We start from the raw sequence: 57,671 nt of genomic DNA on the forward strand, positions 1-57,671 counted from the left end.
ATTAGGTCCTTCGACGATCGCTTTCGCTTGCAGTTGTTCGACGATCAGTGACTGAAAAAAAGCTTCAGCCGAAAGACTCAAAAACTCCGCGGTCGTTTCGACAACCAGCAGGAAATCGATGTCAACTTGGCCCATCAATTCGCCGCGACGTTCAACCCAAGTCAAACGTTCGGGAGCCAATTCGGGGCGTAGGATGGCAGTTGGGTGCGGATCGAAAATAACGGCGATCGTCGGGGCGCCGATGTGTTTGGCTTGCTGCGTCACTTCGCCTAGCAACGCGCGGTGGCCCCTGTGAACTCCGTCAAAGTTTCCGATGCTGACCACGCCACCTGTCAAATCAGAATCCAGTGACTCGCCAGCCAGATCGTCCGCGGAGGATTTGGATAGCTGGGAGAAATGAACGATCTTGGTCACGGATCAATAACTGGGCAGAGCAGGGCAGGGCAGTCAGCGGGAGCCCGCGATTATGAACCAGATTACCGCCGGGTCGTAGGTGGCAGCGAAATGCTATTCCAGAGCGGTTGGACTTGAGGGCTCTGCGCCACCATCGGCAATCGCTTTTGCGGTCGCGGCGCCCACCGATTCGAGCAGCTCCACGCAGGTCAATCCGGGCTGCGAATGTTTGCGCGCGGCCAAGTCACCCGCCAAACCATGAATCCAGACGCCTAAGCGGGCCGCATTCCAAGTCGACAATCCTTGACCCAGCAGGGAGGTGATGATTCCAGTCAGCACGTCTCCGCTCCCCGCGGTCGCCATGCCCGGATTTCCGGTCGTGTTGACCCATTTGTCCTGGGGGGAAACCACAACGCTAGGGCCTCCTTTGACGACAATGATCGCGCCTGTTTGCTGTGCAAGCTTTTGCGAGGCAGCGATTTGACTTGCTCGTGACTTTCGACTGACACCGGTGATTCGCTCAAGTTCGCCCGGGTGAGGTGTCAGCACAATGTCGCCAGTGAGGCGTTTGGTCAAATTTGAACGCGACAAAATATTCAGGGCATCAGCGTCGAACACTCGCGGAACGTGCGACATCGAAACCAAGTGTTCGACGATTGCGACGGAACCCTTTTGCGTCGTGATTCCCGGGCCACAGCCCAAGGCCGATACGTCCTGAACGGCGTCGATGACTTCGGCGGAGGCCGCGACTGCAAAATGTCCGTCTTCGTCGCTGGCAGGGATCGTCATTACACCCGGATGAAAACTCGCGACGGTCTCCAAGCAGACGCTAGGAACCATGGCCGTTACCAATCCGGATCCTGTCTTCAGTGCTGCGATTGATGATAAAGCAATGGAGCCACTCATTCCTCGCGAACCGCCGATTAACAAAACACGTCCGAAGTTGCCTTTGTGCGCATCGGTTTGTCGGTGAGTCAGTCGCAGCGGCGGTGTGTTCATTGACATGCGTGCTGATTGGCTAAGTGGTTTTTGAACTTTGAACCCGGCGAATTTGATCGATCACCAACCCAGCTAAGTATCCGGCTTTGAATCCAGCGTCGATATTGACCACCGCGACACCTGCCGCACAGCTGCTGAGCATCCCTAGCAGTGGTGTCAGTCCGCCCAAAGTCGCACCGTAACCGACGCTGGTGGGCACTGCAAAAATGGGTACCGACAAATGCCCCGACACGACCGACGGCAGGGCGCCTTCCATTCCCGCGACCACGATCACCGCAGCAGCTTTTTGTAATTTGGGAACCGCGGACAATAGCCTCTGGGGACCAGCGACTCCAATGTCGTCGTAGCTAGCGAAATCGATTCCCATCCATGCCAGCGTCTCGGTGGCTTCGGCAGCCACCGGTGCATCGGTGCTGCCTGCGGTGACAACGGCAACGTGCGGGGCTGACGATGACAGCGGATCGATCGTCGCATCGTGGGTTACCGAACGAGCAGAAAGCCGTAGTGTTTTGGCGACCGAATTGTGATGGGAGTGTTCAAATTCTGTCTGCAGCTGGATCGCCGCCTTTTCATCGATGCGCGTGACCAAGACATTCTGTCCTGCTGCGATCTGAACGCTGGCAATTCGGTGGATCAATTCGGCAGGTTTGCCTTCGCCATAGATGACTTCGCCAAATCCGCAACGGCTCTGGCGGCCCAGGTCGACTGTGGCCCCTTCGATGGCGGCTTGATCGTCCGGGGAAGCGGTAATCGCGGCCAGCACTTCGGCGACCGACGATTCGCCGGCGGCGAGGCGAGTGAGCCACTGGGCCAGCTGGCTGTGCTGCCCGGTCGACTGGCTAGGCTGCCCGGGAGCAGAATCCGCTTTGTCCGGGGCGCTATTTAATGGGGTAGGGGAGGGCGTTGACATCAAAGTAGCGGGTAGCAACGTTGGGAAACGGACGATTTGGTGTGATGGGCGGTTGCAGTCAGCGAGAATCAAATTCAAATACTTGATTGACGGCCGCGAATAAAGATTGCGGGCCGGGTTGCCGAAAAGGTCTGCCCAGTCATCTTAGCAGTTTCGCGGCGCATCCAGACAGATTCTCGGGCTTTGGCCTGACCCCACCAACCTAGCGGACTCCTTCGACATGAAAAGTTGCGTATTGGCCTATTCAGGCGGACTCGATACCTCAGTGATTCTCGGCTGGCTTCAAGATCAGGGCTACGAAGTCCACTGTGTTTATGTCGATCTGGGACAGCCCTGCGAAGACCGCGCGGCGATCGAAAAGAAAGCTCACGATTGCGGCGCCGCATCGTATCGCTTGGTCGATGTTCGCGAAGAACTCTGTCGCGATTTCGCTTTCCCCGTTTTGGCGTGGCAGGCAAAGTACGAACAGATCTATTTGCTGGGCACATCGATCGCCCGTCCGCTGATCAGCAAAGTCTGTTTGGAAGTTGCTCGCGAAGTCGGAGCAACCGCCTACGCTCATGGTGCCACCGGGAAAGGCAACGATCAATGCCGCTTTCAATTGGCTGCCGAAGCGTTGGACCCTAAGGTCGAAATGATCGCTCCTTGGCGCATCAAGGAATTTCGCGAAGCATTCCCCGGGCGAACTGAATTGATCGCTTATTGCGAGAACAAAAACATTTCGGTCAAAGCGTCCACGGCCAAACCGTACAGCAGCGACGAAAACGTTCTGCACATCAGCTACGAAGCGGGCCAGTTGGAAGAACTAGACGTCAACGGAGTCGAACTGGTTGATTTCGGGATGGGCGTTAGTCCTCAGGAAGCACCGGACAAATCCGAAAGCGTCACGATCGGGTTCGAAGCAGGAGTCCCGGTCACATTGAATGGGCAAAAAGTCGGTGCGCTCGAAATGGTCGAATCGCTCAACGACATTGCCGGACGCAACGGTGTTGGCCGTATTGATATGGTCGAGAATCGTTTTGTCGGAATGAAAAGTCGTGGCGTTTACGAATCGCCAGGAATGACGGTGCTTTACAACGCCTTGATGAATGTCGAGCAGTTGACGATGGATCGCGACTTGATGCACTTGCGAGATCGCATGGCTCCCGAAGTCGCCGAGATGGTGTACTACGGTTTTTGGTATGCGCCAAAGCTGGATGCGATGATGGCCTTCATTCGCGAAGCCCAGAAGCACACGACCGGCGAAGTCACGTTGAAATTGTACAAAGGCAACATCAGCGTCGATTCGCGGAGCAGCAAGAACAGTCTGTACGACGAAGACATCGCAACCATGGAAGGCGGCGGTTCGTATAACCAGGACGACGCCGAAGGGTTCTTGCGAATCCAAGGGTTGCCGTGCCGTGTCCAAGGCACTGTTACACCGCGAAAGTTTTAGTAAACCGCGGAAAGTGCCAAAAGAATGTCAGTCGTGCGATGTCACCATCGCGCTGACGTTCCTTTTGTTGTCCACTCTCAATCCAGCGTGTCATCGGGCAGCGGTTCGCCGCCCGCTGGTGTGACGAGTGCGTTGAAAACGGTCACCGCCGTGTCATCGGAAAGAAAGTGACCGCGGCCATCGACGGTGGCCATCGCAGCTCCGTCTTCTAGTAACTGTCCGGGATCGTCTTTTCGCGATCCGTTGATTTGTCCCGACATCTTGGCAAAGTCCAGGTCGATTGGTTCCGTCCACATTCCTGTTGGAACCGACGGATTGCCTTCGATTACCAGCAGCGTCTGCGTCGGCGAATCGACGATTTTGTCAGGGCTCATCGGTCCCTTGGGAGGGAACAGCGTGTTTGCGCCGACGACTAGATAGTAGTCCGATTCGGGCGTCGTGAATCCGCCTTGTGAATCCGGATGACGAAACACAGCAGGCATCTCATACACGATTTGCATGTTCGGCTCCGACGTCCAATCTTTGGTCAAATCGAATTTGTCGTACAGTTCGTCTTCATCCAGATACGGCAGGATCAGCACTCGCCACGACAGCAGTGGTTTGCCGTTGGCATCCAACAGGGCTGGCGGTGGGTAGGTTTTGTGTTCCGCGGCGTAAGCGTTCAAGGCAGCGGCGATCTTTTCCAGATTGCGAATCGATGCGTTGCGAGTTCGGTTGGACGAGAGTCGCTGAACGGTTTGCCCACCGAATCGAAAGACTGCAAAAACCAAACAGCCCAGCAGAACCAAAGCCACACTGGCAGCGACGATCCAGCCAAAAGGTTTCGTCGCGCCGGAGAGGCCTGTCTTGCCACTGCCAAGTCGTTTCGGAGCAAAGCGGGGAATGTCGATTGGCTTTCCACATGTCACGCATTCGCCACTGCGCCCGCTGTATTGATCCTCGACTTGGGTTTGCGTTCGGCAATGGGGACAAGTGAAAAGAAAAGGCATGGAAATGTAGTCGCTGGCAAGTAATCAACTGGCTATCGGCTTGCCAGGTTTGGATCCGGCAAACAAGAATGAGTCATCATTTTACGCGATCCGTAACTCCGATGGGAATTGACTGTGCGAGCCGTTTTACAACGTGTAACCAGCGCCAAGGTGACGGTCGACGATGAGATTGTTGGCCAAATCGCTAGCGGTCTGCTGATCTTGTTGGGGGTTGGCCATGGCGACACGGAAACCGAAGCGAAATGGCTGGCTGACAAAGCGGCCAATCTGCGAATCTTTGAAGACGACGCGGGGAAAATGAATCGCTCCGTGCTTGATGTCAACGGATCTGCGCTCGTCGTCAGCCAATTCACTCTGTTGGGCGACTGTCGCAAAGGGCGTCGACCTGCTTTTACCGGAGCGGCCGATCCGGCGATCGCAAAAGAACTTTATCTGCGTTTTGGGGACCTGCTCTCTCAACGTGGTGTTCCCGTCGAACGCGGAATCTTTGCAGCCGACATGCAAGTCGCTCTGGTAAATGATGGCCCAGTCACGATGGTGGTCGATCGGTTGCCGTAGGTCTATTTCAACCACTTCTGCCAAGGAAGTTCGCGTGGCGCGGGCTGCGCGATGTGTGGATCGTCAAACCGAGTGTGTTCGCGAATCTGATCACTGATGTCGTGGTCTCCCCAAGCCAAGTATGCCAAGAAGAACACTTGCGCGTAGACGACCAAGTTCGACAACTGATTGTTGCCGAAAAGTTTAAGCGCGGACCCGAACGATTTTTTGGCCCGAAAGCGCAGGAAGCCAAATTCGATCGCCCAGATTTCGTCCAAGATCAAGTGGACCAAAAATCCAATGACAATCGCGGCCGTCTTGAAAAGACGAACCGATTCTTCGGGGCATGGCATGACCAAGTACGCGGCCAGTCCTGCTGTGGCTGCGGCGGGCAGGCTGTGCCACATGCCACGGTGCACGGTAAAGCGGCGAAAGAACTCCACGACCACGAAACGGATCCCGAGATAGATCAGCATCGTCGCCAGCACCATCGATTCGTGTGACAGTTGCATCTCTCGGAATCGATCCAGCATCAAGATGGGAACGACAGCCGATGCAAACATGCTGGTCTCGCGAAGCGGAATCCCCGAGTCGCTGTCCAGGTCAGGAAGCATGCCGGCAACACTGCACAGTCCAGCAGCCAAGATGCCTGTCTCAATCGACATGCCTTGTTGCGTCACGCCCCAGTATCCGTAAGCGATACCGACCAGCGTGCTACCGGTGATGTGTGTTTTGAAATCAGCCACGATCGCGCGGATGGCGTGGAGAAGGGCAGTGCAGTGAAAAAAAAATGTGCTTTGAATTGGTGGCAGAGAGAGTGCCGCGAATTTCCAATCATGGGAATAAGGAATATCACCTGTTCCCGCCAAGACGAATCGACCTTCGGTCAACGATCGGCGATCGCTATACTCCCCAAAGAAGCTGCCTTGATCAGTGGCTTTTGCTAGCAAGCCGATTGGTTGTTTGTTGGCCTGATCAATCCACATTGCATGGAAGCGATTCGGTGGAAATTTACGACATCATCATGCTGGTCATCATCGTCGGCGCTGCCCTCTTTGGTGCCGTCAAAGGATTTGCATGGCAGTTGGCTTCGATCGCTTCGATCGTGGTCAGCTATATCGTGGCGTACAAGTTTCGTGAGCCATTTAGCCATTCGATTCACGCCGAGCCGCCATGGGACCAGTTCTTGGCGATGCTGATTCTGTTCATCGGAACCTCGTTGGTGATCTGGGTCCTATTCAGGATGGTCAGCAATTCGATTGATCGGATGCGGCTGCGTGAATTTGATCGCCAGGTGGGATTTCTTTTTGGTGCTATCAAGGGCTTTCTGTATGCGACCCTGATCACGCTTTTTGCCGTCACGCTAATGGGGCAAAACATCCGGTCGAAAATCGTTGCTAGCAAAAGCGGGAAGTTTATCGCTCAAGTCCTCGATCGGAGCGATTCGGTGATCCCAGAAGAGATTCACTACGTCCTGAGGCCTTACCTGGACACGTTTGATCAGCGGTTCGCAGAGACACAAGATACGATCAATTCGGGCTATCCAGACGCTCGTGAAACGACCTCAGGCGGGTTCTTTTCGACGTTAGGCCGTGCCGCAGATACGGCTTCCGCGTCAGCTGGTTCCCAGCCGGCATCGGAGATCGAATCATTCTGGAATCGTCTGCCCGGAATGAGTTCTAGTGAGCCCGCTGAAAGTGCTCCGGCAGCTTCGTGGGGAAGCGGCCAGCAAAGCTATCAACGCGCGGAGAATCCACCGGTCGGTTCCGCTCCGGGGTTCTGGCAACGCTAAGCGACGCTGAATGAACCTGGCGTTTGCATCCGTATGCAGCGTTAGTTGCGTCTGCAGTTTGAATGCGGCTCGAGCTACGGCAGAGTGCAGCGAGCCGAAAAGCTAAAACGCGTCAAATACGGGGTTTTCTGTACTCTTAATACAACATAAGAGGCATTATCGGACGTTGGAAAAGGGGCTGAATCGCCCTGTTTGGCCGCTGATTCCTCCGTCGCTTTCCTCCGTCGCTCTTTCGCGAGGCTCTGTCCAATCGACGCAGTGAAGCCCTCGCCGTTGCTTGGAAAAGCCTGCTGCCACCTTTCACAGATGATCGCGGCGACACTTTTTCGTGCTGTAAAAAATTGTCGACGCGGAAGCGTCTCCGGTTGTCGACAACGGATCAGTTTTGCTTGGTTGTCGACAACAAAAATTTCGCGAATCAAACTGCGGCGTCGGATCAAAAAATGAGATCAAAATCGATTCTGTGAAACAAAAAACGAGTTTTAAATTTCAAAATTGAAAAGTTCTCGATTCGATCTTTTGAGAAACGATTTTGAAAACAAAAATCGAGGATTTTGAAAATCGAAAATCGCGAAAAATCGAATTTCAATCGGGGCAGAGATTTTCCGATTATGCAGACTGTTCAGGCATCGCCTGAGCGGCGATCGACACGATGAAGCGATTCGCAATCGGAGACGTGCAGGGGCACTTCACCGATTTGCAACTGCTGATCGCTTGGCGCGATCTGGCATCGAATGACCTGTTGGTGAGGTTGAGCGACGCTACGACGCGTCTTCCAAGAACACACCGATGCGGCGGAATTTTTCGTACCGCGAATCTACCAGTTCATCCGACGTTTTTTGCTCTAGTTCGGCCAGCGTGCGAGACAGATAAGTCTTCAAACGCGAAGCCATCTGATGGTGATCACGGTGAGCACCGCCGAGTGGTTCTTCCAAGACATCGTCGACCACATTGAGTCGCCGAAGGTCTTTGCTGGTGAATCGCAATGCCGCTGCTGCTTTGGGAGCATGCTCGTGGCTTTTCCACAAGATTCCCGCGCAACCTTCGGGACTGATGACGCTGTAGTACGCATGCTGCAACACGGCAACACGATCGCCGACGCCAATCCCCAATGCGCCGCCAGATCCGCCTTCGCCGATCACGACGCAAATCACAGGCGTCTTCAAGCGGCTCATCATGAACATGCTTTCGGCGATCACTTGCGCTTGACCGCGCTCCTCTGCCCCGATGCCCGGGTAGGCACCTGGGGTGTCGATAAAGCAAATCAGTGGCAACTGGTACTTTTCAGCCAGTCGCATTTTCGTCATCGCTTTGCGGTAGCCTTCGGGATGCGCGCAACCGAAATGACAGGCCGCGCGTTCTTTATAAGTCCGGCCTTTCTGATGCCCGAGCACCATGACTTTGAATCGATCCAGTTTGGCGAAACCCGACAGCATCGCGCGATCATCACCAAAGTGTTTGTCTCCATGGAGTTCGACAAATTCATCGAACGCCAGGTTCAAATAGTCGCGTGTGTAAGGTCGGTTTTTGTGGCGCGCAACTTGTACCGTTTGCCACGCGTCCAATGATCCATAGACATCTCGCAATTGATTGACCAACTCCATTCGCAGTTCGCGAATTTCGTTTTCGGTCGCGTCACTGCGATCTGTCTGACGTTCCAAGGCTGCGATGCGTGACTCTAAATCCGCAATCGCTACTTCAAACTCAAGTCCGGGTCCGCCGCTCATTCTTTGTCACCTTCTTCAGTCGTCTTTTTTGGTTTTCGTTTTCGCGGCTTTTCTTCTTCGGGCTCATCGGAGCTAACCGATGGCTTGATGAACATGTCATCGGCTCCTTTGATCCCGACGTTGTGGTCAAAGACGCTGATCTCAGGTTTTCGTGGTCGCTTGTTGAAGATTTCGATGGTGCGAAATACTTTCAGGAATTCCCACATGGTGGGCACGATCTTGTTTTGTTGTCCGGGCAGCTGCAGTCTGTCTTCGGGCTTCTTGGCCATCATGCTTTTGACCAAGTTGGCGAAGTCCTTGGTGACGTTTGGATTCTGTGCAATCGGGCTCGGGATGGAGGAAGACAAGTGCCGGTTGAGCAAATCGTTTGGAGTGTCGCCTGTGTACGGTGGTTTGCCCGTGCACAATTCGTACAGCACGCAGCCAAAGGCATAGATGTCAGTTCGCTCGTCGCAAACTTTGCGACGAATCTGTTCTGGCGCCATGTAGCTACGCGTGCCACGGGCGACCTTGGAACTGTAAAATATTTTGCTCAGCCCGGTTTTCTTTTTTTCGCTGATTGTAAAGTCAATCAGCTTTACCGTTCCGTCGCGGCTAACCAAGAAGTTGTCGGGTTTGATATCCAAGTGGATGTAGTTTTTGGTGTGCATGTAGTACAAGCCTTCGGCGGCTTGTTCGACAATTTTGTCCAGCATGAATGCCAACGAATCAGGGCCGCGCCGCAGCGCCTGTTTCATATTCAGTTCGCTGAAAAGCTCCATTGCCAAGAACAGCACGCCGGCTTCGGTTCGCATCTCCCGGACTTTGATAATTCGCGGACTCGATAAGTCCTTGGCAATGTTGTACTCGTGTTTCAGAGCCGCCAGTTCGCCCTTGTCATCCATGCTGGTCTGTTTCAAGATCTTCAGAGCATAGCGATCGTTGGTGTTTTCTTCGATGGCTTCCCATACGTCCGCCGTGCTACCGCCACGAATCAATCGAGCAAGCCGATAGGGCCCCAGGAAGTCTCGTTGTCTTGACATGAGTTGCTAGGAGTAATTGAGAAGTTTGCGAACAGAATCGAACCGCTGACATGATAGTTGGGCTCGCCAGCTCTCGGGAACCCGAGGAACGGCGGAACCGTTGCTTTGGTAGGCGGATTGATTCAGGTGGCTGAATCAGGCGTGGCTGGCGTTTTTCCGCTCAGCACTTCTTCGTAGACACGTCGAATTTGCCGAGTCATCGTCTGGTGGCGAAATTGTTCGGTGAAACGCCTCTGCCCTTCCCCGCCCATTCGGGCTCGCAATTCTGCGTCGGATGCCAATTTCGACAACGCCTCGGCCAGTTTCGCGGTGTCGGCGGGGCGAATTAGATATCCCGTTTCGTCGTCGAGGCAGACTTCGCGTGCCCCGTCCACGTCGTAGCTGACGACCGGTTTGCCTGCGATCAACGTTTGCGAGAGCGCCCGGGCCAGCCCTTCGCGGTAGGACGTATGGACCAGTGCATCCATCGCACCGATAAGCGATGGAACTTCCGAAGGAGGCACTAGGCCAGTGAAGATAAAATGTGAGCGTAGGCCAAGCGAAGCGATCCGCTCGGTCAATGCTGACCGCAAGATGCCATCACCCACCAATAAGAAGCGAACGCGGGGTACTGCCTTGACGACGTCAGCGGCCGCGGTGATCAAATCATCGTGCCCTTTAAGGTGAAATAATCGGGCGATTTTTCCGATCACGATATGGTCGTCACCGATCCCTAGCCGGCTGCGGACTTCACCGCGATGTTGGTTTGCATCCAAGAACGGTTGCACATCCATCCCACTGTAGATCGTCGTGAACTTTTTTCGTTTCGCCACACCCGCATTGACCAATTGATTGGTCATCGCATCGGCAACTGAGATCAGCCGGTGGCAGCGTCGGGACGCCCATGTTTCGCACCGTTGAAAAAACTGACGTGCCAAAGCTGACTGATAAGGATGAAACGGCGCGCCGTGAACCGTGTGAATGACTGCAGGGACTTTTTCGTTCCAAGCGATGTGTCGCCCAATCAATCCAGCTTTGGCGCTGTGCGTATGAACGACATCTGGTTTGAATCGTCGAATGGATTCGCGAATGGCACGGGCGGCTTTCCAGTCGTGCAGCGGGTGGATCGCACGGCGAAGATCCGGTAGCACTTCGACCGGCAGCTCCCCTGCCCTGCCCTGGCTTAACAAGTCGCCTTCGGGGCCAGTTTCCGGTCCCGTGATCAAAAGGGTTTCGTCTCCGTGTTCGCGAATGAGATCCAAACAATTCAGTAGCGTGTTTTCTTGGGCACCACCAATGATCATCCGAGTAATGATGTGAGCGATGCGCAACGATTCAATCCAGTTGTATAAAATTTGAAGTTAAAAACAAAGAACCGCACTGGTCGTCGATGCGGTTCGTGCCGTCGTGGACGAACGATTAAAGATGTTCTTTGGTAAACGAATCGATGTCAGCGACAACGCGATCGATCCAGTCCGCTCGGTTCCAATGTCCGTGGGTGGCTTTATCATGGACAATAAGTTTGGTGGTGATTCCCAGTTCTTGCAGCTTGGATCGTGATGCTGCATTGCGATCGGGATTGTCCAACGATCCCGCAATGAAGAGCGTCGGTGGCGTTTGCGAATCGATCTTTTGGTGGGCGTCGGCCAAAGCATACATTTTCGGGGCTTCATCGATTGTGCCGCCGATCCAATTGACCGCATTGGACTTGGTTGACATTTCGTGTGATCGGTCGGCCACCGAACCGGTCGCGACCTGCAAAGGGCCAGCCAGCACAACAGCCGTTTGTAACTGACTTGTCGTCTGGGGGGCAAATGAATGGTGCAAGTCAGCGGTATTCGCGCCGGTCGCCATCAATCCGACAAGATGTCCTCCCGCCGATCCACCCACCGCACCAATCCGGTTCGGATCGATTCCAAATTGGTTGGCGTGTTTTCGCAAATAGCTGGTTGCCAGATTGCAATCGCGAATCGCCGCGGGGAATTTTGCTTCGTATCCCAGTCGGTATTCGATGGCTGCCGTGACGTATCCGGCAGAAGCGATTTTGATTGCCAACGCGCGAAACTTTGTCTTGTCGCCTTTTAGCCATCCGCCGCCGTGAACGACGATGATGGCGGGACGTGGCGCGGTTGAATTTCCAGGCGGCGTGAATACGTCCATCAATAGTTTTCGTCCGTCGACTTCGCCGTAAACTTGGTTGAATTCGGCACGCAGGTTGGGAGGGATGACCGTCGATGCCGTGTTGGTGTTGGCAAACGCTTTTGTGGTCGGAGGATTGGGAAGGACACCGTACGCATTTAAGCGTTGTTCGTACAAACCACCCAGCGTGCTGATGTACAATGACCTAGCGTCCGTTCCGCCAATGATAACATTGATGGGGCGTTCAGGAGTTTTCAGCTGCTCTAGCTGTTTTCCGTTGGCATCAAAGACTGTGATGTTCTGCGCGCCGGTGCAGTAAACATTGCCCGCGCGATCAACACACATTCCATCGCCACGGAATCCATTTTCGGTTTGATCCAGCTGAGCAAACTTGATGGGGACCCAATTTTGAGCGGACGGATCGATTGAGATTTTGCTGATCACACCTGACTTAGCCGACGAGACATACAACGTGGTGCCATCGGGAGAAATTGCAATTCCATTGGGGGTGACCAAGTTTTTGACGACCACCCTGCCCTGCTCCGTTGCGGCGGCACCCGCATCAAAGCAACGCACAACGCCTTCGCGTGTGACGGTGGCGTAACCGTTGCCGTCATGGTCGACTGTCAAATCGTTGGGGCGATTTTTGGGATCGAGTTGAGCGAGGGTTTTCGGGGGACCACTAGAATCGAGAACCGAGATTTGGCTGTTGCCATTGTCGCTGAAATACAGACGCCCCTGTTGGAAGCAGCATCCGGAAATCGCAAGCCCTGTGTTTCGAACTTTCGGGGCCTCGTTGGGCTTAGCCAAATTGAACACTAGCAACTGTTTTCCCTTGACATCGGGGACAAACAGACGTGATCGGCCATCCCATGCTGCACCGTCAGCCAATTGGAATTCAGCTTCGATTTTGCGCAGCGGTATTTCTCGGTCGAAAATCAAACCTTCCGCTGCGTCGGCCAAACTGACGAAGCAGAAAACAGATGCACACAGTGGTAGGATCAATCGGATGATCATCAGAATTCACCAAAGAAGAGAAGGGGCGACGAGCATAGCATCCTCGGTGTTTCGGCACGAATCTAGTCCCGGACATCGATTCTGTGCGACGCCTGCGGCCATTTGTTTGTTTTGTCCGGTTCGAGGACAATCTTGTCAGGCAAAAATCAGTTTCAGAGCCTAGACGTCGATGTAGGACGCAAGCATCCTGAACCGAGTGGTTCTGCGTCAGCATTGCGTCAGAACGATTTTCAGACGCCGCCGTGAAACCGTTCTGCCACGTTGTCAAAACATCCGCGCAGTTGTGCATCTGAGTTTGCATACTAATGAAGTAATCTATTCATGAATCGCGACGACGAACGGCTAGGGCCCGAAACTTGGAACACTCCGACGCAAGATCAGATCAGCTATTTGTCGACCTGGCTGGGTGTTTCGAATTGGGATGGTGCTAATACGACATCTCAGTTGCTTGGTGGAACTGATTCGATGACGCTGAACAATTTGTTTGGCGTCTATGAATGTCTGGAATTGTTGGAGCGGGTTTGGCCCAGTGGGGACGCGAACCAATTCGGCGATCGGGGATCTCAGTCGCGAGTGAAAACCGGCGAAACGATTGATTCACGCTACGATATTTTGGCGGAACTTGGTAGCGGCGGATACGGCGTGGTGTGGCATGGATACGACCGGCAGTTGCAGCGAGACGTGGCGATCAAGGTTTCGCACAAATGCATGGGCGTTGCGGGGAATCGAAAGTCCGCCATCGAGTCGTTGCATGAAGCGCGTGTGGTTGCTGGCTTGCAGCATCGAAACATCGTACGGGTGATAGACGTGGGCAGTACGCCACGCATTCCGTTTTTTATCGTTTCGGAATTGGTTCAAGGTGAAAATCTGAGCGAACTGACCAAGGCACATCCTCTGCCGTTGCTCGAAATCATTGGCATCACCGCAAAGATTGCTGATGCACTTCAGCACGCGCATGATCATGGCGTGATCCATCGTGACGTCAAACCAGCCAATATTCTTTTGACGGACGATGGTGAACCGTTGCTTACCGATTTTGGTTTGGCGGTCAGCCAATCAATCAATGGTAAGTCGTTTCCGGTGGCTGGGACTCCGAACTTCATGGCCCCCGAGCAGGCTGCCGGGCGCGAGCATCGAATCAATCATCAGTGTGATATCTACAGTTTAGGTGTGACACTCTATCGACTGGTTTCTGGAAAACTGCCGTACACATCGTCGTCTTTGTCTGGGTTGCTGAAGCTGATTGCAAATTCACGTTGCGAACCGTTAAGCCATCTTGTCGATTCCATCCCGCCGAGCCTGGATCGTATTTTGGATCAGGCAATGGCAAAGCGGCAATCGGATCGATACCAGTCGGCCAGCGAATTGGCCAACGATTTGCGGAAGCTGGAATGCGAATTGTCTGCCTCGACCATGCTTGGAAATGCTGTGCCTCGAGTGAAGGTCGTGCCGCAGGGGTTGCGGTCATTTGATCAGCATGACAGTGCTTTCTTTTGCGAACTACTGCCAGGTGTTCGCGATACGTATGGGTTTCCGCAGAGCGTTCGATTCTGGAAACATCGGATCGAACAGTTGGAGGCCGATCGCGGCACCGAAGTTTGCGTGCTATTCGGTCCGTCGGGATGCGGCAAGTCATCGTTTGTCAAAGCGGGCCTGATTCCTGTTTTATCAAAGAGAATTGTCCCGATCTATATCGAAGCGTCGCCTTCGGATACCGAACAAGACGTGCTGCGGAAAATTGCAAAGCACGTGGCGATTCCAGACGATTGCACCAACTTAGCCGAAACCGTACGCCGACTTTGTGATGGCACCATCGTGCCGAAATCTGCCGTCATTGCCAGCACCGATGCGCCTACGGAAGGAAACAGTCTGCACCGTTGCGTTCTTTTTATCGATCAGTTCGAACAATGGCTGCATCAACGCGATCAACGGCAGCAATCGGATCTGATATCAGCTTTGGAAACTTGCGATGGCCAGCATGTAATGGCGATCCTAATGATCCGCGACGATTTTTGGATGTCGGTCAGTCGTTTGATGAATCGAATCGATATACCGATTGTCGAAGGCGGAAACGCTGCTGCGGTCGATTTGTTCGATCCAGATCATGCTTGTCGTGTACTCACACTGTTTGGCCAGGCAAACGGGGATTTACCCATCGATGATCGTCAGGTGACGCTCGAACAACACGAATTTGTGCAGCTTGCGATCGAAGACATGCAGACGGATAGCCGCGTGGTCTGTGTGCGAATCGCTTTGTTTGCACAAATGATGAAAGGCCGCCCTTGGACGCCTGCAGCACTTCAGCAGTTGGGCGGAAGTTCGGGCGTTGGTATTCGGTTTTTGGATCAAACTTTCGGTGATCGTACATCGCACGTGAATCATCGGACGATCGAAACTCAGGCACGCTCAGTCTTGTCGGCATTGTTGCCCGATCATGGGGCGGATATCAAAGGGCGTCGTCGGTCGGTAAGTGACCTGCAATCAATCAGTCAGGTCAACGGCGCCGAATTTGAACGGCTGCTGCAAGTTCTGGATAAAGAACTGCGATTGATTACACCCGTTGACCGTAATTCGTTTGCACAAGAACGTTCCGCCGAATCAATTGCTGGTTCGGATCCCAGTGACGCGGCGCAGATGCTTGGTGCGGCCGACTACCAATTGGCACATGACTTCTTGGTACCTCCATTGCGTGAATGGTTGCACCGTAAACAGCGGGAAACTCCCGTTGGCCGCGCCGAGCTTTGCTTGACCGAGCGAGCGTCGCTATGGGAATCCGATCCGGCGAAGCGTCATCTGCCGTCAGCTTCGGAGTCTTGGTCAATTGTTCGATTGACCGATTCAACATGTTGGACGAAGTCGCAACATGAAATGATGTGTTCTGCCGGTTGGCATTATTCGCTGCGAGCACTGTTTGTCGCGTTGATGGCTGGTATTGTCATGTTGGTGGCCATTTCCGTCCGACATTGGGTCCGAACAGATCGTTTTCAGACGGTTGCTGAAGCAAAGGTAGAACGTTTGTTGACGGCGAAGACACATGACTTGCCACGGTTGATTGATGATCTGTCCGAGCATCGGTTCATTGCCAACAGTCTCCTGCGTGAAAACTACCTGCACCCGCGTAGTGCGGGCGAGAAACTGCATGCTGCCCTGGCGCTGGCGAACACCGACGCAGTCGACGTTGACTATCTGACCAATGCACTGTTGACTGGAACTCCATCGCAGGTTGCAGTGACACGGCAAGTTGCGGCCGATTGTCAGATCCCAATGCAGTCTGACTTGTGGATGTCAGCCGTTGACGAGACTGAAAATTCTCAGTTGCTGGCAGCGGCGAGTGGATTGGCCGTTCTATCGCCTAGTGATTCACGATGGGATTCGATCGCGGGGCGAGTCAGTGACACTCTAGTTCGCGAAAACCCGCTGACAGTATTGCAATGGATGCAAATGCTGCGTCCATTGGCGCCACAGTTAACACCTGAACTTGCTAGGGTTTTAACGGTTCAGTCGTCCGTGTATTCGCCGGCCCAGCAAGACGTCGCCTCGGCGATCTTGGCTGATTTTGCGGCATTCGATTTGCCTCTCGTACTGGATCTGCTATTGGGAGCACAGGATTGGCAGAAGCCGCTTTTTGATACTTTTGCACGGCAGAACGGCGTCGCAAAGAACTTGGTTCAGACGCGTTTGGCATCGCTAACTGTAGAGCCATTGACGGGATCGGACGGCATAAAAGACGCAAGCCGTCGTGCAAACTTAGTCTTGATTGCAATGAAACTAGGGATGCACAAGGATATCTGGAGTGCCTGGCAGGATTCCGCTGACAACAGTGTACGGACGGAGGTCATTGGCCGTTTGCGTCAAGCGAACGTGGATCGGCATTTGCTGATCGATCGCGTGATCGTCGAACCTGACGATTCGGCCCGTTCGGCGCTGCTGTTGGGCGTCGGTGAATTGATCGCCGACTTCAGTAAACAGGAAGCGTCTCAGTTGTCGGAACGTGTCATGGATTGGTTTCAGAATCATCCATCGCCCGGAGTCCACAGTGCCTGCCGCTGGTTGGTTTTGCATCGCCTGGCGTCTTCGTCGTCGCAACTGAACGTGCAGACAAAAGCCAACTTGATTCGGCAAATCCATGAGATCGAATCCAATCTTGCGACCGGCCAACCTGTTGGAAAACGCCGGTGGTACATCACGCGTCATGGAAATCATACGTTGACAATCGTGCCAGGACCGTCCGAAGTATGGGTTGGAAGCACAGGTGATACGGCCCCAAGTCGTGATCCTGACGAAACGCGTCGCCAACGACGAATCAATCGGTCGTATGCCGTTGGGCAATGCGAAGTAACAGTTGAGCAGTTTCAGGTGTTTTGGAATCAGAAGCCGCGTCTTCGTGAATTCTATGGATACCCCGATAACTATTTCGGCGATCAAGATTCACCTTTGTCGGTCGAACGTATTAACTGGTTCGTCGCCGCCGAGTTTTGTAATTGGCTAAGCGAACAAGAAGGGATTGCAGAAGAACAATGGTGCTTTCCCAAGAACATTGATCGCACCGAAGGGATCACTATCCCGAGCGACTATTTTCAGCGGACCGGTTATCGCTTGCTCTCCGAAACGGAATGGGAGTCAGCGGCGCGAAGCGGAACGTTGACGAATTGGCATTTTGGAAGCAATGGCCAGCGACTTGACGATTTTGCATGGTGGGCGGGCAACGCCAACGAAGTCATCCGATCACCGGGATTGTTGCGCCCCAATGGTCAAGGATTGTGTGATACATACGGAAATGCGATGGAGTGGGTCGTGACTGGACAGAGCATTGATGAACAGCTCTACGACGACGTGCTGCTGCATCCCGAAGTCAAACCGCTGGGCAGTCGTATCTTGCGCGGTGGTGGGTATTCAGATTTTCGTGCCTATGCACGCTCTGCGTATCGCGAATCCTATACGCCCGACGCGGGCGGGATAGAGCTTGGGATTCGCATCGGCCGCACAATGCCAAAAGTCACTATTGCGTCTCAGTAGCGGACTGTTTTTCACGGCCCCAGTCTTCGATGCAGTTGGGTGGCAGTCGATTGCAAGTTGTTTGCATCAATGCGAATCTTCGGCCAGTACCTGGGCAAGTTGTTCGATCGCTCGATTCCAAGTCACGTTGACGGCATCGACTGACATTTTTAATTGGTCGGCGATTTGATCAAACGACTGATTGTCTCGTTGCCGCATTTCGATGACGCGACGTTCGTTCAAAGGAATCTTTGACAGTGCGCGGAGCAAACGCTGTTTGTCCACAGCCAGTGAATCCTGATTAACGGTTCGGTTCAAGTCGTCTTCATCGCCGATGCTGACACTGTTGTGTCGTGTCGCTCCATCAGGTGTTGCCTGCCCGGTTTCATCTTTCTGGATCCGAATCTGGCTGATCATGATATGACCAAGCCAAGCCTTGAATTCGTCAACGGTCCGAACGCGGCACTGCCCCAGGTTTTGCGTTGCGTTGGCGATGGCTTGCTGAACCAGTTCGTTTGCGAATCTATCGACACGCGGTTTACTTCCAAGGCAGCTGGTCGCGATTGAGAGAAGCACCGGTTTAAAAGAAGTGACCAATTTGTGCTTGGCACTTTCAGACCCGTCCTGTGCAGTCAGCAAACGCGTCTGGAAATCGGACGGCGAATCGTTCACTGAAAACATGTCCTGTCGCACGAAGGGAAACAAACGGGATGCATCCAGATTTCTCTACCGTCATCTGATTGCACGATGTCAACTGGAATCGCTGGTGGCCCAAAGTTCTAAACGGGCGTGATGCTACAAGGCGACGAACAACATGCCGTATGCATTATCTTACATCGCACGGAAGCGGTTGTGATTGTTGTCAACCAACAGGCACAAAAAAACGGCATCCTGAACAGGGGTCAGAATGCCGTTGATGTTGATTTTCAAATCGGTTGGTTTAGGCACCGAATTCGATTCGGCGGCGGCCGAGTTGGCCTTGCAGGCGATTGACGATCGAGGTGTGCATTTGGCTCACGCGTGATTCGGAGAGATCGAGTGTGGCACCGATCTCCTTCATCGTCAATTCTTCGTAGTAGTAAAGAATGATGATCAGACGTTCGTTACGGTTCAGACCTTTGGTGACCAATCGCATCAGGTCGTTCTTTTGAACGCGGATGGTGGGGTCTTCACCCTTTTTGTCTTCCAGAATGTCGATCTCGCGGACGTCTTTGTAGCTGTCCGTTTCGTACCATTTCTTATTCAGTGATACGACTCCGACGGCGTTGGCGTCGGACTGCATTTTTTCGATTTCTTTGACGCTCAGTTCCATCTTTTCCGCGATTTCGACAACTGTCGGAGCGCGTCCAAGTTTGGTTTCCAGAGCTTTCTTGGCGGCGCCCAATTTGCTGGCTTTGCTGCGGACCAAGCGAGGCACCCAGTCCATCGTGCGAAGTTCGTCCAACATGGCACCACGAATTCGTGGAACACAGTAGGTTTCAAACTTAACGCCACGTTCCATGTCGTAAGCGTCGATCGCATCCATCAGGCCAAAGATGCCCGCGCTAATTAGGTCATCCAGTTCGACACCATCGGGAAGACGCTGCCAGATACGGTCGCCGTTGTAGCGGACCAATGGCATGTAGCGTTCAACCAGGCGATTACGAAGTGGTTCGTAATCGGGGGCCTCTTTGGTGATCTTTTTGAACGCGGCCCAGACCTCAAGGATCTCGTCGGTGTTTGAGACTGCAGCAGCCACTGAATCCTCCATGAATACTCTGACCAGCAACGTCGTGTTGCCAGATTGTTGTCGACTCTCAAAATCACCGCCGTGGTTGGCGATGATTTGGGTTTCCATCATTGCATCTTCGTCGTGTAAAGCGGCGAAAGCGTGGGTAACGTTGGCATCCTTGCCAACCGCAAACCACTTCGCCTTCATTCAACCGTCGACCGTTTGGAACATCCGTGTTCGTAAGTCAGTCGTTGAATGTCCGGTTGGTGTAAACCAATTTGTCAAACAAACCAAATTCGTTTGCGTCCTGGTCTACAACTTGTAAAACAAACAAGTGCGTGCGAGGCACTGTTGGTCACCCAAGTTTGGTAAGCCGCAGTTTAAAAAAGCATTCAAGTCGCTTTCGGACTTTGCGGCTCACATCAGTTTCTTCATCGGCAACGTTGGTCGCCTAGCATGAGTTGTTTTTTGGTTTTGATTACGCCGCATCCATCTGCGGGAGTGACACCTGGGTTGGTAGGAGCCGCGCTAGCAAGCTCTGCACGTCTGCGATGCGTATGTCGTCGGGGACCTGCTGGCCGTTGGTCAGATAGCTGACGGGCATTCCAATGTTGCGGTCGCTGGTCGTGATCTCTGAAACGATCGCAGCGGTACTGGGCGCTTCGTCAAGCTTTGTCAGGATCACCGCCGTCGGACGTGCCGGCATGAATCCTTCGAGCACCGTTCGGATCGTCGGTGTCGAACTTGTCGCACTGAGAACGAGATGCGTTTCGTCCGGCTGTGCTGAACGCAGCATTTCGGATAGCTGATCGATTCGGGCGTCACTGCGCGGGCTTCGTCCGGCTGTGTCGATGAGGACCAAGTCGACATCACCGAGCGAATCGATGGCGGGACGCATGTCGTCGGCGGTTTCGACAACTTGCATCGGCAAGTCCATGATCTCGGCGTAAGCCTTGAGCTGTTGAACAGCGGCGATCCGGAAGGTGTCGATGGTCACCAAGCCAACACGTCGTTTGGATTCCAACCGAAATCCTGCGGCCAGTTTGGCGACCGTGGTTGTTTTGCCGACGCCGGTCGGGCCGACCAAAGCCACGGTGTGCCGCGAACCTGGCGGTATCCGAATGGGGCCTGCGAATCTTAGTTCACGAGCGATGCTGCGATGGAGATGTTCCAGCCAAGGCTGGTTTTCCATGTCGTCAAAGCTGGCGGCAAAGCTAGTGGTGGCACTCATCCAGCGATGAGCGGTTTGCGGGCAAACGCCCAGCGAAATCAGTTCGTTTTGATAGTCTTGCAGGAGCGAGGGAAGTGCCTCAGGCAGTGCCGCTGACGTCGGCGAGGTGATGTTTTCGGATTCGTCGAAAGCATCGCCTCGATGAAGCCTTGGCCGGTGGATTGATTCGGTGGGCGTCGATGGGTGCAGGGCCGAAGACGGATCCGTGCGTGAGTTGATCCGCCGCGAATCTGTTCTTGCTTCGGTACTGCTGCGTGTTGTTTCGACATCCACTGGCGTACTGCCGCGTACTTCGGCTTTGACTTCGACATAGCTATTTCCCAACCAGCCCATCCAACCCTCGCGCACTTGTCGTGTTTCCAGCACCGACGCATCAGGACCCATCTCACGACGGATGTCCTCCAGGGCGTCTTGCAAGCTAGCGGCTCGAAAGGTTTTTATTGGCATAGGGATTTTAGCTGCGAGTTTGACTAGTTGTTAGCTGGATTACGCGGCACTGGCTTGGCGATACAGGTCGATCACTTCGTGGGATTCGACGCGAGTACTGTTGGCGATTTCGTCGTACGACAAGACGTGCAACCAAGACATGGACGAACGTGTTATCTGACGAATCGCGGTTCGGATTCGCGGGTTCACCAAAATCACTGGCGGATGGCCGTCAGCAATTAGGTTCTTAACGGCTTCTTGAATTCTCTCGCAAGTGAGTTCTGTGGTTTCGAGCGCGAACAGTGGCAAAACTTTTGGATTTGCGTCATCGATCGATTGCGCAAGTTCGCTTTCCCATTGCGTATTGATGCGGACGGCGTGAATGACGCCCTGTCGGTCACGCAATCGCGCACAGATGGTTCGTGAAAGTCCTGTGCGAACGGCTGCACACAGTGCGATTGGATCGGCCGGACTCTCTGACAAGCGGGAAGCGTGGTCGCCCAGGATTTCCAGTATCAATCCAAGTTGGCGGATGGGAACCGATTCCTGAAGCAAGAGTTGCAAGACTTGCTGAACGTCGCTTAGACGCATTACATCAGGGATCAGTTCTTCAACGACTGTTGGCGATGTTTCACGAAGTTGTTCGATCAAGTGTTTGGCGGCATCGCGTGACAACAGTTCATCCGCATGAACCGTGCAAAGATCTCGTAGGTGATCCACCAAAACTTCGCAGGGCTCTTCGACAACGTAGCCATAGACCGCTGCCTGTTGAGCGTCGTTTGTGTCGATCCACTTTGCGCGATTTCGTGAGCGAAGATTGCTGGCGGGAGTTCCCGTGATTTCGCCGGTCGTCATTCCCGTGTCGATCGCAAGTGCTTTGTCGGGTTCCAGCGTGCCCGTTGCAACAACGTTTCCCAGGATGCGGATCGCATAGTCCTGTTCGTTCAGGGACGAATCATCGCGAACCCGGACTTTTGGCAAGATGATGCCGATGTCGGTCGCGATTGTGTTTCGTAACGCTGAAATGCGTTGCATCAGATCGCCACCGCGGCTCGGGTCTGCCAACCCGAGTAGCCCCATGCCGATCGACACTTCCATGGGATCGACGGACAGGTAATCCTCGGCCTGCTTTTGTCGCGGCTGATTGGCCGCGGCCGTCTCGGCGGCTAGTTGAGCTTCTGTGCTTTGGCGATCTTTGTCTGCCTGTTGTTGTTCATTGCGGTTCAGGACGATCGCCAGTCCGATGCAACCCATGCCAAGTGTGGCCATAGGAATCGTTGGCAAGTTCGTGACGATCAGCAGCAATAGGAACGCACCGGCAATGGCAAGTGCTTTCTTGTTGCCGAGCAATTGATGCAGAAATTGTTCACTCAAATTCGTTCGCTGCGCGCTTCGTGTGACGAGCAGACCCGCCGCTAGCGAAATCAACAGCGAAGGGATCTGGCTTACCAAACCGTCGCCGATGGTTAGCTTCGTAAACACCGCGCCTGCTTCAGCGATGGGCATGCCAGCGGTGACGACACCGATGTAAAGCCCGCCAATGATGTTGATAACCGTGATCACAATTCCGGCGATCGCATCACCGCGAACAAACTTGCTGGCTCCATCCATCGCACCATAAAAATCCGCTTGAGATCTGATTTCGTCTCGGCGACGGTGGGCTTCCGCTTCGTCGATAAGGCCAGCGTTGACATCCGCGTCGATCGCCATTTGACGACCCGGCATGCCATCCAACGCAAATCTCGCGGCGACTTCACTGATTCGAGACGAACCCTTCGTAATCACGACGAATTGGATCAGCACCAGAATGACGAAAATGATCAAACCGACTTCGATTCGATCGCCGGCGACGAATTCACCGAACCCGCGAATCACACCGCCCGCAGCATCGATCCCGTCGGTTTGTGCGGATGTCAGTATCAGCCGCGTTGTTGCGACATTGAGCACCAGTCGCGACAAGGTCGTAGCGAGCAATAAGGACGGAAAGACGCTGAACTCAAGCGGTGTGGCAACTTGGATCGTTGTCAGCAGGACGACCACGCCAACGGTAATGTTGGCGGCCAACAAGAAGTCCATCATCGCAGGCGGCAACGGCACCAGAATCACCACCAAACAGGCGATGATGCCGACGGGCAGCAAAAGGTCGCGATAGCGCGAGAAAATTTCCATTGACGATCCACGTTAGCAAACGACCTTTGAAAAAGTGGCCGCTGAGCGATGAACGGGGAAGGTACGAAATACGCTGGGCGAACGTCCAGACGAGACTCATGCTTCATGATTGCCTTTCCCCTAGGGAATTGGCGATCGATGGCATGTTTTACACGGTACAAAACCACGACGGCAGTTTCACGGTGCTGTTTCGCGCGGACCCATCAGCGACACTGCATCGGCGATAGAGATGCAAGCTCTCTTGCAGACGCCTACAGGTACAAGAACAAGATCAGTTCAGTAGCGTCGGGGTGGGAGATCTACCGGCCCACCTAACGCGGCCTTTTAGGAACAAAAGACAGTTTGCGAAGGCCTGCACACTCGCAAATCGCGAACAGGTGGCTTAAGCCGAGATCGTCTGCTCGACAAGGTTGGGCCGAACAGGGCTCGCTGGGAGGCCGGGCTGGAGCCTGGAGTCAAAGCTATGCGTCAGTGTCGTGGGCTGAGTTGATGAATCGCTTGCATTGCCCGAACGGTCTGTCATCTCAGTGGCGGATAATTCGCTGGTGACAACGCAGGCACTGACTTTTGGCAACAGAGCCTTCCGCAGTTCGTCCGAGCAGTAGTTTTTGCGAGCGTCGATTCGGAGCAGTTTGATACCGGCAGCCCTTAACGCTTGGGCAATGAAAGGATCCACGGGAGGTCGAGCTCCCGGCTTGTCCTTCGGATTGAGGACCAGTTGAACAGCGGCAATCGGCTGCATTGATGAAGGATCGCACAACATGAAATCGACGTACTTGCGATCCATTTTAATCGCGAGCTTCAGGTCCTTGCCTCCGTCACGCAGGGCCAAAAAATCAGAAAGCCGTGACTTGGCAAAGATTGCGCAGTCGGTCCCCATCGCATTGGCGAGGGCACGGTATAGCAGTGCATGAGACTCCGACAATACGTTTGCTCGCTGTGAAAGTGCGAGCGATTCGTTCGTTGGCAGTTGCTCCGCCGCATCGGATTCCGTCCCGCGACGCACGCGGCAAAGCCGAAGCGTCGCATCTAGCATTTGCGAATAGGAGTACCGTATCATTCCGGCCTGAGCTGCAATTGAAGAAGAGATCAGCGAAGCCAACGCTTGAATCGACGCGAACGTAGCTTCAAGGCGAACGTGTTTCGCTTGTGCGAAGTGAATTTCGCAACGGTCACGTTTCGATGGTAATGCTACCCGTGTGTTCGATTAGGTGACAACCGTATAAACGAGTGCTTAAGGTGATTGTTCACAAAAAAATCTGCGTGCAGGGGTGTTTAGAAACCCCGCATTAGTGCACCGCCCATTGGGCGAAACTAGCTTGTCGGTCGAGCTAGCAATTGGAGTTTCAAGCAGTGTAGGTATTGTCAGCTTGCGATAGCGCATTCGCCTTCGGGGGGCCACGACACATACGCAGGCAAAGCAATTACTTGATGCACTTTGCGATTGAACGCTCGATGTTTTCGTTACTCGCGAAAGGGTCGTTCGTTTTCTTTGCGTAATCTTGCAGGCTCGTTGCAAGCCGTTTGACGATCGCTTCTGTACCCGGTCTGCCATAGAAATTAAGTAGTTCATCCGGGTCTGTTTCGGAGTCCATCAACCAAGGCTGATCGTTCACCGAGACAATGAGTTTGTAGCGACGATCGACTGCTGCCATCCAGTTTGGACTTTCGCCGGCATTGCGCAGGAACGTAATGCGTGCCGATTGCGAATCGTCCGTGGTAGATAGCAGCCCGCTAAGATCTCGTCCTTCAAATGACTCGAGCGGTTGAATGCCGGCAAGTGATGAAACGGTTGGAGTAAGATCGACAGTGCCGACGGGATCACGATAGACGGTTCCAGCGGCGAAACGATCCGGATATCGAATCAAGAAGGGAACGCGAGCCGACCCTTCGTAGGGATTGCCTTTGTTAAGTCGATCGTGTTCGTAGCAAAGGTCGCCGTGGTCCGACGTAAAAACGATCACGGTCGAATCCAGTTGGTTGGTGTTGGTGAGCGTTTTCAAGATGCGTCCGATGTTGTCATCAAGACACTTTACCATTCCAAAGTATTTGCTCATTTGTTCGCCACGAAACGGTGGATGCTTTTTGGCGTTGCCCGAAAGCCAGCCCGGTTTGGCCATATCATCGCGGCCATAAGTTCGTGGCGGCAAAAAACGCAAGTGATCGTACATGTGATCGTACGGAGCGCGCACGGTGTTGGGGCCATGTGGATCGGGGTAGCTGATCACGGTCAAAAAAGGCGTTGCGTCGTCTTGCGAGATAAATTCGATCGCACGGTCGGTCAGGAAATCAGTCGAGAACGTTTTGGCGTCAGCCTGGTCGACGCCGTAGGACGGACGTCCCTTACCGTCTTTGGCCCCGACTCTTGGACCCTTGTCGGTCATTTGGAATTTCTTCCAATGGCCACGGTTGTACATGGCTGATTTGAACGTGAATCCACCATCAACTTTGGGCGACCATTCGGGCTTGCCAGTGCCAGCCAAGTGCCATTTGCCGACGAAAGAAGATCGGTAGCCCTGTTGATTCAGGATTTTGGCAATCGTGGGAATATCGTCGCGAAGCTTGAGGTCGTTTTTGGGAGCTCCCGTGTTGTGCGGGTACAGGCCGGTGAACATCGCAGCGCGGCATGGGGTGCACACCGGCGCCGTCGCGTACGCCCGCGTGCACAGGACTCCTTCATCTGCCAAACGATCGATGTGGGGCGTTTCGACGACGGCGCCGGGCCCCCACATTTCGGCTTGTTCTCTGTCCATTTGATCGCGGTAGCAACCCAATGTGCGAAAGTTGTGTTCATCCGTAACGATGATTAGGACGTTCGGTTTTTGTCCGGAAACCAAAGCCACATCCAGGCAGGACGCCGCCACGAGAATTAGCAAAGCGAGGCAGGGAAGATTGGATCGCGACGTTCGCATAATGTTGAATCGGGGACAGAGGAGAGGCAATGAAAAAAGCGAGCAGTCCAGGACTGCTCGCTTCATTGTATGTGAATCAAATGTCGAAACGTAAACTGACTAGCCAGCAAGAAGCTGAAACGAACCGAGCAAGCCCGCGGGGGCGGCATTGCCGGATTCGTCAAGGATGCGGCCTTCGTTTAAGGAGACAAAATACTCGCCTGCAACATAGCCGTTCGGCCCCGGAGGGAGAACGAAGAACTCAACCATTTCGTTGATGCCCGAACCGATGCCTCCAGCAAATCCCGAGAAACTTTGTTGGTAACCATTGGGTCCGGTGACCGTCACCGTTGGCTGACCATCGTTGGCGAACGAGACTCGCTCGATATTGTCCTGGTAGACCAGGCCAAACTGCACTTCGCCAATTTCGTTAATCTGAGCGGTGGTTGTCGCTAGTCGAGCCGTTGGCGGAATGGTATCGGTTTCGTCACCGATCGAAACCAAGAATGTGCCAAGGACTTGACCCGGTGCGACATTGCCCGCTTGGTCAGTCAGCGAGTTTGGTTCCAAGATGACCGTGTACTCACCGTTATCCTGCGTGCTCCAGTCGCGGGTAGGAGTTCCGGCTACTTCAGGAAAGATGCCATGCAGGGTGGTGATTTCCGTGACACCGTTTCCGCCACCGGTGAACGCCACGGCAATTTGGTCGTATCCGTTCGGTCCCGTCACACGAATCGAAGCGGGGCTACCCAGTCGCTGGTCGTCGTTGTATTTGACGATGAACGACAATGAGTCGTTGGCATTGTTGAATACCAGCGGAGGATTGTTGGGGTTCAGCTCAGCGGTCGGGGGCGTTGTATCGCCGCTCAAGTCAATGCGTTCCAAGCTGACCTGTTGCAAACGCAATTCGGACAAAGAGTCGCTGGGGGCTTCGCCTTGCCAAGCCCAGATGGTCGCGAAAGCGGTTCCCTTAGGAGCAACGAATTCGCGGTCGACTGCGGGCGATGATGCGTCCGAAGTGTTAGTGTCGATGATCAATTCACCGATCTCTACCCCTTCGGCGTTACGGAAATCGATTCCGACGCTGGCATACGGAGCTTGCTGTCCTGCATCGGATGCATAGAAGTTTACCACGGCATCGACCGAGAATTTGTACACGCCGCCTGCTTGGACATCGGCGACTCGCCAAACCGATGTCTCGTCGCCCGATGGAAGCACAAGCTCGTTGCGACTGGGGTCAACGTAAACCAGATCGTTTGGATCATTGTTGGTCCAATCGGCGCCGCCCCAAACTAGTGGTTCGTTGGCGCCTGACAGGTATTCAAAAACGCCATTGGCATGCAGCACTTGTCCACGCCCATAGCCATCCGCAACGCCGTCATCGGGCAGCCACGTTCCGGTGGAAAACGTCGTCGGTGATTCGGTCTCATAGAGGTTGCCGTCGATGACAATGTTGTCGACCGTCAAGTTTCGGTCGATTCCGTTTTCGGGTTGGTACAAATCGTTTTTGAACCGAATCGCAACACGATCCGCAGTGATCGATTCGTCGGTTACATACTCAAAGGGCTGCCACGTTGTGTCGGCCGTCCATGACTGGACGACGCCGCCATCGATCAACAGGTCAAACTGTTCCTCACCCGTATCACCCCAAGCATTGACGGTAATGTTCAGCGTGTTTTGAAAGCGATTGCGTGCAACGACGTCGAATGCGACGAAAGATTCCACTTCCCCTGACTTAATTTCAAAATCCCAGTCACCACCTTGCGAACGATCACCGGTCAAGTTGGTTGACGCAGCGACGTCAGCGCTCGTTAGCTTGGCAAGCCCCGCGACGAATTGAGCACCCGCCCTGCCCTGCCCCGTGTTACAACCGTAAAGCAAGATGTCGGCATCGGCGGTCAAGGCGTCTGACCAAACGCTGATCTGTCTGCTGCGAGCGGCAAGGGTTTTTCCATCGATCAGCTGATTGCCCAGCAGGACCGCACCGGATTGGCCATGGGTAACAATGTGAACTTGGTCCACGTTGCTGCGGTCTGACAGGACGCTGGAAATTTGATCAATCGCATCGCGCGAAGCGTCCAGCAACACGATCTCACTGTCGTTCGCTAATCCGTCGAGCAAGACGTCGGCATCATTGAGATCGCTATCGACAAAAACGATGCTCTGAGCCAAAGTCGTTTTGACGTTTACAACTTCGCAAGCGGGCGTGTCGGCGACGGCGGTGGCAACTTCCGCAGCAACACCAGCGTCGGCGGCAAGCATGATGCGAGGCTCCAGCAATTTCGTCTGCCACGAAATGCGTCCCAGCGATTGCGGAGTCGATTGTTTACGGCTTGCCGAATCGGATTTGGGCGTGCGGAAAAACATGGTGCTTCAACAAGAATGGGCGATTTGGGTAGGGCAATTTATAAGCCCATTACCTTATCCCATGCTAATGCAACCGGCAAGAATTTTCGGTTACAGAAATGGCGGAAAGTGGGCCATTCCCTTGCTGAATCACAAGGCTTTTGCCGTTTTCCATCACTGCCGATCATTCGCGTTTGGTGAATGAAAAGCAGTTGCAGTGTTGCTGCCAGGCTTTCTATGGAAACGTCTAGATGACGCGAAGTGACAGGACGCCTTCGATGCCTTTTAGGCTGACGACGGTGTCGTCAGACACTTCGCCATCAACATCGATGATCGTGTACGCGATGTCGCCGCGTGACTTGTTCAGCAAGTCGGCGATATTCAAGTTTGCTGTGGCCAAGATGGTTGAAATTTGGCCGACCATGTTGGGCACATTGGCATTGGCGATTGTGATTCGCTTGCCGCCGCCACCGCGTGGCATGAATGCTTCGGGAAAGTTGACACTGTTCTTGATCGTGCCGTCTTCCAAATATTCACGCACTTGGTCAGCGACCATGATCGCGCAGTTCTCTTCGGCTTCTTCGGTCGATGCACCCAAGTGTGGGAACGAAATCACTTTGGGGTGTTTCAGCAATTTGCTAGTTGGGAAGTCGATCACGTAGGCGTGCAAGTGACCGGTATCCAGCGCCGACAAAACGGCGTCGTCGTCACAGATGCCGCCGCGAGCCAAGTTTACAATCACACCGCCTTTGGGCATCATCGCGATTCGTTGAGCGCTGACCAATCCCCGAGTTGCATCCAAGAGTGGCACGTGAACCGACACGGCATCGCACTTGGTGAATACCTGGTCGATGCTGACCGCTTTCTCGACACCGCTGTCCAGTTGCCATGCGCTTTGTACGGAAATCTGCGGATCAAACCCGACGACTTTCATGCCCAGTGACAACGCGGCGTTGGCGACTCGCAATCCAATGGCGCCCAATCCGATCACGCCCAGTGTTTTGGACGGTAGTTCGTAGCCGACGAAGTTCTTTTTGCCTGACTCAACAGCTTTGGAGATTTCGTCGTCGTTGCCCGATAAGCCAGCCGCGAATTGCTGAGCGGGCGTGATGTTTCTCGCTGCCATTAACAAACCGGCGACAACTAGTTCTTTCACTGCGTTGGCGTTAGCACCGGGCGCGTTGAAAACGGGAACGCCTTTGGCACTCATTTTGTCGACCGGAATGTTGTTGACGCCAGCACCCGCGCGACCGATCGCGACGACCGATTCAGGCAGTTCCATGTCGTGCATTTTGAACGAACGCAACATGATTGCATCTGGCTTGTCGACTTCCGAAGCGACTTCGTAAGACTCGCTGGGAAGACGTTGGAGACCTTTGCCGGAAATGTTGTTGAGCGTTTGGATTTTGAACATGGGAGAAGTCTGGGAGCAGGGAGAGTTCGGGGTGTTTTGTGTGAACCGCAGGCGTTTGCCACGGGCCTTGTCATGCACAGGTCGGGGGAACAACGAGTGGCCGCGGCGAGAGCCAGCGGCTGACAACAGGCGTTCGATCTAGCCGTTCTTCGATGCGAAATCGTTCATGAAGCTGGCAAGTGCTTGGGCGCCTTCGGTGGGCATCGCGTTGTAGATGCTCGCACGGATTCCGCCGACACTTCGGTGTCCTTTCAGAGCCGACAGTTCGTGTTGCCCGGCTTCATCGACAAACTTTGCCAGTAATTCGTCGCTGGGCAAGTTGAACGTGACGTTCATCAACGATCGTGCTTCGGTCACCGCATGGCCTTTGTAGAAGCCGCTGTTGTTGTCAATCGCGTCGTAGAGCAACTGTGATTTTTCGCGATTGATTTTCTCCATCGCAGCGAGTCCACCGATGTCTTGTTGCAACCAACGGGCGACTTTACCCAGCACATAGATTGCGAACGTCGGTGGTGTATTCCATTCCGAATCGGCTTCGGCGTGGTTCTTGTATTGCATGTAACCCGGGAGCGTCGCACTGCCACGTTCGAGCAAATCCTTTCGCATCACGGCGACGGTCACGCCCGCGGGGCCTGCGTTCTTCTGAGCACACGCGTACATCAGGCCGTACTTGCTGATGTCCAATGGGCGGCACAGAAAATCGCTCGATGCGTCGCTGATCAATGGCACACTTGACGGAACGGTGGGTTCGTCAGCGAATTGCACGCCATGGATGGTTTCGTTGCTGCAGTAATAAAGGTACGCAGCGTCGTCGCTGATGTTGTACTGATCGGCCGAAGGCACGTGGTTGTAGTTGCTGTCGGCCGCGTCATAGACGACTTCAAAATCGCATTCCTTTTTGCCTTCGTTGACGGCTTTTTTGCCCCACGTTCCCGTGGTGATGTAGTTGGCCTTTTTGCCGGTGTCCTTGGCTAAGTTTGCCGGGATCATGGAAAACTGCAAAGCGGCTCCGCCTTGCAAAAACAGCACGGCGTAGTCATCGCTGATGTTTAGCAACGACCGGATTCCATTTTCAGCATCATGCAAGATGTCAATGAAAATCTTGTTGCGGTGACTCATCTCCAGCAGCGAACAGCCCGCGCCGGGCAAGCAGAGCATTTCGTCCTGGACTTCTTTCAGAACTGAAAGCGGCAAGGCGGCGGGACCGGCAGAAAAATTGAAAACGCGCTGATCAGTCGCTGTGGCACTCATCGTTTAGCCATTTCGTAGGAGAGGCAGTTTAAGGTCAAGCGATCGTATCCATATCGTCAATACGGATCGATTCGATGGCCTTGGATTCTACGCTTCTGACCCCGGGGGCGGAAGGTTGCGAAAACGCCGCGAAAAGACAATTCGGCATCGAAAGCGTTCGACAAAAACGCGTCAAACTTGTAACAATCGTGAAGCCGCAGAACGGACTGCCCGTAGCGGATGGGTAGGTCAGGGATTTCCACCCTAGTAGCGAGCCAACTGCCTTGGGGAATCGAACGAAATTATGACGACACCACCAGTACGCAATTCTGACCAATCAACCGCGGGCCGAGCCATTGAGCTGGCCGCCGAATTGCTCAGGGAAGCGATTTCGCTGCAAACCCCGCAGGAACGCCGCCAGCAGGCCGAGTTGGACCGGATGGTGGAAAGTGCCGAGGACAAAGCGACGATGGTCGAAATGACCGACCAGGCATTTCGAACGCATACTCCCGCGCGGGTTGCGGACCAATTGACGCACCTCTTGGATGTCCAAGGCGTGCCGCGATTTTTCAGTCCGGTCGAACAGGCCATGCTGAAAGGATTTCAATCTTTCGGCGAATACTTGCCCGGCGTAGCGGTGCCGTTGGTCAAAGAGAAGATGCGGCGTGAGACGGCCAATGTCATTTTGCCGGCCGAACCGGAGTTGCTGGCCGAGCACTTGAAAGCCCGTCAGGCCCACGGCGTCAGCATGAACGTCAACTTGCTGGGCGAAGCGATCTTGGGCGAAGAAGAAACCAAGCGGCGAATGCAACAGTGTTTCGAAGCGTTGCGGATGCCGGAAGTGAAATGTCTGAGCGTCAAGATTTCCACTGTTTACAGCCAAGTGTCTGCGCTCGCTCGTCAACACACGATTCGCAAAGTATCCGATCGGATGGAAACGCTGTATCGCACCGCGATGCAGGAAATCGATCCCGACACTGAACGTGGCAAGTTCGTTTATTTGGACATGGAGGAATATCGTGATCTGTATCTGACGGCCGAAGTCTTGCAAGAAACGCTCGACCGAAAAGGTCTCGATCAAGTTCGCGCCGGCATCGCGCTGCAGGCGTACGTCCCCGATTCAGCGCGTGTGATGCGAGACTTAATCGATTGGTCAGCCAAACGAGTTGCCGCCGGCGGTGAACCATTGACGATTCGATTGGTCAAAGGCGCGAACATGGAAATGGAGCGTGTGCATGCTTCAGTGATGGGGCATCCGCAAGCACCGTACGAACAAAAAACGGAAACGGACGCCAACTACAAACGGATGCTTCGAGAATTGATCGACGCTGCAGCGAACCAAAACTTGCGTGTCGGCGTTGCATCGCACAATTTGTTTGACGTCGCATTGGCTTTGGTGTGGACTGCCGACCGCGATTTAGGTGACCGCATCCAAATCGAAATGCTTGAAGGGATGGCAAATCATCAGCGCCGTGCTTTGACCGAGCGTGGGTCAGACATGTTGCTTTACGCTCCCGCATGCCGCCGAGATGGTTTTCTTAATGCGATCGGCTATTTGATACGTCGTTTGGACGAAAATACGGGGCCGCAAAACTTTCTGCGTCATGCTTACCGGTTGCAGCCAGGCACGCCCGAGTTTGATTCGCTGGCAGATGATTTTCGCCGATCCTTTGCGTTGTCCGAATCGATCAGCGATGCACCGCGGCATGAAGGTTCCCGTTTTGACGAACCCACGCATCCCAGTGTTGCTCCGCATTGGTCTTTGTTGGTCAACGAACCTGATACGGATTGGTCGATCCCCGCCAACGCTGACTGGGCGTCCAAGCTACTGGAAACTTGGCAAGCGAAATGCAATGACGCAGCCACCACGATTCCGCTGGAGATTGGCGGCCAATCTTGCGACGGCGAAACGACCATCGAATCAGCTGACCCGTCGCGCCCGGATGTGGTGATTGCCCGTGCGAAGCTCGCTTCGGTTGACCAGATTCGGCAAAGCGTGACGATCGCAGATCAAGACAAGAGCGGTTGGCGGTCGTCGACAATCGAGCATCGGCATGCACTGCTTCGCGCGGTTGCGCAAAAGTTGCGTGAGCGTCGTGGCGATTTGATGGGCGCGATGGTCGCCGATGGTGGCAAGACGGTTCCACAGGCCGATCCAGAAGTCAGCGAGGCAATCGACTTTTGCGAATTCTATCCGCTGACCGTTCGCGAATGGTTGCAGCATCCCACCATCCAGTTGCAGCCGCGTGGTGTGGTGGCTGTCATTACTCCTTGGAATTTTCCGCTGGCCATTCCCTGTGGCGGAATTGCGGCGGCTTTGGCTGCAGGCAACACGGTGATTCTGAAACCTGCCAGCCAAACCATTTTGACCGCAGCGCTGCTTTGCGAAGCTTTCTGGGATGCCGGTGTGCCCAAAGACGTTTTGCAATTGGTGCCCTGCTCTGGCAAAAATGCTCAAACAGGTTTGGTCGAAAACCCGTTGGTTGACACCGTGATTTTGACGGGAGGCACGGAGACCGCCAAGCGAATGTTGTCGGTTCGTTCGGATCTGCATTTACTGGCAGAAACTGGTGGCAAGAACGCAACGATCGTGACGGCCCTGGCGGATCGCGATCAAGCGATCAAGCACGTGATCTCTTCTGCGTTTGGCCATGGCGGTCAGAAGTGCAGCGCAACGTCGCTGCTGTTGTTGGAAGACGAAGTCTTTCACGATGAAACATTCCGCGACACACTGGCCGACGCTGTCGAAAGTCTTCGTGTCGGTTCGGCTTGGGATTTGTCGACCAGTGTTGGTCCGCTGATTGGAGAACCCAGCGAGGAACTGACGCGTGGAATGAAGACGCTTCAGGACGACGAATCATGGTTGGTCGTCCCGGAGCACATCGACGACAACCCGAATCTGTACCGCCCCGGTGTGAAATGGAATATCCGCCCAGGCAGCTTCACGCATCTAACCGAACTGTTTGGTCCGGTGCTCGGTGTGATGCGTTATTCGCGATTGGAAGAAGCGATTGAGATTGTTCGCAGCACGGGCTACGGTCTGACCAGTGGTATCGAGAGTCTGGACGACCGAGAAGTCGAACTTTGGCAGCAGTCCATCGGAGCGGGCAATCTTTACATCAATCGCCCCACGACGGGCGCAATTGTCTTGCGTCAACCGTTTGGTGGTGTCGGTCTAAGTGCTTATGGTCCGGGCGTGAAAGCCGGCGGGCCTCACTATGTACTGCCGCTGATGCAAGTCGTCGATGGCAATGCGACCCTTCCCGTTTCGGACGCTGAACACGACGAACTTGATCGAGTGCAAAGTTGGGTGGAAGTGTTTGAAGAAAGCGGGGTGATGTCCACCGAATTAGCCGACGACTTGCAACGCGTTGTTGGCAGCCAACGCGCCGCAGTCGATGCCGAATTTTCGCGTGAACACGACACGGTGCAATTGGTCGGGCAAGATAACTTGCGTCGCTACCGCCCCGTACGAGCAATGACGATTCGTGTCGATGCGCAAGAACAACTTCGTGACGCGCTCGTTTGCGTGACGGCCGCGGTGGCTGTTCGGGCTCAGGTCACATTGTCGATCGATCCTCGTCTGCCTGAAACGATCAAAGAACTGCTGCAGTCGCCCGCTGACTACGTCCCTGGATTGGTGGAACCACTCGAAGAAACAATTGCCCAGCTCGCTGCTCGCGTCGTCGGTGGCGATGTGAAGCGTTTGCGAGTGCTGACGTCCGACACCGACTATACGGGTTTGCAGAAAGTTTGTGCCGAGCAGTTTGTCACCATGATTTACGAACCCGTTCTTAGTGATGGTCGAATCGAATGTCTGCGGTACCTGGATGAACAATCGGTTTCTAATGACTACCACCGATACGGAAACCTGGGCCGCAGGGCCAACGAGCAGCGAAGCGACGTAAAGTAGCCATCACTCTCCGAGTGATGCAGCCCGACCGAACGGTGAAAGGTTGTTGCGATTTGGATCGTAGAGACGGGTGTCGGCTGGTTGGTCGTTGGTGCGATCCAAAGGGATTGCGATGGAGGGCACAAAGTCGGGCTACGTCAGTCTCCGAGTGATGCCGCCCGACTGTGCGGTTGCTGGTTTGTTGCGATTGGGATCGTAGGGACGGGTGACTGATGGCTACGGTGCCTAGTCGTCGAAACCGAACTCTTTCATCCAGTCGCTGACATTGTCTTGGCTCAGTTCGATGGACGGCTTTTCTGAATCGGCACTCCACTGCCCTGCCCCGTTTGGGCGTTTAACGGCAAGACGCACTCGATTGTCCAGCAAATCATCCAACCAAGGTTCCGAATCAAAACACGTCGCGCCTCGGCGTTTGGCGGCGGCTTGAACACGGTGATCTGACGAAACGACGCCAAGTTGTTTGGGAGAATGATGCGCGGCGATGGTCTCTTCGATCAAATCGTCGGCTTCGGGAAAGTCAACAGCGAAGCGGATTTGGATGCCTTCGATTTCGTATTCGCTAGGGCGATCACGCGGCGGATTGGCCGCATCAAAGATAACTCGCGTACGTGCTCGCGTATTGGCGTCCAGGTGCTGAACGAGCCGGTCGATTAATTGCATCCGTTCGCGATGCAACCAGTTCGGATCGGTGTTTCGCGACGGAGGCGCGACCGGCGAAACCACGTTGTATCCGTCGATCAGCAATAAGAGCGACATGATGCTCAGGTCGTGGAGGGTTCGGTGGCAGCAGGTCGACCCGATTCAGATCGGTAGGCGCGAATCAAAAAGAAGAGACGACATAGCATAGTGCCAGCAATCGAGACGACGAAGCTGCGGGCCGCGGTTTCCAGAGTACGATCGGAGAATGCAAGATTTGCGACGATCAAAATGACCAGCCCCACGACCGCCGCATAGAAACTCTCGAACGGACGATTTGCTGCTAGCAGCCCACTGGTCAAAACGAAACTAAGCCCCAGGAGTGGCATTGCCAAGCCAAGGGTCGCTGTAATCCTGTTGACTCCATCAAAGTTGTCGACGAAATACTGAGCATACTTGGGACCGAAAAAGAAATCCGTTAGCTCATCGCCGAAGATGAACAGAAAACCAGAGAAGCAAGCGAGCACGCCAACCACCAGTATTCCGTACTGTAAAAGAATCTTTCGGAGTCCCACCCAGCCATCACGAACAAACTCCTGAGCGGCGCGGGGGGCCAGGATGCTGGCGATGCCAAGCAAGAATGGGTTGGCGAGAAGGACGACTGTGAAGCAGGCAAAGAACACGCCCGCTGCGGCTTCGTCGACTGCAAACGTCAGCACCCAGACGCACATGTACATGGTCAAAACGGAGCAAACATTTTCGCCTGCAACCCAACGCCCGTAGCGAAAATTCTCGCTCACTTGCAGCGTCGTCGATCGGCTTGCGAACTGAAACTCACTGCGGTAGATCCACCACCAAATTGCCAAGCCGAATGCGTTGACACTGCCAATCGTCACGAACACTGAGATGGCGCTAACGTTTGCGGCATACACCAATCCGAATAGGGCTGCCAAATAACAAGCCGCAAACAGGATCTCCATCCAGACCGATGCAACGACTTGCAAGTTTGCCAGGAGCCAGCGTCGAGAGAACTCTCGGAGTAATTGCAGCGGAGCCAATGCGGCGGCGGCGACCAGTGCGGCGCCTAGTTCGGGTTTCAGGATTTGAAATCCCGATTGGATTGCGATCAACACGCCGGTGGCTGCTGCGATCAATCCGATCACCAACACAGACGTGATCAACATGCTGCCGGAGAAAAGCGAACGCTGGTCGTCTTTGCGATTTTGATTGAAAACCGTCAACGGTGTGGTCACAAATGCTTCGTGCAGTCCGACCAAGATCATGAGCACGCCGAATGCGCTGGAATAATACCCAAGCTGTTCCTCGCTGCCCGAACCAAAACGGCCACCCACGGTCATGGAAGTCAACAACCGTGTGATGCTGAGAATTGCTTGGGCGGCCAACGCCCAGAAAACGGTCATGGGGAGGCGGCTGACGAGCGATCGTCGCGCGACAACAGGCTGTCCAGTGGCTGCGAGCGAATCCACCGGTATACCGTCCACCGAAGGAGTCACCTCCGGCTGGGCCGAATTATCGTTGACGGTGGAATTTTGGGACATACTGGATTTGAGAGCTGTCGCTGTCTTGAGACCATGCTGACTATAAACCGCCTCGTGATGGAGACAATCCAAATGCCGACATATTGCGAGTCAGATTGCAGATCCGATGGAGTAGGAAGTGGTTCGGATCATCATGCCGCTCGCGAACCTCTGGTAATGGTTAATTCGACAAAGAGTCCGCCGGAGGGGACGCGGAATTGTCGGGATACTCAACAAATTTGAGAAATAGTCCCTGAGGAGGTGCCGTTTGCCCGGCGAGGTCGCGATTTTTGGCAGCGAGCACGTCGGGGATCCACTCAGGCGGCTGCCGTCCTCGCCCGACTTCGACCATGGTTCCAACGATGTTGCGAACCATGTTGTACAGAAAACCGTTTGCTTCCACCTCGATGGTCAACCGTTGGCGAGGCGTGGCGGCTTGGTTTGCTTCTGGACTGAGCTGTTCGACAAAAACATCGCAGGCGTAAACGTGGCGAACGGTTGATTTGCGGATCGCACCGGCCGCTTGGAAACTTGCAAAGTCTTGTTCGCCGACGATGTACGTTGCAGCTTGGCGAACCAAATCGGGATCAATTTTGTGTTTCAATCGCCAGTGGTAACGGTGCAGGTACACATCTCGTGCACCCCCCAATTGCAATTGGTACCGATAGCGTTTGCGGGTTGCATCGCGAATGGCATGGAAGTCATCGTGGACTTCGACGGACTGAGTTACCACGATGGTCTCAGGCAAGAACGTGTTTACGGCACGCAGCAGACTTGCTGCATCGGCGGGCCATGACTGGATTTTGCAGTTCGCGACTTGCGCGATTGCGTGAACGCCCGAGTCGGTCCGCCCGCTGCCAATGACCTTGACCGATTCACCTGTGATCTTGCGAATTGCTTTTTGCAACTCCGTTTGGATCGTGGCTTGGCCCGGCTGGGTCTGCCAACCGGCGTAGTCCGTGCCGTCATAAGCGACGGTAAGTTTGAAATTGCGCGACATGCTGCTCGATTGGGTGCGAGACTGTCGCGACTACTTTGCCGCCGCGGCGCTGCGTTTGACAAGCAGCTCCGCAATTTGCACGGCGTTGGTCGCGGCACCCTTTCGCAAGTTATCGCTTACGCACCAAAACGCAATGCCATTGCCACCGCTGATGTCACGGCGAATTCGTCCGACGAACACGTCGTCTTTGCCTTCGCAGTCACGCGGCATCGGATACTGTTGATTATCCAGGTCGTCGACCACCGTGATCCCCGGTGCGTCTTCGAACAGTCGCCGAGCTTCGATCGTGGTGAGCGGTTTTTCGGTTTCCACCAAGATCGATTCGCTGTGTCCGATCGCAACCGGAACACGGACCGCTGTTGGGCAAACCTGGATGTTTTCGTCGCCCATGATTTTGCGAGTCTCGTACACCATCTTCATTTCTTCGCTGGTGTAGCCATCTTGTTTTTCGGAACCGATTTGAGGGATCAAATTGAAACCGATCGGATACTGAAACGTCTTGGGCGGATATGTCTTGCCGGTCAACGCGCTGCGAGTGCTGTCGTTGAGTTCTTCGGTGCCAGCCAATCCTGCACCGCTGGTCGCTTGATAAGTGCTGACGACCACTCGTTTGACGCCGGCGGCTTGGTGAAGCGGCGCAAGTGCGACGACCATTTGAGTCGTGCTGCAGTTCGGGCTAGCGATGATTCCTTTGTGGTTGTCGATCGCATCGGGGTTTACTTCGGGAATGATCAACGGAACCGTTGGATCCATACGCCAGTAGCCGCTTTCGTCGACCACGACGGCGCCTTCTTCGACCGCGTAGGGAGCGAAGTCGCGCGAAATTTCATCGGGCGTACTGGCGATCACCAGGTCGATGTTCTTAAAGGCACCCGGGGCCAGCAATTCGATCTTGATTGACTCGCCGTTGACACGAACTTCTTTGCCGACGGATCGCTCCGAGGCGAGGAGCTTCAATCGCTTGTAGGGAAACTTGCGTTCCTGAAGCTGTTGAAGAACGATACGACCAACGGCACCGGTGGCACCAACAAGAGCAAGAGTTTCGTACACGGCTAGAGTCTTTTGTCTAACGGACCTTCAGTCCGCTGGTGAGGAAAAGAAATCGGTATCTAAGCTTAGGAGCGGCGAAGAACGAATGGATCAGTTGTCTTCCAGGGCTTTGGCTGCTTTGGGAAGGTCTTTGTCGACCAAACCGAATCCGCCTCGTCCGCCAACCACACGGGATTCGACATCAGCGATCACGTCTTCAGCACTGGCCTCCCAGAACTTGGTGATCTTGTCTTTCGCCAGGGGTTTGTAGGATCGGAAAAGGCGAAAACCAACACCGCGTGCAGGGTCGCTGGTGAACCACCAAGGACTTTTGGGAAAGTTCGGGTCTTCTTCTTTCCACTCTTCGTCATCGCTAGCCAATCGAGCGGCAGCGCGAAGCTCGGGGGGATCTTTTTCCCAACTGCCACCACGGACGACTGCCGGGTAGGACTCTTCGGGCCATTTGACGACCTCGGTTGCATTGATCGGTTGTTTGTCCGCAAACGCTGCGTAGCCGTCTTCGGTGTAAGCGTTGACGGTCCATTCATACGCACTGCCTAGCATGTCATGCAGGCCATACGCGTTGGGTTTCTTGGAACCGACTGAAGCAGGGCCATCGTCCGAGTTGTCAAAATTCCAAGCGTAGTCGTCGATGTCGTCGGCTGATTCGCCCCAGTAATAAGGCGTCGTGGTTCCACCGCGTGCGGCGTACTCCCACTCAGCTTCGGTGGGCAGTCGCAGTTGCTGGTCAGTCACAATGCTCAGCCACTTGGTGAATTGTTGAGCCGAGTACTGCGTCATCGTCACCGCAGGTTGATCGGGTTCTTCACCGTACTCGTACGTGAAGCTTGGGTCGTACAGTTCGGTGGGCGCGGTGATCGCGTCGACTTTGTTGTCGTCGTTTACTTTGCGTTCGCCGTTGGCTTCAAACGTTTTGAAAATTCCGTACAGCTTCATGTACTCTTTGTACTGAGCCCAATTGATTTCGGTCTTCATCACCCACATCGGATCGACGACGACTTCGATCTGGGGACCTTCATCGTCGTTGCGGTCGGCTTCGGATTCTGGACTGCCCAATTTGAACTTGCCACCAGGAACCGGCACCATTTCGATCTTTAGTTCCGTGCCCGGGATCATGAAAGCGTAGGGCACCATAAAGCCCTCTTCGACTTTGACCGAGGGCCCATCGGCTGGCTTTTCTTGGGCAATGCCCAGCTTGGATCCCGAAGGCGCCTCGGCACTGACAGGTGCGGCAAGCAGCAGGGCAGCGAAACAGACAATCGCGGATACAACAGAACGACGCAGCATGATCAGTGTCTTTGGGGGAAGGTGAAGGTGGAGGTGGGAATAAGACAAGCGTGAGAGCACAAATTCCAGGGGCGATCGACTTCTCAAGGTAGCTGTTTGCAAGCGACCAGAGAGCGGTCTCAGCCTACATCGCGAAAGTGCTTTGGCCTCGGGCAAATTCAGAAACGGTTCGATGGCTTATGAATTTAGCTTTTGCAGCACCAATATTATAGGCAGCAATCGCCTTGGCTTGGAAAAGGATTCTAGTTGCGGAAGACCATCGCGGCGCCAAAGTTACCTAAGTGCCCGCAAATCCCGCCTCACCGGGATCTCAGGTCGCCTAACTGTCGCTCAAGACTGTCGCAAGAGTCATGCGCTACCTCATGCTGTCCGAGTTTCCTTTTGGGGCCGGCAAGACACCGCACACCAAGGCTCTGCTCTTAGGGGCATGCCTTTGCGAATTTTGTAACTGCTTACCGATGAGCCTAGCGAAGACACATTGGCCGGAAGCTGGGTTTTGAACCGTCGCTTGAAATTCGGCTATCTTGTTCATCCATTTCATTTCGCTGACGACTCACCACCGAAGTCAGGTTTTATGAACACGCCCGTTGCTTCTATCCTGCTTTTTATACTCGCATCGGTTTTCGGTGCGGTCGGACAGTTTCTGTACAAATCGGGAACCGACCCGGCAAGCGGGTCGCTGATCAGCTATGTCATGAACGCTCGGATTTTGGGCGGTGTCGTTTGTTACATCGCCGTGATGATTTTGTTTGTCGCTGCGTTTAAGCGAGGTGGCGAACTGTCAGTCCTGTATCCGATCTATGCCAGCACGTTTGTTTGGGCGTCTTTGATCGGTCTGTTGGCGTACGGCACACCAATCAGTCTGGTAGATGTCGGTGGAATGGTGCGGCTGTTTGCAGGCATGTTTCTGATGGGGTGGGGACATTGAATGATTCAACACAGAGCGATTCAACATCCAGCAAGCCGTCGAGTGATAACCGGCGCCCGCTGAAAACGCGCGGCTGGGCGATCTTTCAACGCTTGGCTGCTTGGATGGCAAAAAGCTCGATCACACCGAACATGATTTCCACGTTCAGCATCGTGTTTGCGATCGCAGCGGGAATCGCGATGGCGTTGACGAACCAAATCGATACTGGACAAGCGGATGTCGATTGGTACCGTCGTGCTCTTTGGCTGATCGCGGGTGTCTGCATTCAAGGACGACTGATCGCGAATTTGTTGGATGGAATGGTCGCCATCGAAGGCGGCAAAGCATCGCCGGTCGGTGAACTGTACAACGAAGTGCCCGATCGGATTTCTGATGTGGCAATCTTCATTGGCGCGGGCTTGGCCGTAGGTGGGCGATTGGATCTGGGATTAACGACTGGTGTCGTGGCTGTGTACGTCGCTTACATTCGCGCAATGGGAACCAGCGTCGGTGTGGGACAAGTCTTTTTGGGGCCGATGGCAAAACCGCATCGGATGGCTTTGATGACTGCGACTTGCGCAGTGTGCGCGATCCTGCCGATAAGTTGGCAACCGATTCACACGGCGACCGGCATCGGAATCGTCGGCGTCTCGCTGGTGCTGGTGATTGTCGGAGGCGCAGTCACATCCGTTCGACGACTCAGGCGGATTGGACTGTTGATGCGACAGCGCGCTGCGGCATCGGAGGCTGCTAATGTTTGATCATTTGTCGACGCACGTTTTGTTGACGCTCTTTGGGATCGTCGTCGCGTTGGTCACGTCAAACGCGATCTTATGGATCGCCACGCGAAAGAACCCGACGCGAGATTTGACCGAAGTTTCACTGCGGCTGAAAACTTGGTGGATGATCGTTGGACTGTTCAGTTTGGTTTTGCTCATCAGTCAAACGGCATCGATCGTCTTTATGGCGTTCGTCAGCTTCCTGGCGCTGAAAGAGTTCTTGTCGTTGATTCCGACTAGGCGCGCCGATCATCGCGTTTTGTTTTGGGCGTATTTGGCAATTCCGATTCAGTACTATTGGATTTACAGCCATTGGTTTGGTTTGTTCATCATTTTCATTCCCGTGTACATGTTCATGTGGCTGCCAACGCGGATGGTCAGCATCGGCGAAACGGACGGTTTCTTGCGAGCCGTCGGTACGCTGCACTGGGGTTTGATGACGACGGTGTTCAGTTTGTCCCACGCGGCGTATCTGCTGGTGCTGACGCCCGGCGAAACGTCGCTTGTTAAGCCGCAGTGGTCATCCGAAGCAGCGGCTGCGTGTAGTGGAGTCAGTTTGTTGCTTCTGCTGGTGTTGCTGACTCAGTTCAACGACATCGCACAGTTTTGCTGGGGAAAAATGCTGGGAAGCCGCAAGGTCGCGCCGAAAGTCAGCCCCGGCAAAACATGGGGCGGTTTGCTAGGCGGCGTTGCCTCGACCGTAGCCTTGGCCAGTGTGTTGGGGCCGTGGTTGACTTGCATGGATCTCACGCGGTCGGCAATCGCAGGGCTGATCATTGGCATCAGTGGTTTCTTTGCGGACCTTTCGATCTCCGCCCTCAAACGCGATTTGGGCGTCAAGGATTCCGGATTCAGTTTGCCCGGCCACGGCGGAATCTTGGATCGCGTGGATAGTCTGACGTTCACCGCGCCGTTGTTTTTTCACTTCGTTTACTACTGTTACGGTGAAGTGGTGGCGAGATGATCAACAACGCACTGCGATACTTGTATTTTTTGCTGATCGTCCGGCCGTTCGTGTTGGTAGTGATCGGATTGAACGCACGCGACTTGGATCGGTTGCCCAAGCACGGTCCAGCAATTGTCGTCGCAAATCACAACAGCCACTTGGACACGATGGTGTTGATGGCCCTGTTCGGGATGAACCGCTTGCACTGCGTTCGCCCGGTTGCTGCTGCGGACCATTTCTTGCGCAATAAATGGATGGCATGGTTTTCGACCAAGATCATCGGAATTATTCCGCTCAAGCGTGACATGAAGGGTGTTCGCACGGATCCACTGGCAGCTTTGAGTGAAGCGATCCAGGACAATCAGATTTTGCTGCTGTTTCCCGAAGGCAGTCGCGGCCAACCCGAAGTGCGTGAGAAGTTCAAAACCGGTGTCGCGCACATCGCCAAACGGCACCCCGAAGTCCCGATCACACCAGTGTTTCTACACGGTCTAGGAAAGGCGTTGCCCAAGGGCGAAGGCGTTCTCGTGCCATTCTTCTGCGACGTTTTCGTAGGCGAACCGCTGGCATGGAAAGGTGATCGCGCCAACTTCATGGCCGAAATGGAACAGTCCATCGACAACTTAGCCAGCCAAGTCCACCAGCCAGAGTTTTAGGTCGGTAGGAAATCTCGCTACGCAACTAATTGGCTGGCCGAATGCGGCGTCTGCGTCGGACGGTCGCAATCACTGTGCCTGCGAGAAGCAGAGCAAAGCTTGACGGTTCGGGAACGGCGGTTGCATTGAGTCTGACGAAGTCGAAGTCAACTTCTAGATCTGAGTCAGGGAATAACGCGTCGATTTGGTTTATGTTGACGAGTCTGATTTGAAGTGACTGGCCTAGTTGGGCGTGGGATTCAGTTGTCGCGAAGGAAATATTGCTGGTTTCAAAGGTTCCTTCGGCGATGGAACCACTCAGCGAGTTGTTGTCTTGCGCAATCACAACGCCTCCGGCCAACAGGTCGACGCGATAGCCGGGGAAACCCCTTAGGTCGAAGGATGGTCCCGACGCAATGTTTCCGATATCGACATCAAGCGAATAGGCGGTGTTGGGCTGGAGGGTGGCGGCCAATGTCTGTTGCATTCCGTATTCGCCTTGCCCACCGCTGCCTTCGAAATTGAAGGCAATCCCAACTCGTTGGCCATCGGTTGCACCGCCCGGAAAGAACGGTGAGCCAGCACTTGGCGTTAATGTACCGATGTAGTACGTGCCGCCTGCACCGCCGCCGGTGATCGAATTTGGATCGTAAAGCCCCCAACCGTTGTTCAGCGGGCCAAAGGTAAAGCCATTCGTGAAGTTTTCACCGCTAATGTCCTCGAAACTGGGGTTAATCACGGTCACAAGTTCGGCGTTGCCAGATGTCGCAAATGTGGCAACCAGGCCAAGCACAAGAAACAAGATTCGGTGCATGCGCGTCATGATTGGCTCGTGTGGTTGTGAGTAATGGAACGAGTGGGAAATGCCTTCTGGAAGGTGACTCGCCAAAACTTTGGAATCGCGACAAGAAAAGTCCGCTTTCCATCGCTAGATTCGTGCACGAATGTGATTTGCCCCGCCTCAGGCGTCATTCGCCCGGCGAAAAGAGCCGTCAAACAACCCATTGCTTCATCAAACTGGCGAAATCACACTACATGGTGCCGCCGCGTCAAAAGTGCCGTTGACGCGTTACGCCAGCTTGGCCTGCTGGCAACTTTTCGATGAATCCCGTTTTCACGGATACGACTGTGACGGACGCCTCTGCGAACGATCAAAATCCGGGCAGCCTGGCATCTTCTGACTGGCATGCGAGATTGCGTTCAGGCGATCCAGAACTGACCTCCCAACTTTGGGACAAGTACTTTCGGCGGATGGTACTGCTGGCCAGAAAACGCATGGGGGGCACACCAGCCGCAGCTCGAGACGAAGAAGATATTGCCCTGAGCGCTTTCAAGAGTTTTTGTCTGGGCGTTCGGGCAGGTCGCATCTCGCTTGATCCAGAAGATGTCAATCTGTGGCCGCTGCTGGTTACGATCACACTGAACAAAGCAATCGACCAGATCCGACACGAAAATCGGCTCAAGCGGAACACGCGCGACAACCCCGCCGGCAATGAGCCCAAACCGGATATCGAGGAGCTTTGCAGCCGTGAGCCAACGCCCGCCATAGCAGCGGCTGCATCGGAGACACTTGAGAACATGTTAGATTGCTTGCGGCAAACGCGAGACGGTGCTTTGCAAACGATTGCGATTGCAAGTATCGAAGGAAGCTCGGCTGGCGAGATTGCTGTTTCATTGGATTGCTCTCAGCGAACTGTTCAACGCAAATTGAAAACTATCAAAGCACTCTGGGAAGCAAGATTCGATCGTGATTGAACCAACACCTTCCACGTTCGATTCTTTACCACCCGAGCAGATGATTCTGGTCAATCGATACTGTGACCAGTTCGAATTGCTTTGGCAGCAGACACGCGATGCGTCGCCTTCGGAGTTCTTAGGAACGGTTGATTGCACTGATCAGAGAGTTCTTGGAGCTCTGGTTGAAGAGTTGGTGGCGATTGACATTCAGTACCGCCGAAAGTTCGGCTTGCCGGTGGAACGCAGCGTGTACGAAAGTGAGTTTCCGTCACTGTCGACCGACTTGGTGGACACGCTTGTCGAAGGCACGGTTGCGGGGCCGGTGGACGCAAATCGTTTTCATCCAGGCCAGCAGATAGGCGACTATGTGATCGAAGGATTGGCTGGCAGTGGTGGCATGGGGCAAGTCTACCGGGCGAAGCACAATCTGATGGGCCGGCGGGTTGCCATCAAGTTGTTGCAACAAAGTATCTATCAAGATCCTGTGGCCAGAAAACGTTTTGAACGCGAGGTTCATTCGTTGGCGTCTTTGTCGCATCCGAACATCGTCACCGCGTTTGATGCACGCGATGTGGACGGTGAGTTGTGTCTGGTCACCGAATGGGTCGAAGGAGCAACGCTTTCGGACACCGTGCGGACGCGCGGCCCATTGCCTGAATCGGAAGTCATCGAGATCGGCATTCAGACAGCGGGCGGTTTGAAGTACGCACACGATGCAGGGATCATCCACCGTGATGTGAAGCCCAGTAATCTAGTCATCGACGCTGATGGCCAAGTCAAGATTCTGGATTTAGGGATCGCTCGACTGAATTTGGAACCCGATCGCGATGCGTCGGTTGAGCCGTTGACGCAATCGCACCAGATGATGGGCACAGCAGAATTCTTGTCGCCCGAACAAGCTCGGTCACCGAAACGAGCGGGTGTTGCCAGCGACATTTACAGTCTTGGCTGTACATTGTTTTACCTGCTCAGCGGCCGTCCTCCTTACACGGGCGACTCGCCGATCGATGTGGTTTTGAAGCATGCCAATTCACCAACACCTGCCCTGTCGGCTTTCTCGACTGGCAAAGGCATTTCTGATCCGCTTAGTCAGTTTGTCCAGCAGATGATGGACAAGGATCCGGCGAAACGGCCAGGTTCGATGGCGGAAGTGACCAGTGTGCTGTCGGACGGCAGAGAGCGCGACGTGGTGGCCAGCGAATCAGCGACTGTTGGGCGGCAACGACCGATCGTTCGTCAGCTATCGCTGGCAGTAGTCGCTTGCGGAATTCTGGTGCTTGGATGGTTGGTTGCAAAACCATTGATGCAGCATGGCGTGTCGGGGGCGAGTCTCTCCAGTGGTTCGGGTTTGCATTTCAATGGTCGGACCAGTTACGCGATCGTTCCTGGATTCGATGTTCCCGTCAGTGACAATGCAATGATCGAAGCGGTTGTCACACCACACGCCGGACCACTGCCTGCGAACATTGTTACTTGGACAGGTTCAGAAAGCCTGGTTTTGTTTACCGCAAACGGCAAGAAATGGGGTGTGGCTTCGTTGCGTGATGGCGAGTCGACTCTTGTCGTGTCCAATCAAGAATTTGTCTTGGGCAAGACTTGCGTCGTCGCTGCGCAGCGGAGAGGTGCTGATTTGAAGCTGTGGCTAAATGGAGAGCAAGTCGATACGCGTCCGCTGGAATATCAGCTTCATTCGAGCGAACCGACTTTGTGTTTTGGCGGAGTGCCCGGGGATCTCTTTCCAGACGAAAACTGGGATCGGTTTTTCGCGGGTGATATTCACCGCATTCGCCTCTCCAATTCGCCACTGCCCGCCCCAGCGACAGACGCGGAGGACCTGACGGCCCTGGAATCAACGGTTGCGTTGTTTGACTTTCACGAGGGTGTGGGAGAATCAACGACGGATCGCACGCAGTTTGGCTGGACGGCGACGCTCGTGAAATCTGCGTGGGCGAACTAGTCGTCCAATCTGCTTTGCCGTGTCCGATTGGGCGGCGGTTCCACAGATCCAGCCCCTACCAGGCTATGGAGTCAATTCGGTGGGGCGAGCGTTTAACCGGACGCGGAGCTTTTTGACCGTTATCGTGTTGGCTGATTCTTTGCGTCGCACTGACAATTCGACTTCCGATCCAGCGATCGCGTTTCCGATGATTCGCATCAAGTGACCCATGTCACGAATCTCGACGCCGTCGACGGCGGTAATGATGTCACCGGGCAGGACGCCTGCGATGGCTGCTGGTGACCGACGATCAGCTAAACCGCCCACCAATGCGCCCCGCATCCGATGGTTTTCGCCGACAAACTGGTCGTCCGGAACTTCCGCCAATGAAACGCCTAGCCAACCGCGGTCGACGCGTCCTGAACGGATTAATTGTTCGTAGACTTCGTTTACAACATTGCTGGGGATCGAAAAACTGACGCCTTGGTAAGTGTCGCCGACGATGGCTGTATTGATGCCGATCAACTGTCCTTTGGCATCAACTAACGGCCCGCCACTATTACCGGGGTTTACCGCGACGTCGCTTTGCATGAAATCTTGGTAGCGTGTGCTCGCGCGGACCATGCGGTGCTTGCCGCTCAGGATTCCAAATGTGACGGATCGATCAAAGCCAAACGGACTTCCGACGGCCCAGACGGGCGAACCAACGCGGCTTCGATCACTGTCGCCCCACTGAATCGGAATCAAGCCGGTGCCATCGATCTTCAAAACCGCTAAATCAGTCAGGGCATCGGTGCCGACGATTGATGCGCCGACTTCACGGCCGTCGCTGAGCGTGACCGTGATGTCTTCTCCGTCGGCGATCACATGGCGATTCGTCACGATGTAGCCAGCTTTGTCCACAATCACACCGCTACCTTGATCGGCCGCCGGCATCATTTGAGTGGAAAGCAAACGATTGACTTGAGATTGATTCGCTGGCGAACGACGCTCGACTTCGATGTGAACCACGCTCGGACCGACGACCGAAGTCACCATCTGATAGGCTTGGCTAAGCGTGTCCAGGGAGACGTTTTTTAGGCCGTCAGTACCGGTTTCGTATTCAGCACGCAGTTCGCCGCGATGCCAAGCGAAACGGATTTCTTCGACGATTGAAGGAACCGCGTAACGGGCTGCGGCAAGCATGCACGCCATCGTGACCAGCAGCATCAAGCTTTGCAAAATGGGGTCGGGGCGTCGCAGCGTTTGTGTGCTTCGCTGGTTTGTCGGCGGCGATTTCGGGGCAGCTGTTTTGGCGTCAGATTTTTGGCCAGTGGGAGACGTTTTTCGTGAACCCGCCAGTGTCACTTCGGTCGACCGCGAGTTGTCGATGCGGTGAATTTCCAGCGAAGCCGGTGGCTGAAGGCTGTTGGGGCTGACTCGAGGTGGTGCGACGGGATTCGAAGCGACTTTCGATACCTGGGCGGGCCGCTGCGGCGCCGAATTGGCTGGCAAAGATGGATCGGTTGCGTCGACCGGAACTTCGCTTTGGAGCTGCGGGGAGTTCTGTTCAGACCGGAAATCATCCGGTCGGAATTCGCTGAGGCGGAAATCATCTCGCCATGGATCGTCAGGCTGGTCACCATTGGGCCAGTGATCGTCGGGCCGGCGAGCATCGGCGGGATCTTCTGGCGTCATCGTTGGACCAACTCCACAAGGGAAGAATTGCTGGGTGGTGACTCGTAAGCCAACGGCCGCTGTGGCAACGAGACGCTGCAGCGAAGATTGGAGCCCACAGTTTAAGGTCTTTTTTGCAGGTTGTCGCGTGATTTTGTCTCGTAATCGACGCGAAAAGAATCGGGGGTCCGCAGAATCGGACCTTCAACAGGCTTCCGCTCGGGGGATTTGGCGATCTCCGCAAAATTGTTGGGTGCAGAGAGACTGCGAGAAATTATGTCAGCGACTATGTTGAGGGTTTGAGATTTAACACCACTCCCCTGCCCTTCGATTCACACGCCCCCCGCTGAAATGTCACAGTCTGCTCGCGATTCTATCTACGAAGCGATTGCTTCGATCCGTTTGGTTGATCCTCATACGCACATCAATCCGCACAATCCAGGTTCGCAAACCCTGGCCGACATTCTGGGCTACCACTACTACACCGAATTGGTCCATTCGGCCGGGATGCCCAAGTCACGGATCGAAGAAGACGGGATCTCGCCGCGCGAGCTGGTCGGGCGTTTGGTCGAAGGCTTGCCGAACATCGAGAACACGGCCAACTACCAATGGCTGATCAATATCTGCAAAACGTTCTTTGACTTTGAAGAAGACCGGATCACCGCTTCCAATTGGGAGTCGTTGTTTGATACTGCCGAAGAAAGAATGAGTTCAGCGCAGTGGCCCGAAATGGTGCTGGACAAAAGTAACGTCGAAGCGGTCTTTCTGACCAACGATTTTGACGACGATTTGGAAGGCTTCGACACCAATACATACATCCCTTGTTTGCGCACCGATGATCTTGTGTTTCATCTTGGCAAAAGCCAGACGCGCGAAAGACTGGCGGCGTGCAGCGGCATCGAATTGGATGGTTCGCTGCAAAGCCTGCGAGAATCGCTACGGCAGCGTTTTGAGCATTTTGTTCCACGTGGCGCGCGGGCTTGCGCCATTTCGATTCCACCTGATTTTCAGCCCGGTCAAGTTGCCGATGGACGAGCGGAAACTGCGCTCGATGCCATTTTGACCAAAGGCGTCGACGCCGACGCGTCGCATCATGTTGCGCTATCACGCCGAGTCTTTTGGACGCTGGCGGAACTGTGTGATGAATTTGGTGTGCCGTTTGATTTGATGATCGGCGTTAACCGTGGCGTGTATCCGGGCGGTGTTTATCAAGGGCAAGACCTCTACGACAGCCGCGTTTCGCTGACGCAGTATCGTGAATTGTTCAACGCTTTTCCGGACGTGAAATTTCCCGTCTCTGTTCTGGCAAGTGTGACCAACCAAGAGCTGGTCAGTCATGCTTGGATTTTTCCCAATGTGATCACGAACGGTCACTGGTGGTACAGCAACACGCCGTCGTTTATCAAACGCGACACGGCGGCACGCTTGGAAGCAGTTCCTCGCAACAAGCAAATTGGCTACTACAGCGATGCGTACAAGCTGGAATTTGTTTGGCCCAAGTTTGACATGTACCGAAATATTTTGGCCGATGTTCTGGCCGACTATTTCGTAGGTGACTGTGGCTGGAGCGAAGAACAGGCGATTGAATTGGGCTACCAAGTGCTGCGTGGAAATGTGGACGCGATTTTTCCTAGTCGGTCGGGCGATGCCGAATCAGACGACGCCGCATCGATGTCCGCTGCTGAAGGCGACTCCCTGGGCGTTGCGGGATTAACGGGAGCCGGCGCAGCAATAGCGGCGAGCGCAATGGGGATGCTGGGAGTTGGTGACGCGGCGGAGGTGAGCGGCGTACACGAAATTGTCGATGATGCGTCAGAGCTCTACGACACGGTTGTTGACATCCAGGAGATTGCACCGGAGGCGGTCGAAGAATTCGATGTCGCCGATGAAGAATTGGACTTGGATCCCAACCCTAGCGAAGACGAGATTCAAGCAGCGGATGTGGACGACGTGGAGCTTAGTGATCTATCAGAGAACACTGTTGATGCCGGTGTGATCGAATCGGAAGCGGAGCCAGATGCACTGGACGTCGGTGATCTGCTGGGTGACAAGGACGTCACTGCAGAAACAGACGAACTGGATCCCGACGTCGCCGTTGATTTTGATGAGGATGCCGACGGTAATTCAGAGCTCTCGCCAGAGATTCAATTGTTGCGTGGCGAATCGGGATTTGCACCCGACGAAGCATCGTTGCAGTTGGTCAAAGATCCCGTTACCGGTGAACTGACTTTCGCGGAACCATCGGCTGACGAAGATTTGCAGGGCGATGATGCTTCCGCTGAATTGGATTTGACCGACGATGAAACAGATTCAAATGACGACAGCTTTGGTGCGGGTTTGGAAGTGAATGTCGAATTGGACGAACCAGCTGACGCCGGGGAAGAAAGTGCGAGTGATATCGACTTGCTCGATTTCGATGGCGATACCAACAGCTAGGATCGACCCCACGTTAAGTGGCACGAAACATCGTTGATTCTCCGCGGTTGAATTGCTCGATCGCATTGTGCCCCGCCTGGCTGCTGAAAAGAAATTCAGGCCGGCGGGACACATCGCTGTGTCTGTTGCATTGCGTTCAACAGTTGCGTTTAGAAATCGCTGCTTAGGTTGAGAGCGAACGATTGATGGCAGCGACCAGAGCCATGATGGATGCTTTGGTGATCGATTTGCTGGTGCCGGCTCCGAACAGTTCTTCTCCGTTGGGTTTTTGCGCCAGGATGTACGCGGCTGCCGAACTACCCGAACCGGCTTCCATGGCGTGTTCGTTGTAGTCCTTGATGTCGTAGTGCAAACCAAATGTTTCTGTCAGCACGTGGACGCATGCATCGAGCGGTCCGTTGCCTTCGCCCAGGATCGTGTGATCTTCGCCTTGGTAGGTGAATTCAAATTGGTAACGTTCGACGTTTTCTTTGTCGCATTCGACAGGTTTGTGCGATCGATAAACTAACGTTGCCGATGGATTGATGTACGTATCGACAAACTTCGTCGCGATTTCACGCGAACCGATTTCTTCGCCGGTTTCGTCGGTGATTTTCTGAATCACTTGGCTGAATGCGACCTGCAGACGTCGTGGCAAACGAAAGCCAAGTTCGTTTTCGACTAGGAATGCGACTCCGCCTTTGCCGGATTGGGAATTGACGCGAATCACCGGATCGTACTGCCGGCCAATGTCCGCCGGGTCGATCGTTAGATAAGGCACCTCGAAGAGATCTTGTCCGGTTTCTTCCATTGCGTCGTAGCCCTTCTTGATCGCGTCTTGATGCGACCCAGAAAACGCGGTGAAGACAAGATCACCCGCGTATGGCATGCGTTCGGGGACTTTGATTTCGGTGCAAAATTCGGCCACGCGGCGGACTTCCTTGATATTGGAAAAATCCAACGTCGAATCGATCCCCTGCGTCGTCATGTTCAGTGCCATCGTGACGATGTCCAAGTTGCCCGTTCGTTCGCCATTGCCAAACAATGTTCCTTCGACGCGATCTGCGCCGGCCAACAGTGCCAGTTCGGATGCGGCGATTCCTGTTCCACGATCGTTGTGGGTATGGAGCGAGATGATGCTTTGTTCGCGGTGTTTGAACAAACGACAGAACAATTCGATTTGGTCTGCGTGGACGTTTGGCGTTGATAGTTCAACGGTCGAAGGCAAATTCATGATCGCTTTGTTATCGACCGTCGGTTGCCAGACGTCACAGACCGCATCGCAAATCTCCGCCGCGAATTCCATTTCGGTGCCGGTGAAACTTTCGGGCGAATACTGGTACCGAATCGTGTCGTCTTTGACATTGGAGGCTAACTGGTGGATCAGCTTGGCTCCATCGACCGCGATCTTGACGACGTCGGCTTTGTCAGCGCTAAAAACAACGCGGCGCTGCAAGACGGACGTGGAATTGTAAAGGTGCACGATCGATTGTTTCGCACCGCGGATTGCTTCAAACGTCCGCTCGATCAAATGCGGCCGCGCTTGTGTCAGCACCTGGATCGTGACGTCATCGGGGATCAAATCGTTTTCGATCAATTCCCTGACGAATGCAAAATCCGTCTCCGATGCTGCCGGAAATCCAACTTCGATTTCTTTGAAACCGATTTGTAGAAGGGTGCGAAATAGCTCCATTTTCTTCGCCGGGCCCATCGGATTGATCAGCGCTTGGTTACCGTCACGAAGGTCAACGCTGCACCATATTGGCGCTTGGGTGATCGTGTTGTTGGGCCAGGTTCGATCGGGCAAATTGATCGGCGGAAACGATTGGTATTTCGACATTCTGGTGTCTCGCGTTGAATTGCGATGAAAGGAAACGCTAAGGTTTTGGCATAAAAAAACCCGAGTCTGCTGCTCTGACCAGAGCGACTCGGGAACGTTGTCTTGTATTTTGGGATCACAGCGTGGTGATCGTGACAAACCCTTATCGCCCGCCGGAGAGGCGTCGCAGGAGTAGCAGCGATAGGAGCAAGTTGTTTGTCATGGACGCATCATAAACAGGGGCGCGGCAGGGAGTCAACGGTTCTTGGCGATTCATCGGTTTCTACGACGGCAGTGCACGCCGCTTAGGCAGTCTTTCCGCTGATGGTACGAACCACGTTGCAGAAACAGTCAGCCGAATTTGCCGGCGTTGCGTCGGCGGCGGTGGTTCGTGCCGCATCGCTCATCGCCGCTAATTTCACTTGGCTCGTCCGTAAAGCCGTATCAATCGATCGCATTATCGATTCATCGTCCAACGGGTCGAATCGCCAGCCGTTTTTTCCTTCGATGACTTTGGCTTCGACTGACTGAGCCAGCACACTCCCCAGGACCGGAAGTCCCGAGGCCATCGCTTCGATGGGGACCAGTCCCCATTCGTCGCCCAGCGTGGGGAAGACACAGATGTCAGCCGCTTGGTTCGCCGCGGAAAGTTGTTCGCTATTGCAGTGCCCCAGTAGATCAATCTCCAGTCGGTCGCTCTGCAATGCCTTGACTTGGTCCGCTAGCGGTCCATCACCCGCAATTGCAAGGGTAACGCGTGTGTGATCGTTCTTGCTCAAGTAATCAGCGAGCAATTGTGTAAAGGGAAGAATTCCTTTTCGATCGCTGATCACGCCACAGTAAAACAGTCGGCGATGCCCGTCGTCGCTGAAAGTTTGTGCGCCGCCGTAAGTGGTTTCGTGATCAATGCAATACGGAAAGTGAAACAGGCGTTCTTCGGCAAATCCGATCGATTCCAAATAACGCTTGCAGCTTGGGCCGTTGTACGTGGCATAGTCGACGCGTGATTTAATGAATCGTCGCGTCAATCGACGAAGCATGCCGCGCTCGTTTTCGATGTGATCGGCCATGTTTCCAACCATGACCAAGGGCACCTTGCGATGGGTCAGTCGGTAGAGACTGCTGAGCACCGTCCGCATGCCCATCTCGTAGCTAAACACGATATCCGGTTTCAGTTCTTTGAGCGTTTTGACCGTGTCAGTGGGGATGTGAATGAAGTTCGGTTCATTGAATCCTGACGAGTGTTTCCATCTGGCGGTGATCATCTTGTTCTTTTGGATGCGAACGTTGAGATCTCCCCAATCCGCTTGCCACGCTCGATCGGGTTCCATATCCGTCGATAAGAGGATCGTCAGCTTGCCGACCTGTTTGGTGACCTCCTGTAGAACCAGCGAGTGATGCCGGCGCAAATAGTTCGTCAACACGACCACGTGCGCGTCCCGCAGGGCGGGGACAGAATCTTTGAAGCGGCTGATCATCGGAAAGGGCGACGCATCGAAGCGTTTTTTGAGGGAGACAAGTGGGGGCGGTATTTTGCCCAGGCAACGTCGGTGCGCTAAGGCGCCGGCACGCTGAGAAGTCAACGCGGTAATTACGAGTACTACTCGCTGCGTGCCGCGAATGAAGCAGCCGGGGCATCGAATCACGATGTTATTTGCAATGGCACGATTCCTAGCCCGCTTTCGGTCCGTTTAACGGCATTTGTCCATTCGTGAGTCTGGTGGATCACGCTGGGAGCGGGTTTGCGGGCGAAATCGATGGTTTCTGGCTTTGATCCGGTCGAAATTCAGAGTTCCAAGAGCGGGTTTTGGTGCGCCGTCGTGCGATCCGACGCAAATCTGCCATTGATTATTTGCGTGCGTCTTGCGTACGCCCTGCGTAATGTTATATTGGTGGCTGATTCTTTTGACATGCACACTGACTGACAGGCCACCTATGACATTTTTAATGGTCAACTTGGAGGATTCGGCCGACTGCCGAAAAGCCCTTCACCATCTGCGTCGCCGCGTTCGGCGGCTCGAGTCGCGAGGATGCGAGCCCGGCGGAGACCCGGACGGTCCACGGCCCAAATTTGATTGCGACGACACGTCGCTCGGTCGACCTGAGGGTCCGCCGCGTCGCGGTCGAAAAAAGCATCGCGGCCGACACGGACCCGATGACATGATCGACGCAAAATCGACCCTAAAGCAAAAATTGGAACGTGTCCGGCGCCGCGGCGTTTGGCGATTTTTGTCAGGCATTGCTCGGCTGAACGAACAGCCGCGTTCACTGGCAGAATTTGACGACGCGCTGGATTTGTCCAAGAACAAGATGCGTTCGACCAAAGCCATTTTTGCAAAGCTAGAAAACCGCTTGGACATGCGGTTCTTGGTTCCCGATCCGAATGGCGAAGAGGACGATGCGGGAAATCCTCGTTACGTCATGCCCAAACGAGTTCGTAAGCAGATTCGGAATCTGATCGACGACTGAGTTGGTCGCCGATGCGCAATTCAACGTTGTCCATGTGACGAATCCGTGGGCTCTGGACCGATCGCATCCGCACTGCCGGGAATCTCTACGTCAGCAGGATTACTGCAAGGCCAGGTGAATGAAAATACTGCGCCTTGGCCAAGTTTGCTTTTGAGGCTGATTTCACCACCAAGTCGTTCGACCTGTTTCTTGACGATCGCCAAGCCCATGCCCGTTCCTTCGACTTTGGCATTGGTGACTCGTTGGTACATCTCGAACACTTTTTTATGGAATTTGGGTTCGATTCCGGGGCCATTGTCGGAAACTTCAAAGTGCATCCAGTCGCCGACGCGATCAGCACGAACCTTGATTTCGCCGCCGCTTTCGCGGTCGATGTACTTCACGCCATTGGTGATTAAGTTCAGCAAAACTTGATTGAGCGGCGTCTTTGATGTGTAGAACTCGACGCTCGGAGGCATCGCTTCAATGCGGATGCCCCGAGGAACTTCGATCAAAGAAACGATCGAATGAACAATCTGGTGAGTGTCGACTACTTCTGGAATCGCGTCGATTCGTCCCGCACGCGAATACTCCAGCAATTCGTTTAGCAGCATTTCCATTTTGATCACGCGTTCTTGCATTTGCTGCAAGTGGAGTTGTGACTCTTCGGGCAATTGGTCGCCGCAATCTTCTTGGACCCATTGGGCAAGGTGGTTGATTCCACGCAGAGGCGACTTCAAGTCATGCGAAGCGATGTAAGCAAAATTGTCTAGCTCTTGGTTGGTCAGTTCCAGGGCTTTGGCTTTGTCCGCCAATTCGTCGGAAAGCCGCTGAGACCGATGGAGCAGTTCGCGTGTTTCCAGGTTCTTTTCGTTGAAGATTCGTGCGGCTCGCGCCATTCGGCCAATTTCATCATCCTGATCGAGAGCCGGTATCTCGTCGACTGTTTGCCCCATGCCCAGTTTGCGAAATGTTTCGGTGATGCGCGAGATTGGAACAACGATACGATAGGACAGGCGAGCTGCCATCCAAATCGCAAACGCCAGTGCAGCCAGCGACGCGAGGAGCCCGAACCAACGGGATTGGGTTGTCGCGTTGGTCCGTCGTTGGCGATTCAGTTCGCGATTGGATTCGACAAAGCGTTTGACTTTGTCGGAGAAGTGCACGAATTCAGAGATCTCGCCCGACATGACTACGTTGGAGTAGTACATGTAGCCGCGAGTGGCTTGGAAAGCCCGCGTGCCAGAGCTTTTGAAGTCGACCAGCTTTTTCTTGAGCAATGCGCAAAGTTCAAGAACGGCTGCTGAATCATTTTTTTCCTCGATTGTTTCTACCAAGCTGCGCGATGTCGCGATCCCGTCCATCGCATCTCTAAATGCGATGTAGTCCGGTTCGATAAAATATTTCTGAAGCGATTGGTAGGAAGAAGCGTGTGATTGAACGAGTTCGACAAGCTCGGCGTCCAAGCCAGTCGCTTCTTCGCTGGCTAAAAGTATCAGCTGGTTGATCGATTGTTCGACACTGTCGTATTGGGACGGCAGATCGTCAAAGACCAGCCTGGTACGTAAGTCGCGTTCTTGGGAAGCGTGTTTGAGCTGATCGGCAAACATGATCAGC

Annotated in this window: 41 protein-coding genes (2 of these 41 running past the window's edge); 13 read left to right on the forward strand and 28 right to left on the reverse strand. The window is 54.3% G+C overall.

What is annotated here, in order from left to right; all coding sequences use genetic code 11:
* The 3 genes from K239x_RS03940 to larB form a co-directional block, all read right to left on the reverse strand.
* On the reverse strand, nt 1-414 hold the start of the coding sequence (locus K239x_RS03940; protein WP_419189648.1) for a bifunctional riboflavin kinase/FAD synthetase. 585 nt of this gene lie to the left of the window's left edge; the window shows 414 of its 999 coding nt (coding positions 1-414); the start codon lies at nt 412-414; its stop codon lies beyond the left edge, outside the window.
* 93 nt (nt 415-507) lie between these two features.
* On the reverse strand, nt 508-1,398 hold the full coding sequence (locus tag K239x_RS03945) for an NAD(P)H-hydrate dehydratase (RefSeq protein ID WP_145416351.1): 891 nt from the start codon (nt 1,396-1,398) through the stop codon (nt 508-510).
* 13 nt (nt 1,399-1,411) lie between these two features.
* Nucleotides 1,412-2,302: a nickel pincer cofactor biosynthesis protein LarB gene (larB, locus tag K239x_RS03950; protein WP_145416352.1), complete on the reverse strand. Its 891-nt coding sequence runs from the start codon at nt 2,300-2,302 to the stop codon at nt 1,412-1,414.
* A gap of 220 nt (nt 2,303-2,522) precedes the next feature.
* On the opposite strand from larB, the gene K239x_RS03955 reads away from it, so the two are divergent.
* Nucleotides 2,523-3,737 (forward strand): argininosuccinate synthase, encoded by a 1,215-nt coding sequence (locus K239x_RS03955; protein WP_145416353.1) that lies wholly within the window; start codon nt 2,523-2,525, stop codon nt 3,735-3,737.
* 77 nt (nt 3,738-3,814) lie between these two features.
* On the opposite strand, the gene K239x_RS03960 is transcribed toward K239x_RS03955, so the two are convergent.
* Entirely contained in the window at nt 3,815-4,726 is a 912-nt protein-coding gene (locus tag K239x_RS03960) for a DUF1559 family PulG-like putative transporter (protein ID WP_145416354.1), read from the reverse strand.
* Between the two features lie 114 nt (nt 4,727-4,840).
* On the opposite strand from K239x_RS03960, the gene dtd reads away from it, so the two are divergent.
* Nucleotides 4,841-5,284 (forward strand): D-aminoacyl-tRNA deacylase, encoded by a 444-nt coding sequence (gene dtd / locus K239x_RS03965; RefSeq protein WP_145416355.1) that lies wholly within the window; start codon nt 4,841-4,843, stop codon nt 5,282-5,284.
* A gap of 2 nt (nt 5,285-5,286) precedes the next feature.
* Here the strand turns inward: dtd and K239x_RS03970 are convergent, their stop codons facing one another.
* Entirely contained in the window at nt 5,287-6,249 is a 963-nt protein-coding gene (locus K239x_RS03970; protein WP_145416356.1) for a metal-dependent hydrolase, read from the reverse strand.
* A gap of 17 nt (nt 6,250-6,266) precedes the next feature.
* On the opposite strand from K239x_RS03970, the gene K239x_RS03975 reads away from it, so the two are divergent.
* Nucleotides 6,267-7,055, forward strand: a complete 789-nt coding sequence (locus K239x_RS03975) for a CvpA family protein (RefSeq protein ID WP_145416357.1) — start codon at nt 6,267-6,269, stop codon at nt 7,053-7,055.
* A 761-nt stretch (nt 7,056-7,816) separates the two neighbouring features.
* Here K239x_RS03975 and K239x_RS03980 read toward each other — a convergent pair.
* The 4 genes from K239x_RS03980 to K239x_RS03995 form a co-directional block, all read right to left on the reverse strand.
* Nucleotides 7,817-8,782 (reverse strand): acetyl-CoA carboxylase carboxyltransferase subunit alpha, encoded by a 966-nt coding sequence (locus tag K239x_RS03980; RefSeq protein WP_145416358.1) that lies wholly within the window; start codon nt 8,780-8,782, stop codon nt 7,817-7,819.
* Entirely contained in the window at nt 8,779-9,804 is a 1,026-nt protein-coding gene (locus K239x_RS03985; protein WP_145416359.1) for a serine/threonine-protein kinase, read from the reverse strand. Before K239x_RS03985 ends, K239x_RS03980 begins: the two co-directional genes overlap by 4 nt.
* A 122-nt stretch (nt 9,805-9,926) precedes the next feature.
* Nucleotides 9,927-11,114, reverse strand: coding sequence for a glycosyltransferase family 4 protein (locus tag K239x_RS03990; protein ID WP_145416360.1), 1,188 nt, complete (start codon nt 11,112-11,114; stop codon nt 9,927-9,929).
* Between the two features lie 88 nt (nt 11,115-11,202).
* Nucleotides 11,203-12,939 carry an SMP-30/gluconolactonase/LRE family protein gene (locus K239x_RS03995; protein WP_145416361.1) on the reverse strand — a complete coding sequence of 579 codons (1,737 nt, stop codon included), beginning with the start codon at nt 12,937-12,939 and terminating at the stop codon, nt 11,203-11,205.
* Between the two features lie 321 nt (nt 12,940-13,260).
* On the opposite strand from K239x_RS03995, the gene K239x_RS04000 reads away from it, so the two are divergent.
* Nucleotides 13,261-17,955, forward strand: coding sequence for a bifunctional serine/threonine-protein kinase/formylglycine-generating enzyme family protein (locus K239x_RS04000; protein WP_145416362.1), 4,695 nt, complete (start codon nt 13,261-13,263; stop codon nt 17,953-17,955).
* A gap of 66 nt (nt 17,956-18,021) precedes the next feature.
* Here K239x_RS04000 and K239x_RS04005 read toward each other — a convergent pair whose 3' ends face one another.
* From K239x_RS04005 to serC, 9 genes are all read right to left on the reverse strand, one after another.
* On the reverse strand, nt 18,022-18,615 hold the full coding sequence (locus K239x_RS04005; RefSeq protein WP_145416363.1) for an RNA polymerase sigma factor: 594 nt from the start codon (nt 18,613-18,615) through the stop codon (nt 18,022-18,024).
* Between the two features lie 259 nt (nt 18,616-18,874).
* Entirely contained in the window at nt 18,875-19,684 is an 810-nt protein-coding gene (locus K239x_RS04010) for a FliA/WhiG family RNA polymerase sigma factor (RefSeq protein WP_145422127.1), read from the reverse strand.
* A gap of 439 nt (nt 19,685-20,123) precedes the next feature.
* The gene (gene flhF, locus K239x_RS04015; RefSeq protein ID WP_145416364.1) at nt 20,124-21,323 is read right to left on the reverse strand and encodes a flagellar biosynthesis GTPase FlhF; all 1,200 of its coding nucleotides are present in this window, start codon (nt 21,321-21,323) and stop codon (nt 20,124-20,126) included.
* Nucleotides 21,324-21,362: 39 nt separating this feature from the next.
* Nucleotides 21,363-23,471 carry a flagellar biosynthesis protein FlhA gene (locus K239x_RS04020; protein WP_145416365.1) on the reverse strand — a complete coding sequence of 703 codons (2,109 nt, stop codon included), beginning with the start codon at nt 23,469-23,471 and terminating at the stop codon, nt 21,363-21,365.
* Between the two features lie 382 nt (nt 23,472-23,853).
* Nucleotides 23,854-24,531 carry a DUF2726 domain-containing protein gene (locus K239x_RS04025; RefSeq protein ID WP_145416366.1) on the reverse strand — a complete coding sequence of 226 codons (678 nt, stop codon included), beginning with the start codon at nt 24,529-24,531 and terminating at the stop codon, nt 23,854-23,856.
* Between the two features lie 364 nt (nt 24,532-24,895).
* Nucleotides 24,896-26,383 carry a sulfatase family protein gene (locus K239x_RS04030; RefSeq protein WP_419189649.1) on the reverse strand — a complete coding sequence of 496 codons (1,488 nt, stop codon included), beginning with the start codon at nt 26,381-26,383 and terminating at the stop codon, nt 24,896-24,898.
* A 99-nt stretch (nt 26,384-26,482) separates the two neighbouring features.
* On the reverse strand, nt 26,483-28,729 hold the full coding sequence (locus K239x_RS04035) for a DUF4347 domain-containing protein (protein WP_145416367.1): 2,247 nt from the start codon (nt 28,727-28,729) through the stop codon (nt 26,483-26,485).
* Nucleotides 28,730-28,955: 226 nt separating this feature from the next.
* Nucleotides 28,956-30,122, reverse strand: a complete 1,167-nt coding sequence (locus K239x_RS04040; protein ID WP_145416368.1) for a phosphoglycerate dehydrogenase — start codon at nt 30,120-30,122, stop codon at nt 28,956-28,958.
* Nucleotides 30,123-30,260: 138 nt separating this feature from the next.
* On the reverse strand, nt 30,261-31,316 hold the full coding sequence (gene serC / locus K239x_RS04045; RefSeq protein WP_419190048.1) for a 3-phosphoserine/phosphohydroxythreonine transaminase: 1,056 nt from the start codon (nt 31,314-31,316) through the stop codon (nt 30,261-30,263).
* Nucleotides 31,317-31,656: 340 nt separating this feature from the next.
* On the opposite strand from serC, the gene K239x_RS04050 reads away from it, so the two are divergent.
* Nucleotides 31,657-35,265: a bifunctional proline dehydrogenase/L-glutamate gamma-semialdehyde dehydrogenase gene (locus K239x_RS04050; RefSeq protein WP_145416370.1), complete on the forward strand. Its 3,609-nt coding sequence runs from the start codon at nt 31,657-31,659 to the stop codon at nt 35,263-35,265.
* A gap of 225 nt (nt 35,266-35,490) precedes the next feature.
* Here K239x_RS04050 and K239x_RS04055 read toward each other — a convergent pair whose 3' ends face one another.
* The 5 genes from K239x_RS04055 to K239x_RS04075 all read right to left on the reverse strand — a co-directional run bounded on the left by K239x_RS04055 (nt 35,491) and on the right by K239x_RS04075 (nt 40,776).
* Nucleotides 35,491-36,021, reverse strand: coding sequence for an NYN domain-containing protein (locus tag K239x_RS04055; protein ID WP_145416371.1), 531 nt, complete (start codon nt 36,019-36,021; stop codon nt 35,491-35,493).
* Between the two features lie 5 nt (nt 36,022-36,026).
* Nucleotides 36,027-37,460: a lipopolysaccharide biosynthesis protein gene (locus K239x_RS04060; RefSeq protein WP_145416372.1), complete on the reverse strand. Its 1,434-nt coding sequence runs from the start codon at nt 37,458-37,460 to the stop codon at nt 36,027-36,029.
* Between the two features lie 160 nt (nt 37,461-37,620).
* Nucleotides 37,621-38,439, reverse strand: coding sequence for a tRNA pseudouridine(38-40) synthase TruA (truA, locus tag K239x_RS04065; RefSeq protein WP_145416373.1), 819 nt, complete (start codon nt 38,437-38,439; stop codon nt 37,621-37,623).
* 30 nt (nt 38,440-38,469) lie between these two features.
* Entirely contained in the window at nt 38,470-39,489 is a 1,020-nt protein-coding gene (locus K239x_RS04070) for an aspartate-semialdehyde dehydrogenase (protein WP_145416374.1), read from the reverse strand.
* Nucleotides 39,490-39,579: 90 nt separating this feature from the next.
* Nucleotides 39,580-40,776 (reverse strand): formylglycine-generating enzyme family protein, encoded by a 1,197-nt coding sequence (locus K239x_RS04075; protein ID WP_145416375.1) that lies wholly within the window; start codon nt 40,774-40,776, stop codon nt 39,580-39,582.
* A 574-nt stretch (nt 40,777-41,350) separates the two neighbouring features.
* Between K239x_RS04075 and K239x_RS04080 the strand changes: the two genes are divergently transcribed.
* The 4 genes from K239x_RS04080 to K239x_RS04095 all read left to right on the forward strand — a co-directional run bounded on the left by K239x_RS04080 (nt 41,351) and on the right by K239x_RS04095 (nt 44,064).
* A complete protein-coding gene (locus K239x_RS04080; RefSeq protein WP_145416376.1) occupies nt 41,351-41,704 on the forward strand; it encodes a hypothetical protein in 354 nt (117 codons plus the stop codon).
* Nucleotides 41,705-41,835: 131 nt separating this feature from the next.
* A complete protein-coding gene (locus tag K239x_RS04085; protein WP_419189650.1) occupies nt 41,836-42,444 on the forward strand; it encodes a CDP-alcohol phosphatidyltransferase family protein in 609 nt (202 codons plus the stop codon).
* Nucleotides 42,437-43,426, forward strand: coding sequence for a phosphatidate cytidylyltransferase (locus K239x_RS04090; protein WP_145416378.1), 990 nt, complete (start codon nt 42,437-42,439; stop codon nt 43,424-43,426). The genes K239x_RS04085 and K239x_RS04090 overlap by 8 nt, the downstream gene beginning before the upstream one ends.
* A complete protein-coding gene (locus tag K239x_RS04095; RefSeq protein WP_145416379.1) occupies nt 43,423-44,064 on the forward strand; it encodes a lysophospholipid acyltransferase family protein in 642 nt (213 codons plus the stop codon). The genes K239x_RS04090 and K239x_RS04095 overlap by 4 nt, the downstream gene beginning before the upstream one ends.
* Before the next feature lie 25 nt (nt 44,065-44,089).
* Here the strand turns inward: K239x_RS04095 and K239x_RS04100 are convergent, their stop codons facing one another.
* Nucleotides 44,090-44,866, reverse strand: a complete 777-nt coding sequence (locus tag K239x_RS04100) for a PEP-CTERM sorting domain-containing protein (RefSeq protein ID WP_145416380.1) — start codon at nt 44,864-44,866, stop codon at nt 44,090-44,092.
* 278 nt (nt 44,867-45,144) lie between these two features.
* Here K239x_RS04100 and K239x_RS04105 point away from each other — a divergent pair, with 278 nt between their 5' ends.
* Entirely contained in the window at nt 45,145-45,798 is a 654-nt protein-coding gene (locus K239x_RS04105; protein ID WP_145416381.1) for an ECF-type sigma factor, read from the forward strand.
* On the forward strand, nt 45,791-47,737 hold the full coding sequence (locus tag K239x_RS04110) for a serine/threonine protein kinase (protein WP_145416382.1): 1,947 nt from the start codon (nt 45,791-45,793) through the stop codon (nt 47,735-47,737). The genes K239x_RS04105 and K239x_RS04110 overlap by 8 nt, the downstream gene beginning before the upstream one ends.
* Before the next feature lie 63 nt (nt 47,738-47,800).
* Here K239x_RS04110 and K239x_RS04115 read toward each other — a convergent pair whose 3' ends face one another.
* Entirely contained in the window at nt 47,801-49,393 is a 1,593-nt protein-coding gene (locus K239x_RS04115; protein ID WP_145416383.1) for a S1C family serine protease, read from the reverse strand.
* Nucleotides 49,394-49,723: 330 nt separating this feature from the next.
* Here K239x_RS04115 and K239x_RS04120 point away from each other — a divergent pair, with 330 nt between their 5' ends.
* Nucleotides 49,724-51,808 carry a glucuronate isomerase gene (locus K239x_RS04120; RefSeq protein WP_145416384.1) on the forward strand — a complete coding sequence of 695 codons (2,085 nt, stop codon included), beginning with the start codon at nt 49,724-49,726 and terminating at the stop codon, nt 51,806-51,808.
* 163 nt (nt 51,809-51,971) lie between these two features.
* On the opposite strand, the gene leuA is transcribed toward K239x_RS04120, so the two are convergent.
* Together leuA and K239x_RS04130 are read right to left on the reverse strand one after the other, a co-directional pair.
* A complete protein-coding gene (gene leuA / locus K239x_RS04125) occupies nt 51,972-53,627 on the reverse strand; it encodes a 2-isopropylmalate synthase (protein ID WP_145416385.1) in 1,656 nt (551 codons plus the stop codon).
* A gap of 284 nt (nt 53,628-53,911) precedes the next feature.
* Entirely contained in the window at nt 53,912-55,084 is a 1,173-nt protein-coding gene (locus tag K239x_RS04130; protein WP_145416386.1) for a glycosyltransferase family 4 protein, read from the reverse strand.
* A gap of 682 nt (nt 55,085-55,766) precedes the next feature.
* On the opposite strand from K239x_RS04130, the gene K239x_RS04135 reads away from it, so the two are divergent.
* Nucleotides 55,767-56,075: a hypothetical protein gene (locus tag K239x_RS04135; protein WP_145416387.1), complete on the forward strand. Its 309-nt coding sequence runs from the start codon at nt 55,767-55,769 to the stop codon at nt 56,073-56,075.
* Nucleotides 56,076-56,095: 20 nt separating this feature from the next.
* On the opposite strand, the gene K239x_RS04140 is transcribed toward K239x_RS04135, so the two are convergent.
* A protein-coding gene (locus tag K239x_RS04140; RefSeq protein WP_145416388.1) for a sensor histidine kinase crosses the window boundary here: on the reverse strand, nt 56,096-57,671 show its 3' portion. 353 nt of this gene lie beyond the right edge of the window; the window shows 1,576 of its 1,929 coding nt (coding positions 354-1,929); the start codon falls outside the window, past its right edge — the gene reads right to left on this strand; its stop codon occupies nt 56,096-56,098.

This window comes from Stieleria marina (genome assembly GCA_007741555.1).
Lineage (GTDB): Bacteria > Planctomycetota > Planctomycetia > Pirellulales > Pirellulaceae > K23-9.

What these genes read in the sequence shown, in the direction of transcription:
- K239x_RS03945 (WP_145416351.1), bottom strand. Translation starts at nt 1,398, where the DNA reads ATGTCAATGAACACACCGCCGCTGCGACTGACTCACCGACAAACCGAT.
- larB (WP_145416352.1), bottom strand. Translation starts at nt 2,302, where the DNA reads ATGTCAACGCCCTCCCCTACCCCATTAAATAGCGCCCCGGACAAAGCG.
- K239x_RS03955 (WP_145416353.1), top strand. Translation starts at nt 2,523, where the DNA reads ATGAAAAGTTGCGTATTGGCCTATTCAGGCGGACTCGATACCTCAGTG.
- K239x_RS03960 (WP_145416354.1), bottom strand. Translation starts at nt 4,726, where the DNA reads ATGCCTTTTCTTTTCACTTGTCCCCATTGCCGAACGCAAACCCAAGTC.
- K239x_RS03970 (WP_145416356.1), bottom strand. Translation starts at nt 6,249, where the DNA reads ATGTGGATTGATCAGGCCAACAAACAACCAATCGGCTTGCTAGCAAAA.
- K239x_RS03980 (WP_145416358.1), bottom strand. Translation starts at nt 8,782, where the DNA reads ATGAGCGGCGGACCCGGACTTGAGTTTGAAGTAGCGATTGCGGATTTA.
- K239x_RS03985 (WP_145416359.1), bottom strand. Translation starts at nt 9,804, where the DNA reads ATGTCAAGACAACGAGACTTCCTGGGGCCCTATCGGCTTGCTCGATTG.
- K239x_RS03995 (WP_145416361.1), bottom strand. Translation starts at nt 12,939, where the DNA reads ATGATCATCCGATTGATCCTACCACTGTGTGCATCTGTTTTCTGCTTC.
- K239x_RS04000 (WP_145416362.1), top strand. Translation starts at nt 13,261, where the DNA reads ATGAATCGCGACGACGAACGGCTAGGGCCCGAAACTTGGAACACTCCG.
- K239x_RS04005 (WP_145416363.1), bottom strand. Translation starts at nt 18,615, where the DNA reads ATGTTTTCAGTGAACGATTCGCCGTCCGATTTCCAGACGCGTTTGCTG.
- K239x_RS04010 (WP_145422127.1), bottom strand. Translation starts at nt 19,684, where the DNA reads ATGGAGGATTCAGTGGCTGCTGCAGTCTCAAACACCGACGAGATCCTT.
- flhF (WP_145416364.1), bottom strand. Translation starts at nt 21,323, where the DNA reads ATGCCAATAAAAACCTTTCGAGCCGCTAGCTTGCAAGACGCCCTGGAG.
- K239x_RS04020 (WP_145416365.1), bottom strand. Translation starts at nt 23,471, where the DNA reads ATGGAAATTTTCTCGCGCTATCGCGACCTTTTGCTGCCCGTCGGCATC.
- K239x_RS04025 (WP_145416366.1), bottom strand. Translation starts at nt 24,531, where the DNA reads ATGATACGGTACTCCTATTCGCAAATGCTAGATGCGACGCTTCGGCTT.
- K239x_RS04030 (WP_419189649.1), bottom strand. Translation starts at nt 26,383, where the DNA reads ATGCGAACGTCGCGATCCAATCTTCCCTGCCTCGCTTTGCTAATTCTC.
- K239x_RS04035 (WP_145416367.1), bottom strand. Translation starts at nt 28,729, where the DNA reads ATGTTTTTCCGCACGCCCAAATCCGATTCGGCAAGCCGTAAACAATCG.
- K239x_RS04040 (WP_145416368.1), bottom strand. Translation starts at nt 30,122, where the DNA reads ATGTTCAAAATCCAAACGCTCAACAACATTTCCGGCAAAGGTCTCCAA.
- K239x_RS04050 (WP_145416370.1), top strand. Translation starts at nt 31,657, where the DNA reads ATGACGACACCACCAGTACGCAATTCTGACCAATCAACCGCGGGCCGA.
- K239x_RS04055 (WP_145416371.1), bottom strand. Translation starts at nt 36,021, where the DNA reads ATGTCGCTCTTATTGCTGATCGACGGATACAACGTGGTTTCGCCGGTC.
- K239x_RS04060 (WP_145416372.1), bottom strand. Translation starts at nt 37,460, where the DNA reads ATGTCCCAAAATTCCACCGTCAACGATAATTCGGCCCAGCCGGAGGTG.
- truA (WP_145416373.1), bottom strand. Translation starts at nt 38,439, where the DNA reads ATGTCGCGCAATTTCAAACTTACCGTCGCTTATGACGGCACGGACTAC.
- K239x_RS04075 (WP_145416375.1), bottom strand. Translation starts at nt 40,776, where the DNA reads ATGCTGCGTCGTTCTGTTGTATCCGCGATTGTCTGTTTCGCTGCCCTG.
- K239x_RS04080 (WP_145416376.1), top strand. Translation starts at nt 41,351, where the DNA reads ATGAACACGCCCGTTGCTTCTATCCTGCTTTTTATACTCGCATCGGTT.
- K239x_RS04085 (WP_419189650.1), top strand. Translation starts at nt 41,836, where the DNA reads ATGATTTCCACGTTCAGCATCGTGTTTGCGATCGCAGCGGGAATCGCG.
- K239x_RS04090 (WP_145416378.1), top strand. Translation starts at nt 42,437, where the DNA reads ATGTTTGATCATTTGTCGACGCACGTTTTGTTGACGCTCTTTGGGATC.
- K239x_RS04095 (WP_145416379.1), top strand. Translation starts at nt 43,423, where the DNA reads ATGATCAACAACGCACTGCGATACTTGTATTTTTTGCTGATCGTCCGG.
- K239x_RS04100 (WP_145416380.1), bottom strand. Translation starts at nt 44,866, where the DNA reads ATGACGCGCATGCACCGAATCTTGTTTCTTGTGCTTGGCCTGGTTGCC.
- K239x_RS04105 (WP_145416381.1), top strand. Translation starts at nt 45,145, where the DNA reads ATGAATCCCGTTTTCACGGATACGACTGTGACGGACGCCTCTGCGAAC.
- K239x_RS04115 (WP_145416383.1), bottom strand. Translation starts at nt 49,393, where the DNA reads ATGACGCCAGAAGATCCCGCCGATGCTCGCCGGCCCGACGATCACTGG.
- K239x_RS04120 (WP_145416384.1), top strand. Translation starts at nt 49,724, where the DNA reads ATGTCACAGTCTGCTCGCGATTCTATCTACGAAGCGATTGCTTCGATC.
- leuA (WP_145416385.1), bottom strand. Translation starts at nt 53,627, where the DNA reads ATGTCGAAATACCAATCGTTTCCGCCGATCAATTTGCCCGATCGAACC.
- K239x_RS04130 (WP_145416386.1), bottom strand. Translation starts at nt 55,084, where the DNA reads ATGATCAGCCGCTTCAAAGATTCTGTCCCCGCCCTGCGGGACGCGCAC.
- K239x_RS04135 (WP_145416387.1), top strand. Translation starts at nt 55,767, where the DNA reads ATGATCGACGCAAAATCGACCCTAAAGCAAAAATTGGAACGTGTCCGG.